Annotated in this window: 41 protein-coding genes, 1 rRNA gene and 2 pseudogenes; 18 read left to right on the forward strand and 26 right to left on the reverse strand. The window is 55.5% G+C overall.

Translation table 11 applies throughout. The annotated features are described in order from the left end of the window. The 4 genes from ACWVX6_RS01665 to pgeF form a co-directional block, all read right to left on the reverse strand. A 16S ribosomal RNA gene (locus ACWVX6_RS01665) occupies positions 1-215 on the reverse strand; the annotation flags it as partial. A 455-nt stretch (positions 216-670) separates the two neighbouring features. After that, positions 671-1,567 carry a DMT family transporter gene (locus ACWVX6_RS01670; protein ID WP_455152168.1) on the reverse strand — a complete coding sequence of 299 codons (897 nt, stop codon included), beginning with the start codon at positions 1,565-1,567 and terminating at the stop codon, positions 671-673. A gap of 30 nt (positions 1,568-1,597) precedes the next feature. Then, entirely contained in the window at positions 1,598-3,481 is a 1,884-nt protein-coding gene (locus tag ACWVX6_RS01675; protein WP_455152169.1) for an ABC transporter substrate-binding protein, read from the reverse strand. Positions 3,482-3,499: 18 nt separating this feature from the next. After that, complete coding sequence (gene pgeF, locus ACWVX6_RS01680) at positions 3,500-4,300, reverse strand: peptidoglycan editing factor PgeF (RefSeq protein WP_455152170.1); 801 nt, start codon at positions 4,298-4,300, stop codon at positions 3,500-3,502. Positions 4,301-4,806: 506 nt separating this feature from the next. On the opposite strand from pgeF, the gene rny reads away from it, so the two are divergent. After that, positions 4,807-6,351 (forward strand): ribonuclease Y, encoded by a 1,545-nt coding sequence (gene rny, locus ACWVX6_RS01685; RefSeq protein WP_117492099.1) that lies wholly within the window; start codon positions 4,807-4,809, stop codon positions 6,349-6,351. A 60-nt stretch (positions 6,352-6,411) separates the two neighbouring features. Here the strand turns inward: rny and ACWVX6_RS01690 are convergent, their stop codons facing one another. The 5 genes from ACWVX6_RS01690 to ACWVX6_RS01710 form a co-directional block, all read right to left on the reverse strand. Beyond that, a complete protein-coding gene (locus ACWVX6_RS01690; RefSeq protein WP_455152171.1) occupies positions 6,412-8,163 on the reverse strand; it encodes a sensor histidine kinase in 1,752 nt (583 codons plus the stop codon). After that, positions 8,160-8,837, reverse strand: a complete 678-nt coding sequence (locus ACWVX6_RS01695) for a response regulator transcription factor (protein WP_455152172.1) — start codon at positions 8,835-8,837, stop codon at positions 8,160-8,162. The genes ACWVX6_RS01690 and ACWVX6_RS01695 overlap by 4 nt, the downstream gene beginning before the upstream one ends. Before the next feature lie 148 nt (positions 8,838-8,985). Further along, positions 8,986-9,777 (reverse strand): HAD-IIA family hydrolase, encoded by a 792-nt coding sequence (locus ACWVX6_RS01700; protein ID WP_270478292.1) that lies wholly within the window; start codon positions 9,775-9,777, stop codon positions 8,986-8,988. A 349-nt stretch (positions 9,778-10,126) separates the two neighbouring features. After that, positions 10,127-11,452: an aspartate--tRNA(Asn) ligase gene (gene aspS, locus ACWVX6_RS01705; RefSeq protein WP_455152173.1), complete on the reverse strand. Its 1,326-nt coding sequence runs from the start codon at positions 11,450-11,452 to the stop codon at positions 10,127-10,129. A 108-nt stretch (positions 11,453-11,560) separates the two neighbouring features. Beyond that, complete coding sequence (locus ACWVX6_RS01710) at positions 11,561-13,006, reverse strand: lipopolysaccharide biosynthesis protein (protein ID WP_118286183.1); 1,446 nt, start codon at positions 13,004-13,006, stop codon at positions 11,561-11,563. 184 nt (positions 13,007-13,190) lie between these two features. Here ACWVX6_RS01710 and csaB point away from each other — a divergent pair, with 184 nt between their 5' ends. The 12 genes from csaB (at position 13,191) to ACWVX6_RS01770 (ending at position 26,011) form a co-directional block, all read left to right on the forward strand. After that, on the forward strand, positions 13,191-15,413 hold the full coding sequence (gene csaB / locus ACWVX6_RS01715) for a polysaccharide pyruvyl transferase CsaB (protein ID WP_455152237.1): 2,223 nt from the start codon (positions 13,191-13,193) through the stop codon (positions 15,411-15,413). Positions 15,414-15,475: 62 nt separating this feature from the next. Beyond that, on the forward strand, positions 15,476-16,663 hold the full coding sequence (locus tag ACWVX6_RS01720) for a glycosyltransferase (RefSeq protein WP_455152174.1): 1,188 nt from the start codon (positions 15,476-15,478) through the stop codon (positions 16,661-16,663). Positions 16,664-16,940: 277 nt separating this feature from the next. After that, entirely contained in the window at positions 16,941-17,432 is a 492-nt protein-coding gene (purE, locus tag ACWVX6_RS01725) for a 5-(carboxyamino)imidazole ribonucleotide mutase (protein ID WP_455152175.1), read from the forward strand. A gap of 131 nt (positions 17,433-17,563) precedes the next feature. Next, positions 17,564-18,274: a phosphoribosylaminoimidazolesuccinocarboxamide synthase gene (purC, locus tag ACWVX6_RS01730; RefSeq protein ID WP_110435883.1), complete on the forward strand. Its 711-nt coding sequence runs from the start codon at positions 17,564-17,566 to the stop codon at positions 18,272-18,274. A gap of 42 nt (positions 18,275-18,316) precedes the next feature. Next, positions 18,317-19,789: an amidophosphoribosyltransferase gene (gene purF / locus ACWVX6_RS01735; protein ID WP_161275162.1), complete on the forward strand. Its 1,473-nt coding sequence runs from the start codon at positions 18,317-18,319 to the stop codon at positions 19,787-19,789. Positions 19,790-19,878: 89 nt separating this feature from the next. After that, positions 19,879-20,919 carry a phosphoribosylformylglycinamidine cyclo-ligase gene (gene purM, locus ACWVX6_RS01740; protein WP_110435881.1) on the forward strand — a complete coding sequence of 347 codons (1,041 nt, stop codon included), beginning with the start codon at positions 19,879-19,881 and terminating at the stop codon, positions 20,917-20,919. A 146-nt stretch (positions 20,920-21,065) separates the two neighbouring features. Continuing rightward, a complete protein-coding gene (purN, locus tag ACWVX6_RS01745; protein WP_118286178.1) occupies positions 21,066-21,689 on the forward strand; it encodes a phosphoribosylglycinamide formyltransferase in 624 nt (207 codons plus the stop codon). 17 nt (positions 21,690-21,706) lie between these two features. After that, positions 21,707-22,420 (forward strand): IMP cyclohydrolase, encoded by a 714-nt coding sequence (locus ACWVX6_RS01750; RefSeq protein WP_110435879.1) that lies wholly within the window; start codon positions 21,707-21,709, stop codon positions 22,418-22,420. Between the two features lie 30 nt (positions 22,421-22,450). Then, entirely contained in the window at positions 22,451-23,626 is a 1,176-nt protein-coding gene (locus ACWVX6_RS01755) for a phosphoribosylaminoimidazolecarboxamide formyltransferase (protein ID WP_118564689.1), read from the forward strand. Continuing rightward, positions 23,626-24,159, forward strand: a complete 534-nt coding sequence (locus ACWVX6_RS01760; protein ID WP_110435877.1) for a hypothetical protein — start codon at positions 23,626-23,628, stop codon at positions 24,157-24,159. Before ACWVX6_RS01755 ends, ACWVX6_RS01760 begins: the two co-directional genes overlap by 1 nt. Then, entirely contained in the window at positions 24,160-25,410 is a 1,251-nt protein-coding gene (purD, locus tag ACWVX6_RS01765; protein WP_455152176.1) for a phosphoribosylamine--glycine ligase, read from the forward strand. 76 nt (positions 25,411-25,486) lie between these two features. Then, positions 25,487-26,011 carry a type III secretion system chaperone family protein gene (locus ACWVX6_RS01770; protein WP_110435875.1) on the forward strand — a complete coding sequence of 175 codons (525 nt, stop codon included), beginning with the start codon at positions 25,487-25,489 and terminating at the stop codon, positions 26,009-26,011. Between the two features lie 274 nt (positions 26,012-26,285). On the opposite strand, the pseudogene ACWVX6_RS01775 reads toward ACWVX6_RS01770, so the two are convergent. Both ACWVX6_RS01775 and ACWVX6_RS01780 read right to left on the reverse strand, forming a co-directional pair. Next, positions 26,286-26,624: pseudogene (locus ACWVX6_RS01775) on the reverse strand (MobA/MobL family protein); the annotation flags it as partial. Between the two features lie 17 nt (positions 26,625-26,641). Further along, positions 26,642-27,355, reverse strand: coding sequence for a peptidoglycan DD-metalloendopeptidase family protein (locus tag ACWVX6_RS01780; protein WP_455152177.1), 714 nt, complete (start codon positions 27,353-27,355; stop codon positions 26,642-26,644). A 198-nt stretch (positions 27,356-27,553) separates the two neighbouring features. On the opposite strand from ACWVX6_RS01780, the gene ACWVX6_RS01785 reads away from it, so the two are divergent. Next, positions 27,554-28,219 carry a GTP pyrophosphokinase gene (locus ACWVX6_RS01785; RefSeq protein ID WP_202183341.1) on the forward strand — a complete coding sequence of 222 codons (666 nt, stop codon included), beginning with the start codon at positions 27,554-27,556 and terminating at the stop codon, positions 28,217-28,219. An 11-nt stretch (positions 28,220-28,230) separates the two neighbouring features. Further along, positions 28,231-29,694 carry a DNA recombination protein RmuC gene (rmuC, locus tag ACWVX6_RS01790; protein ID WP_455152178.1) on the forward strand — a complete coding sequence of 488 codons (1,464 nt, stop codon included), beginning with the start codon at positions 28,231-28,233 and terminating at the stop codon, positions 29,692-29,694. 490 nt (positions 29,695-30,184) lie between these two features. Here the strand turns inward: rmuC and ACWVX6_RS01795 are convergent, their stop codons facing one another. From ACWVX6_RS01795 to ACWVX6_RS01845, 11 genes and pseudogenes are all read right to left on the reverse strand, one after another. Beyond that, positions 30,185-30,331: a hypothetical protein gene (locus ACWVX6_RS01795; protein ID WP_455152179.1), complete on the reverse strand. Its 147-nt coding sequence runs from the start codon at positions 30,329-30,331 to the stop codon at positions 30,185-30,187. A 62-nt stretch (positions 30,332-30,393) separates the two neighbouring features. Further along, complete coding sequence (locus ACWVX6_RS01800; protein WP_455152180.1) at positions 30,394-30,552, reverse strand: alcohol dehydrogenase catalytic domain-containing protein; 159 nt, start codon at positions 30,550-30,552, stop codon at positions 30,394-30,396. Continuing rightward, positions 30,537-30,698 (reverse strand): MDR/zinc-dependent alcohol dehydrogenase-like family protein, encoded by a 162-nt coding sequence (locus ACWVX6_RS01805; protein WP_199679717.1) that lies wholly within the window; start codon positions 30,696-30,698, stop codon positions 30,537-30,539. Before ACWVX6_RS01805 ends, ACWVX6_RS01800 begins: the two co-directional genes overlap by 16 nt. A gap of 73 nt (positions 30,699-30,771) precedes the next feature. Continuing rightward, the gene (gene pfkB / locus ACWVX6_RS01810) at positions 30,772-31,701 is read right to left on the reverse strand and encodes a 1-phosphofructokinase (RefSeq protein ID WP_455152181.1); all 930 of its coding nucleotides are present in this window, start codon (positions 31,699-31,701) and stop codon (positions 30,772-30,774) included. Positions 31,702-31,928: 227 nt separating this feature from the next. Continuing rightward, positions 31,929-32,421 (reverse strand): annotated as a pseudogene (locus tag ACWVX6_RS01815) (IS3 family transposase); the annotation flags it as partial. A 239-nt stretch (positions 32,422-32,660) separates the two neighbouring features. Next, positions 32,661-36,251 (reverse strand): S-layer homology domain-containing protein, encoded by a 3,591-nt coding sequence (locus ACWVX6_RS01820; protein ID WP_455152182.1) that lies wholly within the window; start codon positions 36,249-36,251, stop codon positions 32,661-32,663. 183 nt (positions 36,252-36,434) lie between these two features. Further along, complete coding sequence (locus tag ACWVX6_RS01825; protein WP_455152183.1) at positions 36,435-37,568, reverse strand: ABC transporter substrate-binding protein; 1,134 nt, start codon at positions 37,566-37,568, stop codon at positions 36,435-36,437. Positions 37,569-37,881: 313 nt separating this feature from the next. After that, on the reverse strand, positions 37,882-39,441 hold the full coding sequence (locus ACWVX6_RS01830; RefSeq protein WP_455152184.1) for a response regulator: 1,560 nt from the start codon (positions 39,439-39,441) through the stop codon (positions 37,882-37,884). After that, a complete protein-coding gene (locus ACWVX6_RS01835) occupies positions 39,438-40,874 on the reverse strand; it encodes a histidine kinase (protein ID WP_455152185.1) in 1,437 nt (478 codons plus the stop codon). The genes ACWVX6_RS01830 and ACWVX6_RS01835 overlap by 4 nt, the downstream gene beginning before the upstream one ends. Next, positions 40,867-41,811, reverse strand: a complete 945-nt coding sequence (locus ACWVX6_RS01840) for a substrate-binding domain-containing protein (protein WP_455152186.1) — start codon at positions 41,809-41,811, stop codon at positions 40,867-40,869. Before ACWVX6_RS01840 ends, ACWVX6_RS01835 begins: the two co-directional genes overlap by 8 nt. Before the next feature lie 536 nt (positions 41,812-42,347). Then, complete coding sequence (locus ACWVX6_RS01845; RefSeq protein WP_455152187.1) at positions 42,348-43,253, reverse strand: DUF4349 domain-containing protein; 906 nt, start codon at positions 43,251-43,253, stop codon at positions 42,348-42,350. A 418-nt stretch (positions 43,254-43,671) separates the two neighbouring features. On the opposite strand from ACWVX6_RS01845, the gene ACWVX6_RS01850 reads away from it, so the two are divergent. Continuing rightward, on the forward strand, positions 43,672-46,491 hold the full coding sequence (locus tag ACWVX6_RS01850; RefSeq protein WP_455152188.1) for an ATP-binding protein: 2,820 nt from the start codon (positions 43,672-43,674) through the stop codon (positions 46,489-46,491). A 52-nt stretch (positions 46,492-46,543) separates the two neighbouring features. Here ACWVX6_RS01850 and ACWVX6_RS01855 read toward each other — a convergent pair whose 3' ends face one another. Next, positions 46,544-48,196, reverse strand: a complete 1,653-nt coding sequence (locus ACWVX6_RS01855; protein WP_455152189.1) for a putative manganese-dependent inorganic diphosphatase — start codon at positions 48,194-48,196, stop codon at positions 46,544-46,546. A 229-nt stretch (positions 48,197-48,425) separates the two neighbouring features. Further along, on the reverse strand, positions 48,426-48,905 hold the full coding sequence (locus ACWVX6_RS01860; RefSeq protein ID WP_455152190.1) for an L-2-amino-thiazoline-4-carboxylic acid hydrolase: 480 nt from the start codon (positions 48,903-48,905) through the stop codon (positions 48,426-48,428). A gap of 973 nt (positions 48,906-49,878) precedes the next feature. Between ACWVX6_RS01860 and mgtE the strand changes: the two genes are divergently transcribed. Then, positions 49,879-51,273 (forward strand): magnesium transporter, encoded by a 1,395-nt coding sequence (gene mgtE, locus ACWVX6_RS01865; RefSeq protein ID WP_455152191.1) that lies wholly within the window; start codon positions 49,879-49,881, stop codon positions 51,271-51,273. A gap of 59 nt (positions 51,274-51,332) precedes the next feature. On the opposite strand, the gene ACWVX6_RS01870 is transcribed toward mgtE, so the two are convergent. Further along, positions 51,333-55,232, reverse strand: coding sequence for a leucine-rich repeat protein (locus tag ACWVX6_RS01870; RefSeq protein ID WP_455152192.1), 3,900 nt, complete (start codon positions 55,230-55,232; stop codon positions 51,333-51,335). 363 nt (positions 55,233-55,595) lie between these two features. On the opposite strand from ACWVX6_RS01870, the gene srtB reads away from it, so the two are divergent. Next, positions 55,596-56,399, forward strand: coding sequence for a class B sortase (srtB, locus tag ACWVX6_RS01875; protein ID WP_455152193.1), 804 nt, complete (start codon positions 55,596-55,598; stop codon positions 56,397-56,399). A 51-nt stretch (positions 56,400-56,450) separates the two neighbouring features. On the opposite strand, the gene ACWVX6_RS01880 is transcribed toward srtB, so the two are convergent. Then, positions 56,451-57,341: a LysR family transcriptional regulator gene (locus ACWVX6_RS01880; protein WP_117752182.1), complete on the reverse strand. Its 891-nt coding sequence runs from the start codon at positions 57,339-57,341 to the stop codon at positions 56,451-56,453. Positions 57,342-57,671: the final 330 nt, after the last annotated feature.

Below are 57,671 nucleotides of genomic sequence, written 5' to 3' on the forward strand. Positions count from 1 at the left end.
AAAAACATGCGAATTTGATGCTTTATGCGGTATTAGCAGCCGTTTCCGACTGTTATCCCCCTCTTAAAGGCAGATTGCTCACGCGTTACTCACCCGTCCGCCACTAAGTCGAGAATTCCAATCCCGAAGGATTTTCCAAATCGACTCCGTTCGACTTGCATGTGTTAGGCACGCCGCCAGCGTTCATCCTGAGCCAGGATCAAACTCTCTAAAAATTGTATTAGAACGAGCAAAAACTCGTTTTAACCGACTTTAGAGTCTGACGTGTCACTTTATTTTAACTGGAGTTGTGACTTCCAGCGATTTACCAAGAGTAAAAAACTCTCGAAATTTCAGGTTCGCACTACAACCTTCGTTCTTTTGAACAAAAGTTTAAGCACATCGTTGTTTAATTTACAAGGTACAATCTGCTGTTTTCAAAGAGTTTTCACAACTTTTCGTCGTTCTTAATCGCTCATCAACAGCTTACTTAGTATATCAAAACCAGAAGCGTTTGTCAAGAACTTTTTCAAATTCTTTTTCAGAACCTCAATCGGTTCTAAACCAAACTTTTCGGTTTTGCGCTTGTCTCTGAGAGACAGCTTTAATAGAATACCAAATCCCGGAGCATTTGTCAAACACTTTTTTTCGTTTTTTTGCGAAAACTTTTGCTACAAACAAAAACGGCGGCTCACGCCGTCGTTTTCTCTTTTTCTCGATGTTCGGACAAAGTCAAACCGCTGAGCGCCCAAACCGTGCCAAGCCACATGATCGGCGTCATGGTTTCGTGCAGAATCAACGCTGAGCTTACTATTGTAATAACCGGCGTTGCATAAATGTACACGCTGGTTTTCACCGGGCCAAGCAGGAAAACCGCGCGATTCCACGTCACAAAGCACGTTGCAGACGCGCAAAGGCCCAGAAACAACAGATTTGCCAGATGCACCGGCTGCGTCCACACGCTCAAACCGGACGGAAACCCTTCCATCACTGCAGGAACGAGCAAAAACAGCAAACCGTATCCAAAAATGCGACAGGTGAGCGGAATGGTACGGTAGCCCATGTGACCAAGCTGGCGCACGAGCACCGAGTACACACCCCAGACCAGAGCCGCGCCTACGCCGAGCAGTGCGCCAATCGGGCTGAAATGCAACTCACTGACGCCCGCAAGCGACACGAGCGCGACACCTGCCATTGCACAAATGAAGCCGAAAAAGAACCATTTGCTGAGTTTTTCGTGCAGCACGACCGCTGCGATCAGCGCGGTAAACAGCGGCGCTGCCGCTACGATAACGCCGACCAGCGACGCAGAAATGTACGTCAGCGCGATATTTTCCATCAAAAAATACAGCGTAACGCCCGAAAGACCGGCCAGTGCAAACAATCCCTCATGCCACCTTTTCTGCGGACGCATGAGGCCCTTGCCCACGATGAGCAGCGCCAGAAAGCCGAGCGTGAACCGCGCCACCATAATCTCCAGCGGCGTGAAGGCGCGCAGCAGTACCTTCGTTGAAACAAACGTCGTACCCCAGACAAGCACGCTGAACGCGCCGAACAAATGCCCCTGTATTCTGTGTTTTTCCTGCATGGTATTCTCCTTTTCAGTGAAAACAGGCGGTTACGGCTTGACCCAGTTCTCCTGTCCTGCGAATGCGTTATACGGTGCCGGATTGAAATGATTGATCAGACCGCTTCTGAGCACAACCTGCTGCCGCTCAAATGCCAGCGGAATGAGCGGCATTTCGTTCAGAAACGTCGTGTACAGCCCCTCCGTATTCTCGCCGCTGCGGTACGCCGTGATGGCATTGCTCATGTCCTCACTCGAGTACGATCCATAGTTCAGTCCGCCCTGTGGAGACAGCAGCGGGCGCAGATCAAAGTCCGGCGTCAGCTGAACTTCACCGTAGTACGCGTCGAACGAGCCGCTCTGCAGCATGGAAACATAGGTGTCATACGGCTCCTCATCCACCGTGACATTGACGCCGTTCAGCGAATTCCAAGATGCCGCAACCTGTTTTGCCGCCGCTACCTTAAACGCGTTGTCCGAGTTGACGAGCAGGCGGAACGAAAGCTGCACGGTCGCCGCATCCGTCACGATCGTATCGGTTACTGCGGTATCGGTCGAGCCGGAATTGTCCGCAGAATCGGTCGAATCGCCGGAATCCGTGTTCTCATTGTCCAGAAGCACAGCTTTCCCGTCCGAAACCGTCGAATCAGTCCGGTTTTTCGACGTGCGCACGGTCAGAAAATCCACCTTGTAATCGGTATCGCCTGCCCGGCCGCTCGTATAATAGATAAAGTCGCCGTCCTCGTCGTAGTAGCCATCCTCGTCGGAATTGTCCGAACTATCGCTGTTATCACCGGAATCGCCGGAATTATCCGTAGAATCCGAACTTTCGTCTGAGTTATCCGAGGAATCGGTATTGCTGTCACTGCTGCCTGCAGAAGATGCACCTTCCTGTGCCGCCTCGCGCAGCAGCTGCGCCGCGGTCATCAAATCCGCCGACAGGCTGTACGACACGCCGGTATCTGCCGGCTGCGGATTGATCGGCAGCACCGCCGGAGCGGCATAATCCTGCAGCTGGGTTGCACACAGCCCCTGACGGCTGATCGCCATAGAAAGCGCCTGCCGCACTTTCGCATTCGCGAACTGGCTGTTATTATAATTCAAACCGATATAATGCAGCATAGCACTGCTCACCGGAACGGTATCAACCTCGCCGGTGAACGCGATATTCTGATCATCCGGTGCAATACGCGCGCTGCGCATGATGGATACATCGCCGGTGCGGAAGCTGGTGTCCGCTGCATCCGCGCGCGTCATTTTGACCAGCGTAATGTGGCGAATGGTGCCGAGAAAGCCGCCGTGCCAGTTCTCGTTGGCCTCCAGCGTCCATGCGGCGCCGTTCTGAACCGGCTTGTACGGTCCGGTGCCCTCTGCGAACTCGCCTTCGTCGGTCGTACCCGCCCGATAGATCGGAATATCCAGCAGTTTCGGGAAGTTGACATTCGGCGACGCAAGCGTAATGCGAACCATGCGCTTGGTCACCTCTTCAATCGAGGAAACCTCGGTCAGTCGGTTGTGGTACGGCGAACTTTCGTTTTCCAGCACAGTCTTAAGACTTTCGGCAACATCACTTGCCGTCAGCTCCGCACCCGACCAGAACTTGATGCCCTTTTTAATTGTAAAGCTGAACGTGGTTCCGTCGCTCGTATAGTCCTCGCACAGCTCGTTTTCGAGCGTAAAATCGCTTTTTATCTCAAAAAGCCCCTCGTAAAGCGCCTCACGCAGCATGCTGTTGACCTCGGTGCCGTCCATGACCGGATTGAGCGTTGTGCCCGAGCGATACCACGCCAGACCGAAATACGCGTCCGACACATCCACGTTGTCTACCGGTGCGCCGTCGCCGTCGTTTCCCTTTCCAAACGGGAACGTGCAGCCGCTGAGCACGACAAAAGCCGCCATTGTCAGCGCAAGCGCACGTTTTTTCCAACTTTTCATTGCATTTGATCCTTTCGCTTACAGACAGATCATGCCGCCCTGCACGCCGCGCACACCGTGCGTTACGCGGTGCGACCAGAATTCATCCGAATGGCACATGGTGCAGATGCCGCTGTCGATCACATTTTCCGCCGAAAGTCCGGCATCCTGCAGCAGCTTTACGCCGATGCCCTGCAGGTCCACATGGAATTTCGGACCTTTCTCCATGATGAACGGATGCACCTGTGCACCGAGCAGCTCTTCCATCGCTTCCGGCACATCCGCGTCGGTCTCGAAGCACTCCTGCCGGATGGACGGACCGAGTACGGCGATCAGGCTTTCGCGTTTTGTGCCGAGCTGCTCTGCCATCACATCGACGGTCTTGGGCAGAATCCCTGCCGCCATGCCGCGCCAGCCGGAATGACACACGCCCGCAGTGTGCGTCGCCGGATCATATAATAAGGTGACAACGCAGTCCGCGTAAAAGCCGATGATGGGCGTGTCCGCGAGTGCGGTCACGATCGCGTCCGACTGCCATTCCATCGGACGGTGCAGCCCCATGCCGACCTTGTCCTCGGTCACGACCGACACCTGTGTGTCGTGGATCTGCTTGGTGAGCGTCATGCGCGTCTCATCTACGCCGAGTGCTTTGCCCAGCAGACGATAGTTTTCGCGCACATTCTCTAACTCGTCACCGCGGTTGAAGCCTAAATTCAGGCTTTCGCACGCGCCCGTGCTCACACCGCCGAATTTAGTGGTAAAGGCATGCCGCACCGGAATCCGTCGGCAGGTATAATATACGAAAGAACCGCGCTGTACGCGGCACATAGACTCGTTCATAGTCGTTCCTCCTCGTCTCTTCCATGAGGGAATACAGAATTATTATAGCAAATCGCCCTGCCGTTCACAAGAGCGCGCACCGGCCGTTTTCAAAAAACACCAAAAACCGTGTATGTCAGCTTGTCTTTTTCTTGACAGTTTGACGAATAGGCTTTACAATTAAACATAGTATAATACCTGCTGTAACAGAGCCGGTGCCAATGGTGAGCACGGCTTTTTTCAAAGGGATTATCATTTTGACCCGACAGATCAATTTCTATCGGAACCGCATTTTTCTTTTGACAGCGCAAAACCCTGATTTTTTCGAGCGAATCTTCGCTTTTTCGGCGTATTCTGCCTTTATTCTTCGTGCAGTGCTCATGCGTGCTGCGCGTGTTCCACCGTGGAATCAGCCTGTTTTCTGCCGAACTGCCGCTCTATTGAGAAACAGCACCGCAGCTCTGCGGTATTGTCTTGGTTTTGTGCCGTCTCCCAAAATTCGTAAATAGGAGGACACACCAACAGACATGAGCAACATCATCATACCGATCATCACCGGTATCGTGTGTCTCGCAGTAGGCGTAATCATCGGATTCCTGTATCGCAAGAGCGTTGCGGAAAAAGAGATCGGCTCTGCCGAGACCGAGGCCACCCGCATCATCAACGAAGCGATCAAGGCCGGCGAGACCAAAAAACGCGAATCCATACTCGAGGCAAAGGACGAAATCCACAAGCAGCGCGTCGAAGCCGACCGCGAGCTGAAGGAACGCCGCAATGAGACCCAGCAGCTTGAGCGCCGCCTGATTCAGCGCGAGGAAGCACTGGACAAGAAGAGCGACATGCTCGACCGCAAAAATGACGACCTGAACCGCCAGCTGGACGCAAGCCAGAAGGAAAAGGAAGAACTCGAGCGCATCAAGCTCGAGCAGGTAGAAAAGCTGGAGCAGATTGCCAGCATGACCCGCGACGAAGCACGCGACATGCTCGTCCAGTCCATTGAAAACGAAGCAACCCACGATGCAGCCGTCAAGCTGCGCGAGATCAATCAGCGCCTGAAGGACGAGAGCGAGCAGACCGCCCGCGAGATCATCTCGACCGCAATTCAGCGCTGTGCCGCCGATCAGGTATCCGAGGCAACCGTTTCGGTTGTTCCGCTGCCGAACGACGAGATGAAGGGCCGCATCATCGGCCGAGAGGGCCGCAATATCCGCACGCTGGAAACGCTTACCGGCGTAGACCTCATCATCGACGATACGCCCGAGGCGATCACCCTGTCCTCGTTTGATCCGGTTCGCCGTGAAATCGCGCGTCTGGCACTCGAAAAGCTGATCGTTGACGGTCGTATCCATCCGGCCCGCATTGAGGAAATGGTTGACAAGGCCCGCCGCGAGGTGGAGCAGATCATCAAGAGCGAAGGCGAACGCGCTACCTTCGAGACCGGCATTCACGGCATTCACCCCGAGCTGGTCAAGATCCTCGGCCGCCTGCGCTACCGCACCAGCTACGGTCAGAACGTCCTGCAGCACTCCATCGAGGTGGCTCACATTGCCGGCATGATGGCGAGCGAACTGGGTCTGGATCCGGTTCCGGCACGCCGCGCAGGCCTGCTGCATGATATCGGCAAGGCCATCGACCACGAGGTTGAGGGCAGCCACGTTCAGATCGGCGTAGACCTTGCCAAGAAGTACAAGGAATCCCAGCCGATCATCCACGCCATCGAGGCACACCACGGCGATGTGGAGGCAAAGACCATCGTAGCATGTCTGGTCCAGGCAGCCGATGCCATCTCCGCTGCACGTCCGGGCGCTCGCCGCGAGAACCTGGAGAACTATATCAAGCGTCTGGAGAAGCTCGAGAGCATCGCCAACGAGACGCCCGGCGTTTCCGGTTCGTTTGCCATTCAGGCAGGCCGCGAGATCCGCATCATTGTCAATCCGGAGAAGGTTTCGGACGACAAGATGGTGCTTCTTGCCCGCGAAATCGCCAAGAAGATCGAGAACGAGCTGGATTATCCCGGCCAGATCAAGGTCAACATGGTACGCGAAACGCGTGCGATCGACTACGCAAAGTAAGCAAAATCATACCCCGCAAGAGATTCTCTTGCGGGGTATTTTTATGCCTTTTTTCAGCTTTTAATCTTTATTGCAGACAATGAACCGCACGCCACCCTTTATATTTTCCGCCTTGCAGGTCAGGCCGTGCAGCGCAAGGATTTTCTGCAGAATGGCCAGTCCCAGTCCGTGCCCGCCTGCACGGTCGCGCGCCTTATCGCCGCGATAGAACATCTCGAACAGGCGCGGCAGCTCGTTCTCCGGAATGGGTTCGCAGTCGTTTTCGACGGTCAGCAGATGATTGCGGCTGTTCGTCAGCCGAACGGACACACGCCCGTTTTCCGGCGAATACTTGGCGGCATTCTCGAGCAGGCAGCCGACGGCACGCCGCAGCAGCGTTTCGTCGCCGCGGATACGCACGCCGTCCGCAATATCGGCGGTCAGGCGGCGTTTTTCGAACAGCGGCGCGTACTCGGTCAGTACATCGCGCACAAGTGCGGTCAGATTGAGCGTTTTGCGGTTTTTCAGCTCGTCCGTGCGGTCAAGACGGGTGTAATCCAGCATTTCCCGCACCAGACCGTTCATACGGTCGGTTTCCTGCTCGATAGCGGCAAGATACCGCGCGTTTTCCTCGGGCGAAATGTCCTGCGCGATGGCCTCGGCGTACCCGCCGATGAGCGCAAGCGGCGTTTTCAGGTCGTGGCTTGCCGCCGACACAAACTGCTGGCGTTTGTCCTCGAGGTCGCGTTCGCTGTCCCAGCGGGTGTGCAGAGTCGCCGCCATTTCGCTCAGCGCACGGTTGAGTTCACCGATTTCGTCTCCGCGGTTCAGGTCAGGTTTGAATTCGTCGAATGCGAGAATGGATACCCTATTGGCTTCTCTTGCCGTATCAACCAGTGGGTCGGACACCATTCGGCGCACAATTTTATAAAAGAGGAACAGGAAAATCAAGTACAGCGCAATCGTGATAGGCAGCATAAGGTGAAAACAAGTACCGTATGCGTTTTCTCGATTGACCAGCGCCGCCGTAGCAAGAAGCACCTCGTCATCATACGGCATCACCTGAAACGTGCCGACATATCGTTGCGATGCCCGTACCTCCGCCCACTCCTCGTCCGGTATGTTTTCGCCGTCTATCGCCCGCAGTTCGGTATCCAGATAGCGCAGTGCATCAAAGTAGCCCTCCATCGCTGCATCCGTGCGAAATGGCCATTTCCCCGGTATGTATGCACCTATGTACTCGCCTCCGTCGGAGCAGAACTGATTTGTTTCCTCAACCGGTGTTTGCGCCGTCCATTCCTCATAAACAATCTGAATTCGATTCGGGAAAAAGATAACTTGTGTATCTGTCTTGACCTGTCGGCCATAGACTGTAACTATCGGTTCCGCAAGCTCGTGAGTGTATGCCTCGTTCATTTCACGCAGCGATTGCTCGGAGAAACCGCTCAAATCAATACCATAGTACATTGCCGAAGACGCATAATAGTACAGCATCAGCGGCGATCTAATCAGAACCCGCTTATGATTTTCATCATAATACTGTATGATATAGGGCGTATCTACATTATAATAGGGCGACAGATTGGCGCGCAGCAGATCGTATTCCGCTGTGCCTTCTGCCGGGTAGTGCGCTGCATCACCTTTCAGGATTTTAAGGTCACTCATCAGCAATCCCGTACTCGCTCTCATGCTGGCATTAGCTTCCTCTCGAGCTTTATCCTGCGCAAGCTTTGCCACTTGCCACACCCACGGCACCAGAAACACCGCCAGAATCACCGCCACAACCGCGGTCAGCCTGGCCGCGATGCCGATTTTACGAAACCGCTTTTTCATGTTGATCCCCCCAATCGGTAGCCCTTGCCGTACACCGCACGGATATGCTGCGAGGCTGTTCCAAGCGCCTTACGCAGACTGGCAATATGCCGGTCGATCATGCGCTCGTCCCCGTCGAAATCCGTGCCCCATACCCGCTCGATGAGCAGGTCGCGCGACACCGTGCGTCCCTGTTCGCGCAGCAGCAGCTCGAGTATCTTCGTCTCCTTGGGACGCAGATTCACCGGGTTTCCGTCCACCGTTACCGTGCCGGATGCCGTGTCCATCAGGATATTCGCGTAGCCGAGCTCACTCGCGCCCAGCCGCAGCCCGCGGGCCCGCCGCATGAGCGCCTGCGCCTTTGCCACCAGCACCGGAAACGAAAACGGCTTGGTGATATAATCGTCCGCGCCCGCGCGGAATCCTGCCAGCGTGTCACCCTCCTGCCCAAGTGCCGTCACGAAAATGACCGGTACGTCGCTCTCCTGCCGCACCGCTTCGCAGACCTCCAGCCCGTTCAGATGCGGCATCATCACATCCAGCACCAGCAGGTCGAACGGCTGCGCCTGTGCCAGCACGAGCGCCTGTTCGCCGTCATACGCCGGTGTTACCGTCACGCCTGCTGCCCGAAAGAAATCCTGCATCAGCGCGGATAACGCCTTGTCGTCCTCCGCCAAAAGAATGTGTCCTGCCATGGGAGTGCCCCCTCGCTATCTGTCATTGGTCTATCCTTTTCCTGTATTTAGTATAGCATAGAATTGTCCATTCTTTATCCAATGAAAAAAGCCTTTCCGAAATTTTTTTCGGAAAGGCTTTTGTATAAGTTCGATTTAGACGGCTTCTTTACGCCTGCGGCGGGATACAGCCCACGCCGTCCAGAATAAAGTGCGGACGATATGCGTAATTCTCCACATCCTTGCGGGTAGTGCAGCCGGAGAGCACCAGAACGGTGTCCAGACCGGTTTCGATGCCGGCAACGATGTCGGTGTCCATGCGGTCGCCGATCATGGCCGCCTCGTGCGAATGCACGCCCAGCAGGCGCAGACCGGTACGCATCATCAGCGGGTTCGGCTTGCCGACATAGTATGCGGTCTTGCCGGTGGCCAGCTCAATCGGCGCAACCAGTGCGCGGCATGCCGGAATAATGCCCTGCTCGGACGGGCCGGTCAAATCGGAGTTGGTAGCGATCAGGCGCGCACCCTTGTTGATCAGATCAACGGCCTTGAGGATGGTCTGATAGTTGTAGGTGTTGGTTTCACCCGCGATAACGTAATCCGGGTCAACATCGTTCATCACGATGCCCGCCTCGTACAGCGCACCGACCAGACCGGGCGCGCCGATCACATACGCGGATGCGTGCGGCTTCTGGCTGGCGATAAACTTTGCCGTAGCCAGAGCAGAGGTGTAGAAATGCTCCTCACCGATCTCCAGACCCATGCGGGCCAGCTTCTGCTGCAGCTCCAGCGGCGAACGCTCGGAGGAGTTGGTCAGGAAAAGGAAGCTCTTGTTTTCACGCTGCAGCCAGTCTACAAATTCAGGTACACCGGGCAGCAGACGGTTGCCGTGATAGATAACACCGTCCATATCGCAAATGAAGCCCTTCTTGTCGCGAAGCAGCTCTAATTCTTCGTTCATTATGCTGATCTCCTTTCGGTAGGCGACCCATGCTGAAACAGCATAGCCGGAAATCTTTTTGTCCATTCTTATTATGCGTAAAATTTCCGCGAACGTCAAGAGCCAACCGAGGAAAAAATGTTAAATCCTCGTAAAGAGCTGAAAAGAGAGCGGAGAGCGAGGAGTGGAGAGTGAAGATTTTCTTCTCCGGGCGCATACCAAGGGACACAGGCGGCTCTGCCGCTGTGTCATTTTTAACAAACACCAAAAAGGACCCGGAATCGATAATTCCGAGTCCTTTTTGGCGCAAGCCTGTAAGGGTGTCCCCTCGTTCCAAAGGGCACAGCCCTTTGGAACGAAGCCGAGAGCCTTACGGCTCGAGGCGGTTCATATCACGCGGGAACATAGAAGCCTCGCGGATGTTGTTCAGCCCCAGCAGCTGCATGGTCAGTCGCTCCAGACCAATGCCCAAACCGCCGTGCGGCGGCATACCGTACTTGTGCAGCATGGTGAAGGACTCAAACAGCTTGGCGTTCATCTTGCGGGCCGCCAGCTTGTCCATCTGCTCCTGATAATCGTGGATACGCTGACCGCCGGTGGTGATCTCCAGGCCGCGGAACAGCAGGTCGAACGACAGCGCCAGCTTCGGATCCTCCGGATCATCCTTCGCGTAGAACGGACGCTTTGCGGACGGGAAGTGAGTTACAAATACGAAATCAGAGTCGTGCTCCTCCTTTGCCCACTGGCACAGCAGCACTTCTTCGTCCGGATTGAGGTCGTAACGGTTCTTGGACTTGTGACCGTACTTCTCCTCCATGATCTGCTTGGCCTCGTGGAAGCGGATGGTCGGGATCTCCTTGATCTCCGGAACCTCGGCGTTCAGCATAGCGAGTTCCTCGGCGCAGTGCTCCTTAACGTAAGCCATAACGGACTTCAGCATGCCGGTCTCCATTGCCATTACATCGTACATGGAATCAATGTAGGCCATCTCGAAGTCCAGACCCATGTACTCGTTCAGGTGACGAGAGGTGTTGTGACGCTCTGCACGGTAAACCGAGCCGATCTCGTATACACGGCCGAATGCACCGGCGAGGTACTGCTTGTGGAACTGCGGGGACTGTGCCAGATAAGCCGGGGTGCCGAAGTAATCCAGCTTGAACAGGTTTGCGCCGCCCTCAGCGCCTGCAACTACGATCTTCGGGGTGTGGATGTGGGTAAAGCCCTGCGACTGCATGTACTGTGCAAAGCCGTCAGCGATCGCACCCTGTACGCGGAAGATCGCCTGCTTGCGCGGATGACGCAGCGTGATCGGGCGCAGCGGCAGATCAACATCGAGGGACAGACCCATATACTTCTTGCCGAGCGGTACCGGCAGCTGGTCGTACGGCTTGCCGAGGATGGACAGTGCGCTCAGAACGACCTCAACACCATGCTCTGCACGCGGCTCCTCACGAACGGTACCGGTAACCTCAAGTACCATTGCGTCCTTGATGTCCGAACGCTTGATGCCGCCGATCTCGTCACCCTGGAAGGTGCACTGGATCAGACCGCGCTCAACGCGCATTACAACAAAAGAAAAGTCAGACATATCGCGTACACGGTGAACCGTGCCGCGGAACGTGACCTCGCTGCCGACTGCTTCGCAGACGCGCTTTACGGTGTCAACGTACTGACCCGCTTCATGAATCATTTCCATAATATTACGCCTCTCTGTTTACAATTTTCAGATAGAGTTATTGTAGCATGGATTTAATGCCGTGACAAGGTTTTACCAGTGAAATCCACGCTGTTTCGACAATTTTTCTTATCGTTTCAGCCGGCGGAGCACCGCCTGTACTTCCTCGCGGCCCTCACCGCTGACGATAATGCACACTGCATAAACGCCCGCACCGACCACGACAGCCGCGCCAAGGCGAATGAGATTGCCGACCGGCAGCAGCGTGCATGCAAAGGCCGCCACACCGCACAGCAGAGCCGAAACGATGATGCGCACCAGGCTGACCGGTGCCACGCGGAACAGAAACCGGCTGCGCACGCGCACGCAGGTGATGATAAAATAGGACGCAAATGCGACCACCGAACCGAGCGCACCGCCGGTAAATCCAAGCGTTTTGAGCAGAATGACACTCGAAACCACCTTGATAACCGCTGCAATCGCACTGTTCTGCAGAACGTGTACGGTGGACTGCTCCAGCTCATACGCCTTGTTGGCGTATTCGGTCAGGCCCATGAACAGCATGGCCAGCGCGGTATACGCGATGACCGGCGCACCGGCGGCGTACTTCGCGGGGAACAGGAACCGGCTGAGCGGCAGCGCGACCGCCGTCAGACCTGCAACCGCAGGCACGGCGATCAGCAGATACAGCCGCACGCCCTGATCGAGCAACGGCTTTGCCGCAGCTTTGCCGCCCTCACGCCAGCCGCGCAGCACGGCAGGATACACGCCGCGCATAATGCCGACCGAGATCATCGTGAACAGACCGCTCGCGATCGAGTTGTTATTCGAATAGTATGCGTACAGAATGTTGCCGTAAAAGCCGACAACGAGGTATTTGTCGATCTGGTTGAGCAACGCCACCGAAATGGAAACGCCCATCAGCGGTACGCCGTATTTGAGGAACCTGTTCAGCAGCGGCTTGGAGAAATATTTCAGCCGCACAACAACCGGCAGGCTAAGCGCAAACACCGCACCGATGGTGGCTACACCGTCCGCAATGGTATTGGCAAAGATAGCCGGGAACGGCGACGGATAATTCGACTTGCCGCCGACAAGCGCGAATGCAACCGCGAGCTTGAGCACCGCCGAGGTCAGCGACCACAGGATGGACGCTTTGACGCGGCCGAGCTGAATCAGCGCCGCATTGAGCACCTGAAACGCCGTGTAGGTGCAGAACATCAGCGCGCCGCCCAGATAGACCGGACTCTGCGTCACAGCCGCCGTAATGCAGCAGCCGATGGCAACAAGCACGCACAATCCCACATAGATGGTAGAAACCGTGGAGAACAGGCCGCGTCCTTCATCGGCGCGGTACTCCTCACCGACATAGCGGGTGGCGGAATTCGCCATCCAGCCCGCAAGGATGAGGTACAGCAGCTGTATCGTGGTGTTGGTCAGGTTGAATGCACTGACCGCACCCTCCACAAAGATGTGAGAATACAGCGAGGAACACCCGATGACGAGCAGTCCCTCGACCACCTTGGCCGGCAGGAACAGCATGGCATCGCGCGTCATGGTATTTTTAGAGGACAAAAGAAAAACCCTCACTTTCCGTCAGATAAAATCAGTATACCATGTTCTGAGCAAAAAAACAAACTTCGTTTGCCAAAATACTGCCGAAAAAGACGACATTTACCGCGTCCGAGTTTTGCAATCCCCCTGTTTTCATGGTATACTGATTATACTTGTCAAGTGGAGGTATTTGACTTTGCGAATCATGCATGTAATGGGCGGCGGCGATGTAGGCGGCGCCAAGACCCAGATTATGAATACCGTGACCGGACTCAACCGCAATAACGATGTGATGCTCATCTCGTTCCGCGCAGGTCCGTTTGCGGATGAAGCGCGCGAACGCGGCATTGATGTGCGCGTGATCGAGCGGCACAACCCATTCCGCGCGGCACGAACCATGCGCGACCTGGTAGATGCGTTCAAGCCCGATATAATTCACTGCCACGGCGGCCGTGCCAACCTGATGGGAGCCATGGTGCGCCGCAGCCGTCAGGTGCCGATCGTCACGACCGTGCACTCGGATTATCGGCTGGACTACCTCGGCAGTCCGCTCAAGCAGTACACGCTCGGCACGGCGAATGCCATTGCCCTGCGCTTTCTCGACTTCTATCAGCCGGTCGCGGACCGTATGGCACGCACGCTCATCGAGCGCGGCTTTGACCCGGAGCGCATTGTAAAAATCTACAACGGCATGGATTTTGATCGTCCGAAGGGCGAATTTGACCGTGTTGCCTATCTGCGGGACACCTACGGAGCCGAGATCGAGGACGGCGACGTGCTGTGCGGCATTGCCGCGCGTCTGACCGCCGTCAAGGATATTGCGACCACCATCCGCGGCTTTGCCGAGGCGCTGAAATCCGCGCCGCAGCTGCGCCTGTTCATCGCCGGTGACGGCGAGGACGAGGATATGCTCAAAAAGCTGTGCGACCAGCTCGGCGTGCGCGAGCGCGTAACATTCTGCGGCTGGGTATCGCCGGTCATGCCGTTCTTCCGTGCGATGGACATCAACCTGCTGTCCTCGGTGTCCGAAACCTTCCCGTACTCCATTCTTGAGGGCGTTTGTGCCGGCTGCGCGACCATCTGCTCGGATGTCGGCGGCATGCCCGAGCTCATCGACACCGGCGAAAACGGCTATATCTTCCCGGTCGGGGACGATAAGCGGCTGGCGGAATATCTGGTCCGTCTGGGCAACGATGCCGAACTGCGGCAGAAATTCGCGGACGCGCTGTACGAAAAAGCCTCCCGCGATTTCTCGCGCGACAAAATGTGCGAACGTCAGATGGAAAACTACCGTCACCTGCTGGCACGGTTCCACCGTCCGAAAAACGAGCGCGAGAGCATTGTCATCTGCGGTGCTTACGGACGCGGCAACGCCGGTGACGACGCCATCCTCGAGGCCATTGTGCAGGAGATGCGCCAGCTCGATCCCGATCGCACCATCTGCGTGATGTCGCGCAGGCCGAAGGAAACGCGCCTGATCTACCGCACGAACGCCATCTATACCTTTAATGTGTTCTCCGTCCTGCGCAAGTTCCGCCATGCCGCGCTGTATATCAACGGCGGCGGCTCGCTCATGCAGGATGTCACGTCCACCCGCTCGATCTGGTACTACTGCTACACGCTGTACGCCGCCAAAAAGCGCGGCTGCAAGGTAATGATGTACGGCTGCGGCATCGGTCCGATCAACCGTCCGGGCAACCGCCGGATGGCCGCCAGAACCATTGATGCATCGGTTGACCGCATCACGCTGCGCGATGACAATTCCCGCGCACTGCTTGCCGAAATGGGCGTTACACGGCCGGATATCCGTGTTTCCGCCGACCCGACCATCATTCTGACGCCGGCGCCGCGTGAAATCGTCAATATCGCCCTCGAGCAGAGCGGTATCGACCCGAACGGCAGCTATATCGGCTTCGGTCTGCGCAACTGGAAGGGGCTGGACGCGGCTCTGCCCGAAATCGCGGCTGCAGCCAACTACGCCTACGAAAAGCACGGCCTGACGCCGGTTTTCGTACCCATCGAGTTCCCGAGCGACCTCATGCCCGCAGAACGTGTCGGCGCACTGCTGCACTGTCCGTGGCACGCCGTGCGTACCCGACAGCCCATCGAAGTCACCATCGGCATCCTCTCCCGCATGAAAACCGTGGTCGGCATCCGACTGCATTCGCTGATGTTCTCCGCCGGTCAGGGCGTTCCGGTCGTCGGCATGAGCTACGATATCAAGGTGGACGGCTTTCTGAAATATATCGGCAGCCGCACCTGCCTGCAGCTTTCGTCCGTCAAGGCGGAGCCGCTGTGCCGCCTCATTGACGAGTGCGTCTCCGGTGCGCTCGATAACGAGGTGCACCGCACTGCGGAAATGCTGCGAGAAAGAGAGTCCGAGAATGTGAAGGGTGCAGCGAAGCTGCTGAACATTTCCGAAAACTAAACCGTAGGTCAGCCCGCCCTACGATATATGATAAAACAATCCACTAAAGGGGTTATATAGATATGAAGAACCACATCGTCTGTCTTTCGACAACGAACTACCATCCTCTGCCGACGCGCAAGCAGAACGTGATGAGCCGTCTGCGCAACAGCGAAATCCTGTATTTTGATCCTCCGGTGTCCATGATCGCACCGCTCAAGGACAAAAAAGCCTCCGCATATATCGAAAAGTACAAGCAGCCCGGCGAAAAAGTCGAAGGACACGAAAACATCACTGTGTACGCACTGCCGCCGGTACTGCCGTTTTTCAACAAATTCCGCTGGATCAACAAAATTAACCAGAAGCGGCAGGCGGCGTTCATCCGCGAAAAGATGCGCGAGCACGGCTTCGGCGACGAGACCGTGCTGTGGTGCTACTCGCCGTCCTCGTGCGACATTGTGGAGCACCTGCCGCACGCCAAGCTGGTATACGACTGTGTAGACCGTCATTCCGCGTACAAGGGTCACATCAATCCCAAGGTTGTGGACAAGATGGAATGCGATCTGGCCAAGCCTGCCGATCAGGTATTCGCAACCGCAGTCGGACTGGCAGAGACACTGGAAAAGATCAACCCGACTACCCAGATGATCCCGAACGGCGCGGCTTACGAGATCTTCTCGCGCGTACAGACCGAGAAAGACACCCTTCCCTGCCCGGAGGACATGAAGGATCTGCCGCATCCGATCTACGGCTTTGTCGGCATGCTGCAGGAGTGCATCGACTATGCACTGATCGAAAAGCTGGCGAAGAGCCGTCCGAACGCGACGATTTTCCTTATCGGACGCACGCTGCCGGGTGTTGACCTGACCAACCTCAAGCAGTACCCGAACATTGTATTCCACGGTCTGGTGCCGCAGCCCGAGCTGCCCGCATATCTGGCGCAGATGGACGTCTGCCTGAACGTATTCCGTGCCGGTGCGCTCTCCAAGGACGTTTCGCCGCTCAAGTTCTACGAATATCTGGCAACCGGCAAGCCGATCGTTTCCACGCGCGAGCCGCTGCAGGTCGAGGATTTCAAGGATGTGGTCTACATTGCCCGCAATCCCGAGATGTTCCTGCCGCTGTGCGATGCCGCTGCCAAGGAAAAACGTCCGGCATGGACGGAAAAACGCCTTGCCTACGGCGCGCAGTGCTCGTGGACCGAGCGCGTGCACCAGATGGAAGAGGTGCTTTATAAAAAGGGCGTTCTGCACGAAAGTGCAGAGGAGTAAAATTTATCTTTGGGCATTTACACGAATCCCGAAAAAAGCGGGTAAAATACTTGCATTAACAAGTTAAATTAGCTAAAATAAATATGTATCGTCACCGTTGGTTTTAAGAAAGAGGTGTACACATGACCGGCAGCGTATTTTTGAACCAGACTGCAGCTGAACAGTTTTTCGTTCTCGGGCATTCGTGCATTCTCTCGGGCATCGGTGCACATAAATGAGCGATTATAGGGCACGGGTATACCCGTGCCCTCATTTGTTTTTGTAGGAGGAATAACAAATGAAAAAAGTTCTCGTTGTCATGGGATCCGACAGTGATCTCAAGGTAATGGAAAAGTGTGTTGACCGTCTGAAATCGTTCGATATTCCGACTGAGGTCCGCATTTGCTCCGCGCACCGCACCCCGGCCGCTGCCGAGCAGCTGGCGGAGAACGCGGCAGCCGAAGGCTTCGGCGTTATCATCGCGGCAGCAGGCAAGGCCGCACATCTCGGCGGTGTACTGGCGGCTTACACCACGCTTCCGGTAATCGGCGTGCCGATGGCCACCAGCGTGATGGGCGGCATGGACAGCCTGCTCTCCATCGTGCAGATGCCCAAGGGTATTCCGGTGGCAACCGTTGCGATCGACGGCGCAGACAACGCCGCCATCCTTGCAGCACAGATGATCGCCCTGTCGGATGACGCGCTGGCACAGAAGCTCGCGCAGTTCAAGGCCGATATGGCAGCGGAAGTTACCGCAAAGGACGAAAAGGTTCGCGCTCAGTTCGCGTAATCTATATAGAGCAATACCGCACCCCCGCAAGGTAAAGGCATTGGGGCCGCTCCCATTGGCAGCTTCGATGTACAACCTGCAAACAACATTGTTTCAAATTAACACTACTTATACAAATGGAGGAATTGGACATGGAAAAGAAAGAACAGCTGTACGAAGGCAAGGCTAAGAAGGTATTCGCTACCGACGATGCAAATCTCGTAATCGTTGACTACAAGGACGATGCAACCGCATTCAACGGCGAGAAGAAGGGCACCATCACCGGCAAGGGCGTGATCAACAACGTAATGAGCAATCACATGTTCCAGCTGCTCGAGCAGCAGGGCGTGCCGACCCATTTTGTTGAGCAGCTCTCCGAGCGCGAGACCCTGGTAAAGAAGGTCTCTATTGTACCGCTGGAGGTCATCATCCGCAACATTTCCGCTGGTTCCTTTGCGAAGCGTTTCGGCGTGGAAGAGGGCATCGTATTCGACGAGCCGACCATCGAGTTCTCCTACAAAAACGATGAGCTTGGCGACCCGCTCATGAACGCTTACCACGCTATCGCACTGAAGGCTGCTACCCGTGAGGAGATCGAGACCATCAAGGCAATGGCCTTCAAGGTAAACGAGGTTATGAAGCAGTACTTCGATACCCTGAACGTCATCCTCGTTGACTTTAAGCTCGAGTTCGGCAAGACTGCGGACGGCAAGATCGTTCTCGCAGACGAAATCTCTCCGGATACCTGCCGCCTGTGGGACAAGACCACCAAGGAGAAGCTGGACAAGGACCGTTTCCGTCGTGACATGGGCGGTGTCGAGGAAGCATATCAGGAGATCATGAAGCGCGTTATGGGCAAGTAAGCCCATCCGCAAGGCAAGATTCGGACAAGAAAAGGCTGAAGAATGAAATATCGTATTTTAAGAAAAAGCAGCACTCCGTTTGACAAGGTGCATGAGGAGTGCGGTGTATTCGGTATCGCAGCGCCGGAAGGCAAGGAGATTTCCGCCGCGCACGACGCGTATACTGCACTGTTTGCTCTCCAGCACCGCGGTCAGGAGGCTGCCGGTATCGCCGTAAACAAAAACGGCGTGATCCACTGCCATAAGGACACCGGTCTGGTCAGCGCCGTGTTCAATCAGGAGATTCTGGACAACATGCCCGGCTCGATGGCTATCGGTCATGTGCGCTACTCCACCACCGGTGATACCCGCCGCGAGAATGCGCAGCCGATCTCCATCACCCATGTAAAGGGCAATCTCGCGGTTGCGCACAACGGCAACCTTGTAAACGCAGGCGAGCTGCGCCGCGAGATCGAGCTGGACGGCGGCATTTTCCGTTCCTCGAACGACACCGAGGTGCTGGTCTACACCATTGTTAAGGAACGCCTCAAGTGCGGCTCTATTGAAGAAGCCGTTATGAACACCATGCACCGCATCGAGGGTGCATACTCGCTGGTTGTTATGTCTCCGCGCAAGCTGATCGCGGCACGCGACCCACACGGCTTCCGTCCGCTGTGTATCGGCCTGCTGGACAACGACTGCTACATTTTCGCTTCCGAGACCTGCGCTCTGGACGCGCTCGGTGCAAAGTTCATCCGCGATGTAGAACCCGGTGAGGTCTGCGTTGTCGAAAACGGTGAGCTGCGCTCCATGCACTGCGGTATCGAGTGCAAGTCCTCCGCGTGCGTATTCGAGTACATTTACTTTGCCCGTCCGGACTCCATCATCGACGGTGCATCGGTTGAGCTGGCCCGTCAGGAGGCCGGCAAGTATCTGTCCATCGAGCATCCGGTCGGCGCTGACGTGGTTATCGGCGTACCGGATTCCGGTATCCCGGCAGCCATCGGCTACGCGAAGTTCTCCGGCATTCCGTACGGCGTCGGTCTCATCAAGAACCGCTATATCGCCCGCACCTTTATCCAGCCGGGTCAGGACAAGCGCGAGCGCTCCGTACGTCTCAAGCTGAATGCCCTGCGCACCGCTATTGAGGGCAAGCGCGTCATCATGGTCGATGACTCCATCGTCCGCGGTACGACCTGCGGCCGTCTGGTAAAGCTGCTGCGTGACGCAGGCGCGGCTGAGGTTCACATGAGAATTTCGGCACCTCCGTTCCGTCATCCCTGCTTCTTCGGCACGGATATTCCGGAGCGCAACCAGCTGCTCGCACACAACCGCACGGTTGAGGAAATGCGCGAGATCATCGGCGTGGATTCGCTCGGCTTCCTGTCGCTCGAGGCCTGCCGCAAGATTGCAGTCGGCTGCAAGCTGGGCTTCTGCGATGCATGCTTCTCCGGCGAGTACCCGATTCCGGTCCCCGAGCAGGTGGATAAGAACATGTTCGAGACCGAGATTCCGCTCCCCTCTAACAAAGACTAAACCTGAATGGAAAATGATGATTGATAATGAAGGTCACACGCCTTCATTATCAATTTTCCATCTTTAATTATGAAAGTGAGATGTTAAGAATGAGTGTAAGCCGTTCTGAAAGCTACAAGGCTGCCGGCGTTGACGTTACCGCAGGCTACGAAGCGGTCAAGCTGATGAAGCCGATGGTAGAAAGCACCTTTACCAAGGGCGTTATGGGTACGCTCGGCGGCTTCGGCGGCCTGTTCCGTCCGGATTTCAATGGCATGAAGGATCCGATCCTCGTTTCCGGTACGGATGGCGTCGGCACCAAGCTCAAGCTGGCGTTCCTGATGGACAAGCACGACACCGTTGGCATCGACTGCGTTGCCATGTGCGTAAACGATATCGCCTGCTGCGGTGCACAGCCGCTGTTCTTCCTCGACTATGTTGCAGTCGGCAAGAACCACCCGGAGAAGATCGCACAGATGGTTTCCGGTATCGCAGAGGGCTGCCGTCAGGCAGGCTGCGCGCTGATCGGCGGCGAGACCGCTGAAATGCCGGGCTTCTATCCGGAAAACGAGTACGATATGGCCGGCTTCTCTGTCGGCATGGTCGATAAGGAAAAGATGATCGACGGCACCGGCATCAAGGCCGGCGACGCGCTGATCGGTGTTGCCTCCTCCGGCGTACACTCCAACGGCTATTCTCTGGTTCGCAAGACGCTCGGCATCAACGAGAAGTCGGTTCGCCGCTACATCGACGAATTCGGCAAGACCCTCGGCGAAGAGCTGCTGACCCCGACCAAGATCTACGTTAAGGCGATCCAGTCCCTGATGGGCAAGGTTGAGGTTAAGGGCATCAGCCACATCACCGGCGGCGGCTTCTATGAAAACGTACCGCGCATGCTGCCGGCAGGCATCGTTGCCAAGATCGAGAAGGCTGCTATGCCGGTTCCGCCGGTATTCGACCTGATCGCAAAGACCGGCAAGATTCCGGAGCGCGACATGTACAACACCTTCAACATGGGCGCCGGTCTGGTTCTGGCCGTTGCCGCTGAGGACGCTTCCCGCGCGGTTGCAGCAATTTCCGCTGCAGGCGAGCAGGCTTATGTTATCGGCGAGTGCGTAAACGGCGCTGAAAAGGGCGTAGAGCTGGTATAATTCTATCCCGTTTCGTAGGGCGGGGTGCCCTCACCCCGCTGCTTCTAACGATAAGCAGATAATTTACAACGGCGGGGTGAGGGCACCCCGCCCTACGGAGAAGAAGATGCTGTTTTCAGCATACTTCGATTTTCGGAGAAAAATAAATGACAAAAATTGCAGTTTTGGTTTCGGGCGGCGGCACGAACCTGCAGGCGCTCATTGACGCACAGCAGGCGGGCAAGATCGAAAACGGACAGATTTCGCTCGTTATTTCGTCCAACCCGAAGGCGTATGCACTCGAGCGTGCCGCAAAAGCGGCTATTCCCTCCGAGGTGCTGCGCCGCAGGGACTTTTCCGACGCAGAAGAGTACGGCAAGGCGCTTACCGCTCTGCTGGAGAACGCAGACATCGGTCTGATCGTGCTCGCAGGCTTTATGACCGTCCTGCCGGACAGCTTCTGCCGCCATTTTGAAAACCGCATTATCAACGTACATCCCTCGCTCATCCCCTCCTTCTGCGGAGAGGGCTTCTACGGTCTGCGCGTGCATGAAGCCGCGCTGGCAAAAGGGGTAAAGGTTACCGGTGCGACCGTACATTTTGTATCCGAAGTGGTAGACGGCGGCGCGATCATCGCGCAGAAGGCCGTTGAAGTGGAAGATGGCGACACACCGGAGACCTTGCAGAAGCGCGTCATGCAGAACGCAGAGTGGATTCTTCTGCCGCAGGCAGTATCCGACTTCTGCGCAGGCAGACTGCGCGTGGACGGCGCTATCGTCCATAAAAACTGAACAGGAGTGACAGCATTATGAGCAAGAATGTTTTTGACATCAGCCAGGAGCTGATGAGCAACGCATATCCCGGCCGCGGCATCATTCTCGGCCGCACCCCGGATAATAAAAAGAATGTTATCGCCTACTTCATCATGGGCCGCTCGGAGAACAGCCGCAACCGCGTGTTCACCGAAACCGAGGACGGCATCCGCACCGAGGCGTTCGACCCGTCCAAGATGGTCGATCCCTCGCTGATCATCTATCATCCGGTGCGCCTGTACAACGGCACCCTGGTCGTTACCAATGGCGACCAGACCGATACCATCGTGGACTATCTCAAGCAGGGCAAGAGCTACTTTGAAGCGCTCCGTACCCGCGAGTTTGAGCCGGATGCGCCCAACTACACCTCCCGTATTTCGGGCGTTGTCAATCCGGACGGCTCCTACAGCCTGTCCATCCTCAAGAACTTCACCTCGGACCGCACCGCCAACAAGCGTTTCTTCTATGAGTACGATAAGCCGGTTGCCGGTCTGGGCCACTTCATCCATACCTATCAGTGCGACGGCGATCCGCTGCCGCCGTTCCGCGGCGAGCCGAAGTGCATCCGCATCGAGCTGCCCATCCGCGAGTTCACCAACCTGCTCTGGAACAGCCTGAACGAGCAGAACAAGGTTTCTCTGTTCGTGCGCTACGTCGATCTGGAGACCGGCGAAGTTGAGCAGGAAATCCGCAACAAGAACGCAGAATAACTGCGACCTGATGAGCAGAAAGGACTATTTATGAAAGAATTATCCTTAAAGTACGGCTGCAACCCCAACCAGAAGCCGGCCCGCATTTTTATGACCGAGGGCGAGCTTCCGATCGAGGTACTCAACGGCAAGCCGGGCTATATCAACTTCTGTGACGCATTCAACTCCTGGCAGCTCGTCCGTGCGCTGAAAAAGGCGACCGGCCTGCCCGCAGCTGCGTCCTTCAAGCACGTTTCTCCGGCCGGTGCCGCTCTCGGCAAGCCGCTGACCGATATTGAGAAGCAAATGTACTTTGTTGACACCGACAAGGAGCTGTCTCCCATCGCATGTGCGTACATCCGCGCACGCGGCGCTGACCGTCTGTGCTCCTACGGCGACTGGGCGGCTCTGTCCGACACCTGCGACGCAGACACCGCTTCCTACCTCGCACACGAGGTTTCCGACGGCATCATCGCGCCGGACTTCACCGCTGAGGCCCTCGAGATCCTCAAGACCAAGCGCAAGGGCGGCTACAACGTTGTCAAGATCGACCCGAACTATGAGCCGAAGCCGATCGAGCAGCGCGACATTTTCGGCATCCGCTTCGAGCAGGGTTACAACAACTACGAGATCAACGAGAGCCTGCTCACCAACATTGTTACCGAGAACAAGAATCTGCCGGAGAGCGCAAAGCACGACATGATCCTTGCGCTCATCACGCTCAAGTACACGCAGTCCAACTCGGTCTGCTACGTCAAGGACGGCATGACCATCGGTGTCGGCGCAGGTCAGCAGAGCCGCATCCACTGCACGCGACTCGCCGGCAACAAGGCCGACAACTGGTTCGTTCGTCAGCATCCGAAGGTTCTCGGTCTGCAGTTTGTTGACGGCATCCGCCGCCCGGACCGCGACAACGCGATCGACGTTTACACCTCGGACGAATATGAGGACGTACTGGCTGAAGGCGTATGGCAGAAGACCTTCAAGGTAAAGCCGGAAGTGCTCACCGCTGAGGAAAAGAAGGCGTGGATTGCAAAGAATACCGGCGTAACCGTTGGTTCGGACGCATTCTTCCCGTTCGGCGACAATGTAGAACGCGCACGCAAGTCCGGCGTGGAGTACATCGTACAGCCGGGCGGCTCCATCCGCGATGACAATGTTATCGAGACCGCGAACAAGTACGGCATCACGATGGCGTTCACCGGCATGCGTCTGTTCCATCACTAATGAAACTGCTGAAAGGCTATTATGCCTACTTAGCCGTATCCGGCGGACTGCTGCTCGGTCTGGCCGCGCAGAACAACTGGGCACTGCAGATGCTGGCGTTCGCGCTGGTGTCTGCCGGTGCGCTGTCCGTGCAGAATGCGTCCCGCTGGTACATGCGCGCAAGCATTGCCGCGGACGTGACGATGGCGTTCAAGCTCATCCTCGGTCCGGCAGTCATCCCGCCCGGCCTGCTGCGGATTGTGCTGCAGTATGCGGCGCTCGTGCCGCTGCTGCTCACCGGCTGCATGCTGCTGATGGGTGTCAAAGACCAGATGCACAAGATCGACCGCAGCACCCTGCCCGAATGGGTTTTGCTGGTGGTCTGGAGCACAGGCTGCATCCTTACGCTGCTCATCGCGCCCGGCTGGCTGAATGACTATCTGGCGCCGCTGGCGGCAAAGGCGGCAAACACGCTCCTGCCGATCGGCTATGTTGCACTTATTGTAGAAATGTTCCGCGCACAGCGTGTGTATTTACAAACGGAGGAACAATAAATGAAAGTTTTGGTTATCGGCGGCGGCGGCCGTGAGCACGCCATCGTCCATACATTGAAGAAGAGCCCCAAGGTGGACCACATCTGGTGTGCGCCGGGCAACGGCGGCATTGCCGCTGAGGCGGAGTGCGTTGCCATCAAGGCGACCGACATCGACGGCATGGTGGCTTTCGCCAAGGAGCACAAGCCGGATCTCGTTATGGTAGCACCGGACGACCCGCTTGCACTCGGCATGGTAGACGCGCTCGAGGCCGCAGGCATCCGTGCCTTCGGTCCGCGCAAGAACGCCGCTATTATCGAGGGCAGCAAGTCCTTTGCCAAGGATCTGATGCAGAAATACAGCATTCCGACCGCTGGCTACGCTGTTTTTGAGAACTCCGCAGACGCGATCGAGTACATCAAGAAGAACGGCGCGCCGATCGTTGTCAAGGCGGACGGCCTTGCGCTCGGCAAGGGTGTTACCGTTGCCATGACCGAGGAAGAGGCCATCGAGGCGGTCAAGGATGCCATCGACGGCGGCGCATTCGGCGGCGCTGGTGCGCGTGTTGTTATCGAAGAGTTCCTCACCGGCCCTGAGGTTTCCGTGCTCGCCTTCGTAGACGGCAAGCACCTTAAGACCATGCCGTCCGCACAGGATCACAAGCGTGCCTACGATCATGACGAAGGCCCGAACACCGGCGGTATGGGCGCATTCTCGCCATCCCGCTTCTATACCGACGACATTGCTGCCGAGTGCATGGAGACCATCTTCAAGCCGACTGTTGCAGCCATGGAGAAGGAAGGCCGTCCGTTCAAGGGCGTGCTGTACTTCGGTCTGATGCTGACCCCGAAGGGCCCGCGTGTTATCGAGTACAACGCTCGTTTCGGCGATCCGGAGACGCAGGCTGTCCTGTCCCGACTGGACACCGACCTGTTCGACATCTTCAATGCCGTTATCGACGAAAAGCTCGAGGATATCGACATCAAGTGGGCGGACAACGCCGCGTGCTGTGTCTGCATGGCCTCCGGCGGCTATCCGAAGTCCTACGAAAAGGGCAAGGAGATCACCGGTCTGGACGATGTGACGGATTCGTTCGTATTCCACGCAGGCACCGCTGTCAAGGATGGCAAGCTGGTCACGAACGGCGGCCGCGTGCTCGGCGTAACGGCAGTTGCCCCCACGCTCGATGAAGCGATCCTCAAGGCGTATGCCGATGTCAAGAAGATTCACTTCGATAAGGCGCATTATCGCACCGATATCGGCGTAAAGTAATATTTTACGTTTATTGTAGGGCGGGCTGACCTCAGCCCGCCCTACATTCTGCGTGAATGGAAGAAAGGAAAAAAGAATGAAAATCGAACAGCAAAATCAGATTTTAGGCTGCATGAACGATGTTCTCAACCAGAACGGCTTCCGTGCGGAAATCATGCAGAAGGACGGCGCACCGACCATTCTGCGCTGCGAGGCAATGCGTCAGGGCAAGGTTGCCAAGGACGTTGTGATTGAAGCCTGCTTCATCCCGATGCAGCTGCCCGCAGAGGACATGGGTCTGCTGCAGTTCTTCGTTACGCTGTTTCAGGGTGCCCCGGAAAACAACAAGGTGCAGCTTCGTCATGCGTGCGATTACTGCAACAACTTCTGTGCGCTCGGCTCGTTCGGCTTCTTTGAGGAGGCCGGTCAGATTTACCTCAAGCACAACACACTGGTGGACGGCTCTCTCGAACTCGAGAAAATCATTCCGTTTGTGGCGGATAACATTTCCGTGCTGATCGCAGCAGTCTCCCGCTTCATCGACGGTCTGGCGCAGATTGCCTATGCAGGCATGACGCTCGACGCTGTTATCGAGCAGGACTTGTTCCCGAAGCTCGGCTAATTGCAAACAAGAAAACACCGCAGAGTAAGGCTTAACCGTTTTAAGGAACTATAAGTCCTGCGGTTAGGGCAGAGAACGGTGTGACCGTTAAGGTCACGCCGTTTTTTTGCGTCCAGGGGTAGATTCTGCAATCATGAGTTCTGTCAGTGCGGGGATTTCCACATGGTCCCTTTCAAGAATCCGCGAAATCTGCTCTGGGCCTTTGCCGTCAATGCAGAGGTCAAAGACGCGCTTGACAATCCGGGCAGCATCCTCATCCAGAATCCACTTGTCCTTGCCGCTGCTCGTTGCCCCATCTGCCGTGTTCGTCCAAAGGGTGAATGGGGCACATGACATGAAAGTGCGGATTGGAAATGCCGACGTCCTCCTTGTCGAGAGAATGAACGGCAAAGTCCACTACCATACCCCGGCTCACAAAGTTCTCCAACAAAAATTGCCTTGCCAGAGCGATGTTCTCCTGCATGGAAAACTCGTTCTGCAAGGCAATGTCAAAGCTGTACGCAAGCTGTGCTTTCTTTCCGCGTTCGGCTTTCTCCACCACGTTCCAGATGGTTTCACGGTCTGCATACTCCGATGGCGCATGCGATGGCAGCAGGATTTCAGAGCAGATCACGCACAGTCTGTGTCAATTTACTCCGGCTCATCCTCATCGAGCAGCGTGAGTACATCAATCGGCGCGTCATTCTGCGTCACCTGCACATGCACATGGGTGCCGAGTGCGGATTCTGCGGGAATGCTGTCCGCGCACACGCCGAGCGCCTCACCGGCGGAGACAACCTGCCCTTCCTGCACGCGTACATCGTCCATGCCACAGTACGACGAGGTCAGGCCGTTATTGTGCGTCAGTGTCACGCAGGTGCCGTACAGACCGTCTTCGGCAATCTGCTGTACAGTGCCGTCGGTCAGTGCGAGCACGGTTTCGCCGGCTTCGGCAGAGAAGTCTGTGCCGGCATGAACACGCCAGTCACCCATGGTTGGCTGGAACAGCAGCGTGTCACCCGAAAACGGCGTCAGCACGGCTCCGGACACCGGTCGCACATACACGGGTGCGCTGACCGTCACAGCCGGTTCCGGCTCTGCCGCCGTGACCGGCTGTTCCTCGATCACTGACTCGGGTTCCTGCTCCTGCTGCGGAACGGTGGCCGGTTCGGTCGGTGCTTCGGCGGTCGAGTCGGCCGGTGCGATGATAGGCATGCCGGTGTCCGGCTCGACCGCGTTCTGCCGGTGTGCATTGCCCCAGATCACCCATGCGGATGCGGCGATGATGAGCGCACACAGCGAAAGAATGGTGTAGAATCCGCGGGTAGAGAGCGCCGCGGTGTGTTTGGATTGATATTGTTTCATGTCCCTTTACCTCCGTTGCTGACAGTATGGTCGGCTGCTGCGGAAAATATACGCGCCGCCGAAAATTTGCCGCACAGCGGACATTTCATCGGCAGATGCCGGATAGCCCACAAAGGGGGGGACGTCTGCGGATTGTACCCAATCGCCGAATGTGGTATACTAAATAAAGAAAAGAGAAACGCAAGGAGGGTAAAGACTATGGAACTGGCTGACTTTTTCGCGATTGACCGGCTGTCGCAGCACGACGAGGAAATGCTGATCGAATCCGCGATGCAAATGCAGCAGATGATGATGCTGTACGAATCCGGCATCCGCGAGATCAAGACCAAGCTGGATATTCTGAGCGATGAGTCGCGTATTTCGGGCAAGCCAAGCCCGATCGATGCCATCAAGAGCCGCATCAAAAGCCCGCGCAGCATTATCGGCAAGCTCAAGCGGCGCGGATTTCCGATCTCGCTGCAGTCCATGATAGACAATCTGAACGATATTGGCGGTATCCGCGTGATCTGTCCGTTTATCGAGGATATTTACACGGTAGCGGACATGCTCATGCGGCAGGACGACTTGACGCTGATCGAGAAGAAGGACTACATTGCCAATCCCAAGCCGAACGGCTACCGCAGCCTGCATCTGATCCTCGAGGTGCCGATTTTCCTCGCGGAACGCACGCAGCCGGTACGCATCGAGCTGCAGATTCGCACGATGGCGATGGATTTCTGGGCCAGCCTGGAGCACCAGCTGCGCTATAAATCCGATGTGGAGATTCCGGAGCATGTGTCCGATGATTTGAAGAAGTGTGCGGATGTTATTGCGGAGACCGATCAGGAGATGCAGCGCATCGCAAAAGAACTGAAAGTGCTGTAAAAGGAGAAACTATGCAATACATACCCATTATAACCCTGGTTCTGGTGGTAATCCTGCTGGGACTGGTCATCGTTCTGCTGACCCGCAAGCCGGAAAAGCCGGACCTTCCGCAGCAGATTGACCCAACCGCATCCATTACTGCGCTCGGCACGCTCGTGACGCAAAACCTGCGCGAAGGCCGGGAAGCGCAGAGCAATCAGCTTTCCGCGATGGACAAGAGCCTTGGAGACAAAATGAGCGGTCTGACCGATCAGCTCGGCCGGTTTGAGACGCGTCTGCAGGGTTTTACGGCGGAAACAACGCAGAATCTGACCAATATCCGCGAAACCGTGGATAAAAACCTGCATACCTTCACGGGTGAGACAAAACAGAATCTGGAAACTATCCGCAGTACGATGGACAAAAATCTGCACACGTTCACCGGCGAAACTAAACAGGATTTGGAAACTATCCGCGAAACGGTAGATAAAAATCTGCACATCTTCACGGGTGAGACTAAGCAGGATTTGGAGAACATCCGCGTTACAGTGGATAAAAACCTGCGTGCCATGCAGGAGGACAACAACAAAAAGCTGGACGATATGCGTCAAATTGTAGACGAAAAGCTGCAGAAAACGCTGTCTGAGCGCATGAATGAGTCATTCAAGCTGGTCAACGAGCGTTTGGAGCAGGTTTACAAGGGCCTCGGTGAGATGCAGACGCTGGCACAGGGTGTCGGTGATTTGAAGAAGGTGCTCACCAATGTCAAGACCCGCGGCATTGTGGGTGAGATTCAGCTGGGCGCGATCCTCGAGGACATTCTCGCGCCCGAGCAGTACGAGACCAACGTGGCGACCGTGCCGAACAGCCGCAATGTGGTCGAGTATGCGGTCAAGCTGCCCGTTGAGGACGGCAGCTTTGTCTGGCTGCCGATTGACTCCAAGTTCCCGGGAGACACCTACGGGGCGCTCCGTGACGCATATGAGGAAGGCTCGCGCGAGCAGATTGACGCATGCGTCAAGCAGCTGATCGCCACCCTCAAATCCGAGGCGAAGGACATTCACGATAAGTACCTTGCGCCGCCGCATACGACCGAGTTCGGCATCATGTTCCTGCCCTTCGAGGGACTGTATGCCGAAGCTGTCAGCCGCGGCATGGTGGAGATTCTGCAGCGGGACTACCATGTCAATCTGGCCGGTCCGAGCACGATGGCAGCGCTGCTGAACAGCCTGCAGATGTCGTTCCGCACGATTGCAATTCAAAAGCGCTCGGGTGAGGTCTGGAGCGTTCTGGGTGCGGTCAAGACCGAGTTTGACAAGTTTGAAGCCTGCCTGACGCAGACGCAGAACCGACTCGATCAGGCGAGCCGCGAGCTGGATAAGCTGGTCGGTACGCGCACGCGCGCTATCCGCCGCAAGCTGAAGGGCGTTACCGAACTCAGCGAGAGCGAAACGCAGAAGGTTCTGGATATCGGCACCGATTCGGAAGAAGAGTGAAGCGCTGAGCGGAAAGAGATTCTCAACCGCTTTCTCGGCAAAAGAAAACACCGCAGAGCAAGGCTTAATAGTGATAAGGTACTATTTAGCTTTGCGAGGGGCAGAGAACGGTGTGACCACAATGGTCACGCCGTTTTTCTGCGTCCAGGGGTAGATTTCGCAACGACTCCATCCCAAATTTTGTGTGTCCACAATCTCTACTACGCCGCAATCTAATTTCCCTCGCTCTATCATTTTGCATCACCCATTTCATTTACCTCATATACGAGAAAAAGCCCAGCTTTTGCTGGACTTTTTCGATAGGCTGCCCGGTTATTTCGTTTGAAATAACCGGTTTTTCTTATTTTCTGATTCTGTTAAAAGTTTTTGTTCCGATTTGCGAGGGGCAATATACAGATACTGCCGCCGTATCGGCGTATGAGCCGAATATCTGACTTTAACCCCAAAAGAAACCCTGTCTGTTCCAACAACAGACAGGGTTTTCTCACTGTTACAGCACCTTTTTTTGCCGCCCGGAATCTTTGGCAGATTGAGCGTAGTCGCGGCCGAGCACGGCGCTGCACAGCTCTACCACGGCTGTGACCGGCGCATAGCAGAATACATCGTCGAAGCCGGTGCCGCCCTTTTTAATACCCATTTCGTGGTGATAAACACCTATTTTAGTGTGATAAGCGGCGTTAAACGCACCGACTGAGCAACTCATCGTCTCCGCAAGAGACACCTCGTAGTAAGCGCAGGCTGCAGCGTGAACTTCATGCCCGGCTTGAATTTATCCTGATGCTTCGCGCCAACCTTGACGATATCGCCCGCGAACTCGTGCCCCATGACGGCCGGATGCTCAGCTACATCGGGATGCACGCGCTTGTGCGCTTGTGCTCGGTGCCGAGGATGGCACACTTGTAGGCGGACATACAGATGCTGTCGGATACGACCTTGACCAGAATCTCATCATCGCGGATTTCCGGCAGTTCAAAGGTATCCAGACGCAGGATCATTCGCAGCATGCAGACGTACAGCTCTTGTTTTCATAATAAAACTCTCCTTCACCATATCTTAAAACACGATAGATTTCAACAATCACAGCTTGGAAAAGCGTACTTTCGGAAGCAGCGCCTCGATAACCGAGCGCTCGGCGGCCTGTGTGCCGCTGCACATGACATTCGCGGCTCCGGTTGCAGTCGAGAGACGGACCGCGTTCTCCTCGCTCATATCCTGCGACTCGGCATACGCCAGCGCGGCCACCACGCTGTCACCCGCACCGACCGTACTGCCGACCGGAACCGTGAGTCCCTCAGCGTAAATCGTGCTGCCCTTGCGCAGATACAGTGCACCGCGGCCGCCCAGCGAGATAACCACCCGTTCGATGCCGCTCTCCAGCAGCTTTTGACCTTCTGCGGTCAGTTCTTCGATGGTTTCCAGTTTTCTGCCCGCCAGACGCGACAGTTCATCATCATTCGGCTTGATGAGGTACGGCGCGGCCTTTAAGCCTTCCGCCAGTAAAGCGCCGTCCGCATCGAGGAACACCCGCGCACCTGCGTTTTTGCATGCGCTCGTCCACACGCGATAGGTTTCCTGCGGTGCGCCCTTCGGCAAGCTGCCCGCCAGCACCACAATGTCGCCTGCGTGCACCTCAGCCAGAAGGTCGTTCAGCAGCGCATCTAAATCTGCGTTCGTAACGGTCAGACCCGGCTCGTTGATGTCGGTATTCGTGTGGCCGACCCGGTCGATAATTTTGATATTCGTGCGGGTCTGCCCCTCAACGAACCGGAACTGCGTGGTGAAATTCTCGTTTTCGAGCAGCTTTTCAAGCATTCTGCCGCTCTCACCGCCCAGAATGCCGACGGCGCGGCTCTCGCCGCCCAGCTTGGCAATCACTTTGCTCACGTTAATGCCCTTGCCGCCGGGATCCGTGCGCATTTCCGTGATGCGGTTGACCGTGTCAAGCGCAATACCCGGAATTTCTACCGTTTTATCCAATGCAGGGTTGAATGTTACCGTATAAATCATGGAATGACTCCCTCCAGATATTTGAAACTATTGAAACAAAAGCTATAATCAAAATAGCAACAGTCCATATAAGCGTCAATCTGTTATTTCAACAAATAATCCCTTTCGTTTTTGTAAGGAATCACAAGAGCACATTCTCCCTGTAAATTCTGTTCTGCGTGCAAAAGGAGCGGCAATGCAGATGAAGTGCCCCAAAAAGTTAGACAATCTTTTGAAGTAAAAATTGTTCAAACTGCCGAAAGGGCTTGTTGGCTGTGAACCGCAGGCGACAAGCCCGTTAATTTTGCCTTGATTCTGCGGTTGTTGTAGTAGTCCGGATAGTCAATGAGTTCCCGCTTGAAGTGCTCCATGGACTGAATTTTTTGCAGATACAGCAGTTCACTCTTGAGCAGTCCGAAAAAATTCTCAATCACAACGTTGTCTAAACAGTTGCCCTTCCGGCTCATGCTTTGACGGATACCCTTTTTCACGAAGTATCCACTGGTATTGCTTGTGCTGGTACTGCCAACCCTGATCTGAGTGCAGGATTAGATTTGTGTTGTCCGGAATTTTTGCAAATGCCTTGTCCAACATCGTTGTCACCATGCTTAACACAGGTCGATCCGAAATCGTATAACTGACCAAATCACTGTTGTGCAAGTCAAGAATAGGCGACAAATACAGCTTTTCCCCAAACAGGCTGAACTCCGTCACATCCGTTACCCATTTCAGATTTGGCTTCCGCTGTGATACGGCGATAGCCGTACCTCGAGCATCGTTTCGACCACCAGTTTCTTGAATTCTGGTGTGTATCGTTTGTTCGGTACTCCTTTTGGCATTAAAATCACCCCATCTGTTAGATAGTATATCACACTGTCTAACAAATGGGGTGCTGTTCAATAACCTCTCCTGACTTTTCCTGTTCTGAACGCAAAGGGTCTCCCGCCAAATGGCGGGAGACCCTTTCTCATTTTATCGGCTTATTTACCGGTCTTTTCACACAGCTTCTGCATGATAACAGCTACCTGTGCACGGGTGGCCGTCCCCTGCGGGTCAAAACGGTTGCCCGATTTGCCGCTCAGCAGACCAGCCTTCTGCATTCTGGTTACAGCGTCCTTCGCATAAGCGCGGATGCTTGCGCTGTCGGCAAATGCAGCTGCACTGCCGGTTTCCTCTACCTTGGTGCCGGTGGCGGTCAGGTAATTGTCCATGATAACCGCAGCCTGCTCACGGGTGATGAGCGCATTCGGATTGAAATGCGAAGCGTCCACGCCGGAAACGATCTTATTGGCTGCTGCCCAGTTGACGTATGCGTTGTAGTACATTTTGCTGTCTACGTCGGCAAACTGGCTCTGGGTGTTGTACGCGGAGATATCTGCGCCTGCCATACGGCCAAGCACGGTGACAAACATGCCGCGGGTCATGCCCTCGTTCGGGGAGAAGGTGGTTGCGGTCGTGCCGTTGAACAGCGCCTTATCGGTCACATATTCGATGGCATCCTTTGCCCAGTGGCCCGCGATGTCGGTGAAGGTGCTTACCGTACCCTCAACAACCTTGACATTCTTGCCCACGGTGCCGTAGTCGTCGTAATCCACAGAGTAATCGTTGAATACATCATCGGATTCGTAGCCTACTGCATCGGTGAAGGTGCCCTCGTTCCAGTCTGCCAGCGTTGCCCAGGTATTGGCATTGCCAGCCTTGATGGAATACGAGTTGATAACCGGAACATCGGTGGACTTCTCTGCAACAGAGGAGTTCAGTACGGTAGTAACGCGAACATACTTTGCACTGCCCAGTGCGGAAATATCAACCGTGTTCTTGCCGTTCTTCAGCTCTGCAGACTGGGAAGCCTTTACGGTCTTGCCGTCGTCCGAGGTCTCAACGGTTGCGGTTGCAGAAGCCGCGCCGGTAATCTCTGCGTTATAGGTAAACTGTGCTGCACTGCCGGTCATTGCGCGCCACTCGGTGGTGTGCGTGCCCTTGGTGACGATATTCTCCGGTGCGTAATCCAGCCATACGACCAGCTTGTCGCTTTCCGGACCCTTTGCAGTCGGATTCGCGTAAATCTGCTTGTTCTCCTCTGCGGTCAGCTTGGTGGTATAGAAGCGGAGCTGACCGATGTCACCTGTCAGCATGGTGTGCGTCTTGCCGCGGCCGCGGTCTGTCAGCAGATGACGGTGGAATGCAAAGCCGGAGTACATGGACTTGCCTTCCCAGTTGCGGATCTCAGAATCAAAATTCGGTGCATCGGTGTGACCGCTTGCCTTGGTATCCTCGTAGCTGTCGCCGCCGGTTGCACGATCAAAGCCGCCGGTGTACTGTACCCACTTGCCGAGGGTAACGCCGCCGCCCATATTCTCGTCGTCGTTCCAGAAGTACTCGCCGTTATCGTTGTTAAAGCCAATGCCATAGGTAACCATGCCGGTCTTGCGGACTGCCATGCGGAACAGGTAGTTGGTGCCGTAGCTGATGGAAGCGCCCTTCATCAGCAGCGGGTTGTGGTCCCACTCATCGCCCGTTGCCAGACGATCGATGTTTGCCCAAACCATGCCGGTAACGCCGTTGTCTACCACATAGTTCTTGTTATCCGGAATTTCTACATAATCGTCCACGCCGTCCAGAGACAGACCCCAGCCGCCGTTGTACTTAACGAGCGTCGGATTGCCGCGGATGATGCCGTCGTTGCCCTTGCCGGACTTATCCTTTACGATCGGGGTGCCCTGCATGGAGCCGAGCACGGCAACGGTCTTCTCTGCCGAGTTGCCGACCTTGACGGCATAGCTGCCGCCTGCCGGTGCCTTGTAGGCAAACTCAACCGTGCGGGTCTCACCTGCCTTGAGCGCAGTCTTCTGCGAGGTAACGGCTGCGCCGTTGATGTACAGCACTGCCTCTGCGGTGCCGTCCTCATTGCCGATGTTCTGCACATCCGCCTTGGTGTAGATGACATCGCTGGTCGGCTCGCTTACCGTGCCGCCGCCGAGCTGCAGGCGCAGGTTGCTGTAGGTGTAGGTTGCCTTGCGGAAGGTAACATTGACGGTCTTGGTGTAGCTGTCCAGCTTGAGGGTATGCGTGCCGAGTGCAGAAAGCGTCAGCGGTGCGCTCAGCGTTGCGGACTCTCCGGGATTCAGACCGACAACACGCTCCTTGCCGCTCTTGCCGAACTCATACAGCCAACGGTCGGTGCCGTTGTCCTTGACACACATGGAGGCGGTCGCCAGACCCTTGCCGACATTGGTCACCTTTGCGGATACCGTGACAGTGCCGTTGGACTGAACGGTGTCCGGGGTGATGGAAATATCGCTGTACGCCAGCTTGGCGCCGTCCTTGGACAGCGTAACCGTCTCAAATACCTTCTCGCCGTCGCTGCTCAGACCCAGGTTCTTATAGGTCAGCAGACCGTCCTTGACGGTTACTTCGAGCATATCGCCCTTGCCGGTTGCAAGCAGGTTGGGATAGTTGTCGTTTAGGCGCTGATCCGGCTTGCCGGTGTCGATCTTGCCGTCACCGATGCGGGCATCGCCCTGGGTTACATACAGGGTATCCGCGCCGCGCTTCGGGTCAGCAGAAGCATAGCGGGAATACAGATGGGTATGGCCGCTGAACATGATATTCACGTTGCCGTTCTCCACGATGGAGGGAACGTACTTGCGGGTCAGGTCATCCTCGAACGGATGGTGCATGGTAACAACGCGGAAGTCAGCCTTCTTGGCATTGTCGGTTGCAAGATCAGCCTTGAGCCAGTCGAGCGACTCGTTTACAACAGCCTTGGTTGCTGCATCCGCCTCGCCGCCGCCCGCAGTGGAGTTCAGCTCGAACAGCGACCACGGGTTGCTGTCCAGCATATCGAAATGCACCGGACCGCAGTCAAACGCTACGTTGCGTCCGGTCTCGTTGGACTTATACTGCTCCTTCTGCACCTTGGTGACATACTCATCAAAGTAGGCACCGTAATCGTGGTTGCCGCTGTTGTAGATAACCGGCACATTGTGCAGGAACGAGCCGACATTCTGGAACCAATACGGGAACTGATCCTTCTGAGAGCCGGTGCCCTCTACCATATCGCCGGTATGCAGGATAAAGTCCGGATCAAACTGTGCGATCACGTCGGAAACCTTGGTTGCCGTTTCAAAGCGATGGCTGTCGCTGACAACCACAAAGCGGATCTCATCCGAATTTTCGGGCAGCGTGCGGAAGTGACCTTCCACAGTCTGTCCGTCCTCGGTCTCAACCTTGTAGGTATAGGTCGTACCCGGAGTCAGATCGGTCAGGCGGGCACGATACATGTGCATGCTCTCACCCTTAAACTTTTCGCCCTCCTCTACCGGAACCTCGAGCGTTTTCTTGTCCGCATCGCTCGTACCGTAGGTAATGGTGGACTTCATCGGTTTATCCAGTTCCCAAACGACAACCATGCCGTTTGTTTTCGGGGTCATCAGGTACGGACCCGTCAGGAAGGAGCCGGTATCCGTCCTTCCGATTGCGAAAGCAGTGCTCGGCACCAGTGTTGCCAGCATCACGGCCGACAGCACACCGCTGAGCAGCCGCCGCATACGCGAAGATTTTTTAGCCATTTTCTTCTTTCTCCTTTCTCTTCACGGTACGGCTGCTGCCATACCGCCGCGTCTATGTTAAACCTTTTAAGTTAAGGCAATACCGCATAATTGAACAAGAGTGATTTGCGAGTAAATTTTGCGTACTGACGAGGCCCAGTTTTGCGGTAATACTTGATGTATTACCGTGAAACTGCAACAAAGTCAGGACACAAAATTTCCGCAAAGCACCGCCGCTTTAATTGTGCGGTGTTGCCTTAAGGTTCGCGCGCTGTAAATATGCGTGTCGAAGTACGAAATCAGCCGCGTTCGGTTCTCGCCTGCCCACTCCAAATCGTAGGTGATGAGCTTGACCTCGTCCAGCGGCGGCAGTCCGTCCGCTGCGCGGGCGGTGCTGTTTGCCGGAAGACGGCAGCTTTTCGCTTCGATGTAGCATTCCTCTCCGCGGGAAGAGGTCAGCCAGTCGATAAAGATGCGGGCGTTTTCGCGCTCCTGCTCCGGTGCACCACGCACAAGCGCGCACGCGCCGATCTCATAGCCGGTGCCGTCTGCCGGACTGCGCACCTCAATGGGATAGCCATCCAGCGCCGCGCGGAAGGCGTCATGCGAGAACACGATGCCGACGGCGTATTCGCCGTTTTTTACCCGCTCTGCCGGCTCCACACCCGAACGGGTGTACAAACCGACGTTTTGGTCTAATTTTTGAAGATACTCCCACGCCTTGTCCTCGCCGCGCATCTGCACAAGCGTTGCCAGCGTGGTATACGAGGTACCCGAGCTTTTCGGAGTTGCCATCACAATCTGCCCTGCCAGTGCAGGCGACAGCAAATCGTCCCAGCAGGTCGGCATCGGCGTTCCCGTCCGTGCAAACCAGTCGGTGTTGCAGGCGAAGCACAGCGTACCGATGTAGATCGGATTCCACACGCCCTGCTCATCCTGATAGGCTTCGGGCACATCGGTCAGCTCGGGACTTTGATACGCCTCCAGCAGACCGGCCTCTCGCAGCTGAATATAGTTATCCGCCGAGCCGCCCAGCAGCACAGAAGCCTGCGGGTTGTCCCGCTCCTGCTCGAGCCGCGCGGTCATTTCTCCGGCAGGAAGATGAATACAGTCCACGGTGATGTCGGTATCCTTGCGGAAGGCACTGCAGTACAGCAGCGTTTCCGACTCCGGCAGCGGACTGTAAACGGTAAGATGGTCATATTTCGGTGTTTCTGTCTCCTCCTCCATCGCATGATCGTGCTCCTGCGGTGAGGGATCGTTCTGCTGCTGACCCGTACAGCCGCAGAGCAGTCCGGTCAGCAGCAGAACAACAGGAAGAAAACATATTTTTTTCATAGCTTCCACCTCGTTACAAAAGGCGGGCAGCTTTTCTCTGCCCCTATACTATAACAGTTTAAGCGGCTTCGCTCTACCGTCCATCATCCGATAAAATTTTACCATTCAAGAAGGCCGTTCCTGAACGGTGAATTTCTTACGATATTATTTTAGGCAGTACCGCATAATTAAGCAAGAGCGATTTGCGAGTAAATTTTACGGACTGACGAGGCGTGGTTTTGCGGTAATACTTGATGTATTACCGCAAAATCACAACAAAGTCAGGGCACAAAATTTCCGCAAAGCGCCGCAGCTTTAATTGTGCGGTATTGCCTCATCTCTCTTCCGAACGGCTGCGGTACTCGCGCGGCGAAACGCCGACGTGCTTTTTGAACAGATAGCTGAAATAGTGCGAATCCTGATAACCGACGTCGAACGCAATATCGCTCATGCGGCTGTTGCCCTCGGTCAGCAGATGCTTTGCCGCCTCGATGCGGACAGCGGTCAGATATTCGACAAAGGTCTGACCGGTCTCCTGCGAAAACACGGTAGAAAAATGGTTCGGACTGAACCCGACCTCTGCCGCCACCATGTGCAGTGAAATACCGCTGTCCGCATAATTTTCGCGGATAAACTCCTTTGCACGGCTGATTTCCGCGCTGTATCGCACATTCTGATGGCGATAGCACAGACGAGTCATGCGGCCGAGCACCTCGGCGGCACAGGCCTTTGTGCCCTCGAGCGTCGCCGCCTGACTGAACACCGCCTGCGGATCCTCCGGAGGCGGAATGCTGCCTGCCTGCACCTCATCAGCCAGCTGAGAGGCTGTGACGAGCAGATTCATCAGCAGATAATACCGGTACAGCACGCTCTGCATGTCCTGCGCCGCAGAGTCGCCGAAATAACCCTCGACAATACGCGGCACGTCCTCGGGGGCGGCATGCCGCAGCTTGTCCGCCAGTGATCCGCCTGCCGAGAAATCGAACTCGTGCTGCACACCGGCAAAGTCCGTGCTGCCGAATACGCCGTTGTCCGCACACGCGGAGGCCTGCAGCAGCGTATCCTTCGCCGTGCGATAGCTTTCCGGCAGGGCGCTGACACGGGAGACCGGTGCGCCGATCGCGCACAGCGCGTTCCAGCCCAGCACCTGACAAAGCTCGTGCCGCAGGTTCTGACAGAACTCGTAGGCGGTTTCGCGCACAGCTTCCTCGGTCTCTCCGCGCAGCAGAAGCACCAGCCGGCGGCTGCCGCGGAAAAAGGCGCAGACCTCGCTTTCCTCGCCGCACAAACGCTCGGTCAGCGCGCGCACCTGCTCCTGCACGGCATTTTCCGGCAGACGCACGATGCACACCAGATACTGCTTTGCTGTCAGCAGCAGCCCCCAGCGTTCTCCCTGTACAGCCGCCTCTGCAGTCGGTACGCTGCCCGAGAGCAGGTCGTTGAGAAAATGCTCACGCAGTACGTCCTCCTCGCGTTCACTGCGGCTGTTTGCGCCCGCCGAGCGAAGCTGCTGCTGCTCCTGCTCAATCTGCTCGGCAACCTGTCCGAGCGTTTCAAGCAGCTGCGCCGAGCTGACCGGCTTGAGCAGATACGCGTCCGCGTGCAGCGAAACCGCCTTCTGTGCATACTCAAATTCATCGTGTCCGCTGAGGAACACAATACGCAGCCACGGCATGGTGCGCCGCACAACCTTTGCCAGCTCCAGGCCATCCATAAACGGCATGCGGATGTCCGTAATGAGCACATCCGGCTTCATTTCCATCAGCATAGGCAGTGCCATTTCGCCATCCGGCGCTTCACCTGCAAACAGAAAGCGTCCCTGCTCCTTTTCAATGCAGTTGCGGATGCCGTCCCGGATGATCTCCTCATCATCCGCAATGAATACACGCATCATAGCGTTTTTCCCTCCTGTTCGTCCGGTACGGTGAAGCTGATGCGTGTGCCGTGCCGGTATTCACTCTCGATCGTCAGTCCGCAGCCGTAATACAGCCGCAGACGCTGTTCTACATTGCGCAGACCGTAGCCGCCCTTGCCGTCCGGGTCAAGCGGTGCGCCGTTCTGCAGCGAGGCCCGTACCTCAGCAAGACGCTCAGGTGTCATGCCCATGCCGTTGTCCTCCACGGCGAAGTACATGCCGCCTGCCTGCCTGCGGCCGGTCACGGTAATCTGTCCTCTGCCGCGCCTGCGCTTAATGCCGTGATAAATCGCGTTTTCAACCAGCGGCTGCAGCACGATTTTCAGCATATGCCGCTCGTGCAGCGCCGGATCAATATCAATCGTATACCGCATGATGCTGCCGTACCGCACCGACTGAATCTGCAGATAGTTTGCAACGTGCTGTTCCTCGCGCTCGACCGTGATGTAATCCGCGCCGCGGCTGAGCGAGATGCGCAGAAAGCCGGTGAACGCCATCGTCATCTCGACAACCTCGCTGTTGCGGCCCTCTTCAGCCAGCCAGACGATGGTTTCCAGCGTATTATACATGAAATGCGGCGTAATCTGCGCCTGCAGCGCCCGCAGTTCGGCTTTTTTGATGGTCTTTTCCTGCTCGACCCGCTCGTGAATGAGCGCACCCAGCTGCTCCGCCATTGTATTGAGATCGCGTGTCAGCAGATGCAGCTCGTCGATTTCGGTCGGCGGGACACGCTCGGTCAGCTCACCGGCGGCAATGCGGTTGGCAAACTGCTCCAGCTGCCGCAAAGACGCGCCGATCGCACCTTCCAGATTGTCAGACGCCCGAATCGTCAGCCAGATCATCACGCCGACCAGCGCAATGAGTGCAAGCGCTGCCGCACCCAGTCCGTGCTGAATGCGCGCGTTGAAACGGCCCATGCGGGCGATCTCATTCTCGATATAGCGGTCGAGCATGCTGCCCGCCAGATGGCCGACGCTGTGAATCTCGCGATACAGCGATTCGTTGCGGCTGACTGCGGCACCGGCGTCCATCTGCGTTTCCAGCTGATCAACGTAGCTGTCGATCGTGCGGATGGCGCGCAGCGCCGCATTGAGATACTGTGCCTCGTCCTCTCCGGCGCTGTCCAGCATGTCGTTCAGTTCCCGCAGAGCGCTGTCGATCAGCATCCGCTGCCGTCCATCCTCGAAGGAAATGCGGCCGGAAACCACATTCCACACCTCATCCGGCAGGTCCTGCACCAGCACAGTGCGAACCTCGGAGGCACGGGTCGTCAATGCAATATCCGCGCCATAGCGCTGTGTCAGCACAACCAGCAGACCGGCCAGCACGCACACCGGTAAAATCATGCAGACCACACTGTGCAGCAGCGACCGCCGCAGCAAGCCGTGCAGGCTGTGATGGGATTTACGCATCGGCTGTTCCCTCCTCCGTCAGCACGGCGGTGTCCGCCAGAGCGATATAGGGTTTCCACGGTGCCTTCGCAATCTGCTGGGCTGCGTCTGCGGTCAGTTCAGCCAGCTGCGTATCATCCAGTCCGCCGATTACGGCAACCTCCCCCTTTTTCTGCAGCGCGCGCAGCTCTGCACCGCCGCCAAACGCACAAATCAGCACATCCTTGCCCGGTTTACGGCCGTGGCTGTGCAGATAATCCACCGCACCGAGCGCCATCGCGTCATTCTGGGCGAAAATATAGCCGATTTCGTCCAGATGATCCTCCATCTCCTCCAGTATTTCGCAGCCGCGCGAGCGCATGCCGTCGCCGCACAGGCTGTAGGTTACGGTCAACCCGTGTTCCTCCAGAGACGCGCGGCAGCCGCGTGCAATCTCTCTTGCGTCCGAAGCATTTACCGTGCCGTAAAGCTCCAGTACACCGTCCCGCGGCATGCGCTGCTGCAGAAGCGCATCCGCCGCCTGCTCGGCGAGCGACGCATAATCAAATCCAATATGCTGCAGCGGCACATCATCCACGCCGCGTATCGCGCGGTCTATCGACAGCAGCGGCACGGAGGCGGATTTTGCTTCGCGCAGCACGTTGTCCCAGCCGCTTTCCACCAGCGGCGTAAATGCGATTGCGTCCACCTGATACACGATCAGCGCACGCACGGCTTCAATCTGCGCCTCCTGCGTGCGCTCGACCGGCATTTCCAGCACTTTGAAGCCATGTTCCTCCGCCGCATGTACAAGCGCTTCGGACTGCGCTTCGCGCCGGTCATCCTCTGCCGCCGTGGTGACAACGCCGAGCACCGGCACATGGGCATTCTCTTTCTCCGGCTGTGCCAATCCCTGCAGCAGCCGCAGCATCGCAACTGTGCAGAGCAACAGCAATGCCGCCCCTTTCCATCGTTTCATGGTTTTCTCTCCGTTTCTCATTCTCTCCTGAATGATTTAATCATATCACACTTTGGAGGAATGAGCCAAATGTATTTGACAACAGTATAAAAACTATCCAAATAAGCGCCCATGACATTGTGCATATTTTCCTATTTGGACAGAGGAATATCTTCCGGCGCAGTCGGATCTGCTTGCATTGGCTGCCGATATGCGGTATAATATGATTACACAAGGAAAGACAAATGCACGTCGTGCACGCGAAAAGCCCCGGTGTTGCAGCACCGGGGCTTTTCTATGCCGTTTGGTAGGAGGCGGCTTATTCCTCAGGCTGACTACCGGTTACTGTTTCTGTCCAGCCGTTTGCAAATGTAATATGCAACTACACTCGCCGCAACAGAAATAAGGAAAGACAAAGTGATAGACATCGTGCACACCCCCTTTCTCTACCTTTATGGGGGCGGTAGCACTATCAGTATATCATAGCCGCAGAAAATCGACAAGTATCGACAAAAGGAGCGCAGATTGCAAACATCTGCGCTCCTTTTGCACCTGTATTACCGATCTTCTTTTTCTGTCGGAATCTCCGTCTGCTCGGCTTCACGCGCCTTCCTGCGCCGACGGCGCAGGACCGCAACAGCGCCGCCTCCGGCAGCAGCCAACAGGATCACCGGCCAGAACATCACCGCACCGACGATGAGCGCGCGAACCGCGTCAACCAGACCGCGTGTTCCGGTCTTAGCCGCCTGCGTGAGCTGTGCGCCGAAGCCGCTGCCCTCAGGCGTTGCGGTCAGCGTCTGAACCTCTTCCAGATCCACATAGAAGGTCGAAAATCCGACCAGATCATCGTAATGGCGCTTAGAGCCGGTCAGCGAGTCGATCTCGTATTCACAGTCGGCCAGCGCGTTCTCGAGAGAGATAATATCCTCCATCTTGTCCGCCTGATCGAGCAGCGCCAGCAGCCGCTCGTGCTTGGTGTTCAGCGTTGCCAGACGGGTTTCGATATCGGTATACTGCTCGGTCACATCCTCGCTCGAACGCGAGCTGTACACCACATGCACGCTGCTGCCGAGTTGCTCGTAAAACGCCTCAAACTTCTCCTGCGGAATGCGCAGGACATAGCTTGCATGCCGGCTGCCCGCATCGCCGGAAAGACTGCTCGATGCAAGGTAGCCGCCTGCATCCGCTGCCATTTTCTCAATATCTGCAGAGGCTTTGTCGAAATCCTGCGTTTCGAGCGTCAGATTGGCGTTCAAAATCAGCTTGGCATTCTTTCTCACCGCAGAAAAGTCCGCACCGCTCTCAGCGGTATCTGCCGACGCGTCCTCGGTCCAGCCGTTCGCGTCATCCGGCATACTGCCGCTGTCACCGGCTGCCGCCGATGCCGAGTTACCGACGCTTGCTCCGCAGGCGGAAAGCAGCAGCAAAATTGCAAGGAACAGGGGGAACAATCGTTTTTTCATAACAGACACCTCGTTTCTTGAGCGGTGCGGCGCACAGCCGCTGTATTTTCTCTTGTTACTTGATTAGACGAGATGCCGTGCGATTTGGTTCCCTCTGTTCTGTATATCAATCAAACAATTTTTAATACCGCATTCTATTGAAATCACGGTCGATTTTGCGTCTTTCTCTTGCAACCCTGTCGTTCTTCACCTATAATAGAATATAATAACCGAATAAATATTCAGCAAACCAGGCGAAAGCCTGCGGCGCAAAGCTAAGAAGCCGCTTTCGCAATGACTGCGAAACCGACTTCACAGGGCCTGTAAAATGGCAGCCAGCTGCCTCGTTTGAGATGCACAGATGCATTACCGATGCAGCAGTGCATCTTTTTTCTTTTACAGAGAAATGCCGGACGCATTCCGGCTTACGGAGGGGTATATGAACAGAATTACAACCAGACTGAAACGGTACAGCTGTCTGCTGCTGTGCCTCTGCCTGCTTATGCCGCTGCTGCAGGGCACAGCCGCCGCTGTGCAGGATTCCTCTGTCGTGCGAGTTGCATGGTATCCTGATTCCGCCTACAACATCACCTGCGAAAACGGCGAACGCAGCGGCTATGGCTACGAATATCAGCAGTCTGTCGCCGCATATACCGGCTGGACCTATCATTACATCGAAGCAAACTGGCTGGATTCACTGAACATGCTGCAAAAGGGCGAAATCGACCTGATGGCCGGCGTATCCTACGCCGAGGGCCGTGCCCAGACCATGCTGTTTTCCGATCTGCCGATGGGCGAGGAAAAATATTACCTGTATGCAAATCTCGCCGCTGCCAATATTTCCGTATCCGATTTGACCACCCTGAACGGCAAGCGCATCGGCATGCTGTCCGAAAGTATCGCGACCACGCAGTTCTGCGAATGGGAGACGCGCCACGGTCTGCACACCGAGCATGTGACCATCACCAGCGACGAGGACGCAGCCGCCAAGATCGCCAGCCGCGAAATCGACGGTTTTATCTCGGTCGAGAGTCCCCAGTGGCAGAAATACGGCCTGTCCGCGATCACCTCGTTCGGCAGCTCGGATGTTTACTTCGTGATCAGCAAAAGCCGTCCCGACCTCAAGGAAGCGCTCGATAATACCATGCGCCGTATTGCACACGACAAGCCGTTCTATCAGGATGATCTGTATCAGCGCTATCTGTCTGCCCAGTCGGTCGAGCTCCTCTCGACCGAGGAACAGGACTGGCTCCGGCAGCATGGCGCCATCCGCATCGGTTTTCTGAATCATGACACCGGCATCAGCACCTTTGATATCCAAACCGGTGATGTTACCGGTATTCTCACGGATTATGTCGTATATGCGACGAATTGTCTGGGGGATAACGCCTTGCATTTCGACCTGCACGGCTTTGACACGCAGCTTGAGCAGCTGCAGGCACTGCAGAACGGTGAGATCGACCTGATTTTTCACACCAGCCAAAACCCGCGTGCCGCCGAAGAGAACGGTCTTGCACTGTCGAACACCGTCTTGAGCTTCAGTCAGGCGGCGCTTACCACGAAGAACTATTTTAATGAGCTTGAGCCAAACACCGCTGCCATCCCCAAGAACGATTTTTCGCTCAAGCAGTACCTTTCCTATAATTATCCCAAGTGGACGATCCTCGAATACCCTTCAGCGAATGACGCGATCAAAGCCATGCGTACCGGCAGTGCGGACTGCTATGTAATGCGTGCCGGTCAGCTGCCGCGCTATATGAAGGACAAAACGCTGTACCGCGTGTTCCTCACACAGCCGAGCAAGACCTCGTTCGCCGTACGGCAGGGCGATACGGCTTTGCTGTCCATCCTGAACAAAACGCTCAAAACCATGCCTTCTTCCCTGCTGACCGGTGCACTTGCCATGTACGACAGTGCGCCCGAAAAGGTCACCGCTGCGGACTTTGTCAAGGACAATCTGACCACTGCCTCTGCTGTGTTCATCCTGCTCTCTCTGCTGCTGTTCGGTCTGTTCCGCAAGGCCCGGCAGTCCGCCAAACAGGCGCAGGAGCTGAACCTCAAGCTGCAGCAGAGCCAGACAGAGCTGCAGGAGGCGCTCACGCAGGCCAAGGCTGCCAACGCCGCCAAAACAACGTTCCTGAACAACATGTCGCACGATATCCGCACACCCATCAACGGCATCATCGGCATGCTGACTATCATTCGCAAAAATAAGGACGACCACGCGCGCATACGCGATTGTCTGCATAAAATCGAGCTGTCCTCTCAGCTGCTTCTGTCTCTGGTGAACGATGTTCTGGATATGGCTCAGCTGGAAAACGGCACCGTCATTCTGCGGCGCGAATCCATGAATCTGGATGAAGTCTGCGGCAGCATTACCAATTCGGTGCTGTTTCAGGCGGAAGCCGCCGGTCTTACCATCACCGGTGAGCATGACGATTTTTCCGGCATTTACGTCCGCAGCAGTGCGCTGCATCTGAAAAAAATCCTGATGAATCTGTTCACCAACTGCGTAAAATACAACAAGCCCGGCGGTTCCATCCACATGCAGATGCACATGCTCGAACGGACGGACGAGAAGATCACCTGCCAGTTCATCATCGAGGACACCGGTCTGGGCATGTCCGAGGATTTCATCAAAAACCACCTGTTCAAGCCGTTTGAGCAGGCGGACGAGTCCTCCCGCTCAAGCTATATGGGCACCGGACTCGGCATGTCTATCGTGCAGCAGCTCGTCGAGCAAATGGGCGGCACCATTTCGGTGGAGAGCAAACTCGGTGAAGGCAGCCGGTTTACCGTCGTACTGCCGTTTGAACTCGACCGTGACGCGACCGCAGCAGCAGCTTCGACGCAGACACCGTCAGATATTTCCGGCGCGCGGCTGCTCGTTGCCGAGGATAATGAGCTCAACATGGAGATTGCAATCTTCCTGCTGCACGACAGCGGTGTGCAGACCGTGCCGGTGCAGAACGGCAGGCAGGCGCTTGCAACCTTCCGAGACTCCGAGCCGGGCAGCTTTGATGCCATTCTCATGGACGTGATGATGCCTGAGATGGACGGTCTGGAGGCTGCAAAAGCTATCCGGGCACTCGACCGGCCGGACGCGAAAACCATTCCGATTATCGCCATGACCGCCAACGTCTTCAAGGAGGACCGCGAGAAGTGTCTCGCCGCAGGCATGAACGCGCATCTGTCTAAGCCGCTTGACGCCGAGGCGATGAAACGAACCATCTCCGAGCAGCTGAAAAAGCGGAAGTAAACACAAAAAGCGGGAGAAACCTTTGGTTTCTCCCGCTTTTACTCTGCAAATCTTACTCAATTTCCTCGTCGTGCTCCATGGCTCTGACAAGCGGCGCCACCATCTGCTTCTTCCGGCTGACAACGCCGGGCAGGACGACCGAATGCTCGCCGCAGTCGGTCTTGAAGGCCGCACGAACCAGCTGCTGCGCGCCCTTGCCGACGTAGAGCAGCTCTGTCTTTTCCTCGATAATGTTGGTCAGCATAGCGAACAGCATGGACAGACCGCTCGATGCCAGGCAGCTTTCCATGTACTCGAGCATTTTATCACGGATGCCGGACAGCTCGTTCTCACTGACACTCGTCACCTGCGAAATCGCAATCTTCTGATTCTGCGCCTGGAAATACTTGAAATCCATGTGGAACAGCTCATCCATCGAGCGATCAAGCAGACGCGAGCTGGAACGGAACATTTCTGTTGCATACTGCTTGATGTCCAGACCGGCAATTTTCGCCAGCTCTTCTGCAGCCATGCGATCAAGCGGCGTACACGTCGGCGAGCGGAACATCAGCGTGTCCGACAGGATTGCCGAGCACAGCAGACCCGCGATTTTCGGCTCGATCTCCACGTTGTGCTCATGGTACATCTGCGTGATGATGGTCGCGGTGCAGCCGAGCGGCTGATTGCGGAAGTAGATCGGTCCGCTGGTTTCCACCGAGTCAATGCGGTGGTGGTCGATGATTTCAACAATATTGGTCGAACGAATGCCTTCGGCGGCCTGATCGCGTTCGTTATGATCAACCAGAATGACCGACGGACGCTCCAGATCCAGCAGGTTGCGCTGTGAGAACATACCGACATATCGTCCCTGTTCATCCATCAACGGGTAATAGCGGATACGCTTCTTGGAAACCGTGCGCTTTACATCCTCAACCGTTTCCTCCGGCTCGAAGGTGATAAGTCTCTTTTTCCGCATCACATGCCGCACCGGAACCGCCTGACCGATAACCTTGACACAGGTGTAGGTATCATACGGGGTGGCGATGATGGAAACGCCGTTTTCCGAGGCCAACTTTCGGATGGTGCGCGAAACCTTGGAGCCGAGACCGATGACCATGCAGCCGGCGCTCATCTCAATGGCGCACAGCTGGCTTTCGTAACGGTTGCCGAGAATGACCATATCGTTTTTGCCGATGTAGTCCTCGAGCACGTCCGGATTAGCCGCCGCAACGACCACACTGCCCTGCTCAAACCGCTGGTCAATGTCGCCAACCTCGAGCGTGCCGTCAAGCACATCGACCAGATTGCGATAGCTGGTCTTGGCCTCCGCCAGCGCATTGGCGTCCTGATCCTCGATGTAGAAGCGCGCGATGTCGCCCAGCGTCAGCAGACCCTTCAGATGGCGATCCTCATCGACAACGGCCAGCGTCTGAATGTCATTTTCGTTCATGTAATCCCATGCACGGTGCAGCGACAGCTCCTCGCTGATGCCCGGCACCTCACGGTACTGCACATCGCTCAGGCGTGGCTCAAACGACTTGATGTAGCGTGGCGGCTCCACGCCGAAGCGTTCGAGCACAAATTTGGTCTCCGCATTAACGTGACCCGCGCGGCAGGCTATGTATTCTCCGCCGGTCAGTCTGCGCTTGAGGTGCGCATAGCAGATTGCAGAGCAAATGGAATCCGTATCCGGATTGCGATGCCCGATAACAAAAACTGGGTTCATGCACTGATGCTCCTTTATGTGATAAGGGATGGCTCCCCTTCGGAATCCGTTTGATGGAATGAAACCTTGTGGTTTGATTGTATCATTTAACCGGGGAAATAGCAAGGTACGGAAGAGGAATCCAACCCCAAACCCTCTGCAACCGCATTGCGTATGCGATGGAGCTGACCGTACGGATTCCGCCGCTGCACCGAAAATCCTGCCGAAGTCCGCTTCTCCGTCTGTTCACCTATCTTTTGAAAAAACGAAAATCGCAGCAGTCACCGCCGCAGCCCAACGTTTTTGTGCGCGAAAAGCCAAGCTTGCGCAGTCCGCCATAGGTCACGTCATCCACATCGCAAAACAGCGGACACAGCTCCGGACAGCCGTTTTCCCGGCACGCCGTGTGCCAGAGACACTTGGTGATCGACGCGGAAAAGTGCGTTTTATCGTGTGCCTGTGTACTCTCCCACAAGTCGGAGGTGCGCATGACTTTGAGAAAGCAATAGCTGTAAATCCGATAAAATCCCGGCATAAGCTCCATTTTCGCCGTGAAAGCGTGCTTTTCTGCTGCCACCCAGTCCATCATGTACGTCCGCATGTGCGCAAAGGTTTCCTCTGCAGGCAGCTCTGCCTGCAGCACCTTGTACAGCGCAATGCGCGGCAGAATGGTCTGCACCAGTGCTTTCATCTGGCTTTTGGACCTGTTTGCTGCGGTTTTGATTAACATATCCAACGTTTTTTCCTGCCGTGAAAACAGCAAGCCGCCCCTGCTCCCGCCGAAGGTCTGTATCAGAAATACCTTGATTTGCTTTTGCTGTTTGCTTTGCATAATTCCTTCATCTCTTTGCTTTTGCGGGATTCCAGTGTCAATCGTTAGTTAGTTCATCCTAACCATATCACACCGGCTTCCAATATGCCACCTTAATATACGAAAACCCTGCCGTTAATCGACACGGGATTGCTTTTCGCCAGTCTCGTTTGCTTTGTTATTCCGCGCAGAAATACGCAGTCTGCAGTTTCCCAGGGTGCTTATACCGTACCACTCTCGTTCCGCGAGCATGGCAGAAATGGAAAACAACCTGCAAAAAATTGAAGGAAATAGAAAGAAAGACAAGTCTGGGCAAGTACAGCAGACGTGACAAGGAGAACCTGCAGATTGCAGAGAAGGTGGAACAGCTACCTATGCAGCATCCGGACAAAGGCTATCGCCGTATCCGAGATGACATCGTTGGTATCCTGCTCAGTGAGCCGGCACTCGACAGCAAGGCGTCTGCTCTATCCACCGAAGCGTTTCAGTGAGATCGTTTTGGGTAATCTTCCAAAATCATTCGTACACCAAGACAATCCCATTCCTGCATCGTCAGCCTTTTGTCTCCCCGTGCGCGATATTGTCCGCAAATTTCATCCATATTGTTAAAACTGCGAAAAATGCCTTGCATATTCCACACAAAAAGTGCTATAATCATTGCGAAAAAATAAAAAGGAGGCAAGCCCTATGGACAGTTGTGACAGACGAAATGTACATATGACGATGGATACAGACTATACTGCTGTTTCGAGTGTCCGTAAGCATCCTCTTTTGAAATAAGCGCTGAGCCTTGCTCCATCGTGATGAACAAGTCCACAACTGATGTTTGTGTCACTGTATCTGTTACGGTGGATTTTTTGTGCCCTTTTCCGGGCACAGAAGGAGGCTGATTATGAAAAAAGCAACATGGAAAAAAACATCCTTTGCCGAGAAAATCGTTGAGATCATCCGCACCTCCCCTTCGATCAATGAGATGCGGGAGCAGCTGCAGGATTATCACGACAACGATATCGCACAAAGTCTGCAATTCCTAAACCGCGCGGAACGCAATCTGCTGTACAGCGCACTTGATGCGGAATGGCTGGCGGAGATCATCTCCTATCTGGATGATCCGGCAGAATACATTGATGAAATCGGCATTGACAAGCTGGCCGAAATTCTGAACGAAATGGATGCGGACGACGCGGTCGATCTGTGGGAGAACATCGACGAAAGCGTAAAAGTAAAGCTGCGCCCGATGATCGATGACGAAACCAAGTCAGCCATCCTGCTTATCAATTCCTATGACGACAGCGAAGTCGGCAGCCTGATCACGACCAACTACATCTGCATCAAGCAGAACCTGACCATTCGGCAGGCCATGCACGAGCTGGTAAAGCAGGCCGGTGAAAATGACAACATTGGAACGATTTATGTAGTCGATGATAAAAACCGCTTCTGCGGTGCAATCGACCTGAAGGATCTCATCGTTGCCCGAGAGAACGTTCCGCTGGATTCCATCATCAGCTACGCGTATCCGTATCTGCTCGACCACGAGAAAATTTCAGAGAGCATCGAGAAGATCAAAGATTATGCCGAAGACTCCCTGCCGGTGCTGAATAAGGATAGAAAGATCATCGGTATCATCACCGCACAGGACGTTGTCGAGGCCGTGGATGACGAGCTCGGCGAGGACTATGCAAAGCTCGCCGGTCTGTCCGCCGAGGAGGATCTCAACGAAACCACCAGGGAAAGCATGAAAAAGCGTCTGCCGTGGCTGATCATCCTGCTGTTCCTCGGCATGGGCGTTTCGACCGTTGTCGGTGCATTTGAAGGCGTTGTAGCCGTGCTGCCGGTCGTCATCTGCTTCCAGTCGCTGATTCTCGATATGGCCGGCAACGTCGGTACGCAGTCGCTGGCGGTTACGATTCGTGTGCTGATGGATGAAAAACTGAGTGCTAAGGACAAGCTGCACCTCACCTTCAAGGAAATGAAGGTCGGCACCTGCAACGGCGCGCTGCTCGGCATTATGGCGCTTGTCTTTCTCGGTGCATACATAGCGCTGTTCAAGGGCTATGCCATCGGACATGCGTTCCTGATCTCCGGCTGCGTTGGCATATCACTGCTTGTAGCGATCGTGATTTCCAGTCTGGTCGGTACGCTCGTGCCGATCCTGTTCCATAAAATCAAGGTAGACCCGGCAGTTGCGTCCGGTCCGTTGATTACGACGATCAACGATCTGGTTGCCGTTGTAACCTATTACGGTCTGGCATGGATTCTGCTGATTCAGCTTTTGCATATTGTTTGAGCGAAAAAACACCCTCTATATCGGATGATATAGAGGGTGTTTGTTATCTGTTTTTGCTTTTAATCGTGCTTTCTGCGGATACCGAAGTACGCCAGTCCCATTGCGGACAGACCGCACAGAGCCGCCCACAGACCGCCGATATCGCCGGTTTTCGGAACGCTGGACGTCGGAGTCTTGCTGTCGGGAATGTTCACTGTCTTCGTTTTATCCGGCGTCTTGGTCTGTGTTTCCGGCTTGGTCGTCGGAACCTTGCCGTCCGGGATGTTCTCCGTCGGCTTCAGCGGATCAAGCGGTGTAGGCTGATCCGGAATGTCAACCGGAGGCTTCGGATCGGGATCGGGAGTCGGTTTCGGGTCCGGCTTGTGGTGACCGCCGCCGCCACCGCCGCCGCCGGATCTCTTGCTGTTGGTGATGGTAAAGCCATCTGCCATGCTGCCGGAAATCGAGGTATTAAAGCCGTCAACGGCCTCCTCTTCGACGGTATAGGTGTAAGCGCCGTCCAGATTTGCAAAGGTGTACGACCAGGTCTTGCCGTCCTTGTCGGTAGATCTTTCGCTCAGAAGCACCGTACCGATCGCGGTTCGCGTGCCATCCTTCGCAATGCGGATAAGGTTTACGGTAACAGCGGTCGGATACGTGCTTGCGCCGCTCCAAACCTTGTGTACGGTGAGGGAAACCGGATTTTCCAAGGTGTCCTCACCCGGGATGATCACTTCGCCGTTTGTGCCGACACCGCCGCCGCGCTCTGCGGTATTGCCCATAATCTTGAGCGGTGCGGTTTCAGCCAGTGCCTTGCTCTCTGCGGAAACAACAGCCTTGAGACCGTAGCCATTGGTCGCACCGGAAGCCGGCTTAACCGGGGCACCCGGATTCGCTGCATCGTAGCGGTCGCCTCCGAAAGCACCGTAGTTTTGATCACCCGCGCCGATCGAGGTATCGCGGTACCAGGTTACCAGTCCGCCGCCGTACATCTTGCCGCTGAAGCTGGTGGAATACGTCTCGTTCCACTTAAGCAGGAATGCCGCATCATCAGCAGATTTGCCTGCCGTGTTGCCAAATACAGCTGCATCCGTGCCAAGGCTTACCGTGCCCACCGGGCAGGACCAAATGCCGCCGCCCTGAATGGCTGCCGTGTTTGCGGTGATCAGCGCATTCTTAATCGTGATCGACCACGGTGCATGGCTGACGTAAACGCCGCCGCCCTGTCGACGCGCTTTATTGTTCACGATATTGCCGCCTTCGAGTACAACGCGGTCTCTGCCGGACCAGCTGTATACACCGCCGCCGCAGGATGCCGTATTGTTCGAAATCGTGCCGCCGGTCATGTGGAACCGGCCGCCGCCAACCGTGTCATTCTCGCTCAGAACGGCCGTTGCAACGCCGCCGCCCATGCCGTTGGTCTTGTTACCGGTAATCGTGCCGTTTGTCATTTCAAATGCTGCGTTACCCTCTACGAAGACACCGCCGCCGCCTGCATTCGGCTTCTGAATTGTATCGGAAGCGACTGCCGTGCTGTTGCCGGAAATCGTACCGCCGGACATGGTGAACGTGCCGTTCTCACGCACGCATACACCGCCGCCGCGCTTTGCCGTATTGTCGGCAATCGTGCCGCCGTTCATGGCAAGAGACGAAGTGCCGTTTACGAGTACGCCGCCCGCAGCGTTATACTCCGATGCGGTATTGCCCGAAATCGTGCCGTCGGTCATCGTCATGGTGCCGTTTGCGAGGGCAACCGCGCCGGAAGACTGGTTCTTGAACATACATCCGGTGATTTTGCCGCCGTTCATGGCAAATTTGCCGCCGTTCTTCACATAAACCGCGCCGCAGTTTGCGGAGGACGAAGCGGAAATGCTGCTGAGCTCGCCGTTCCCCATGGTGAAGGAGCCGCCGTCTACCGTAATCGCACCCATGTTCGAGCCGCTCAGGCTCATGCGGGTAATCGTGCCGCCGTTCAGCGTCATTGCGCCGTTTACCTCGGCAAACGAGCCTTTAGCGATGCGGAAGCAGGAGAAATTGAAGCTGCCGTCCAGAATCAGTGCCGCGTCTTGCTCCACGCGGAAAGCCGGACCGGCGAAGCCGTTCTTGAACACAACCGAAAGGCCCTTGCCTTCATCGGTCAGCGTGATGGTCTTGCCGGACGGAATCGTAACCGTGCCGTCTATAATGAAGCTCTTGTTTGCGGTAATGGTGGTGTTTCCCTCTGCTGCCGCGTCAACGGCCTGCTGCAGCGTGGTTTCTTCGCCTTCGCGGATGTTTTTTCCATCGACAGTGACCGCAAACTTTACAGCAACACCGGCAGGAATCGTCAGCGGATTCGAGTCAATCGCAACATCTGCCGAGCATGCTTCAATATAGAAGTAGGTGATATTGGTATCTTTGTTAAATGCCTTACTGCCGATGGTCTGCAGCTGGCTTTTGCCCTTGCCCTGTTCGCCAATCTGCACGGAAGTCAGCTTGGCGCAGGTGCTGAATGCACCGGCCGAGATGGTCTGTACGCTGTCGGCAAGCTCCAGCTTTTCGATACCGGTTTTCGTGAAGGCTGCCGTACCGATGGAAACAACCCCTTCAGGGATAATCAGCGTGCCGGAAAGATTCGGACAGTTGTAGAATGCGTAGTTTCCAATATTTTTCAGCGTGCCTGGGAACATAACACTGCTGATGGCAGTGCCGCGAAATGCATAAGTACCCAGAAAATTCAGCGCATTCGGCAGAACCAAATCGCCCTCAATCTTGACATCCTTAAACGCATTATTTCCAATCGAAGTAATCGAATTCGGCAGCTGTAATTCTCCGGTCAGACCGCTGCCGCTGAATGCGCTTTCGCCAATCGACGTAACAGAATCCGACAAGTGCAGCTTGGTCAAACCTGCACACTTGCTGAACGCACTCTTGCCGATGACCGTGATATGAGACCAGTCAACGCCGGTAATTCCGGTGCTCGAAAATGCGTTTTCCGGAATTTCGGTAATGCTTTCCGGCAAAATGACCGTGCCGGTGATACCGGTCGTATTTGCGAACGCGCGGATACCCAGAGACTCGAGCGCATCAAAGGTATGCTCACCCAGCTCCAGCGAGAAGGACTTCATATTATTGAAGGCTTCCTGTCTAATGCTCGTCAGTGCGGAGAAATTCAGGCCTTCCAGCGTAGTCAGCGAAGAACAGTTCATAAATGCCTGAATACCGACAGAAGTGACCTTGGACAGATCAGCGACCGAAGTCAGCGCCGAGCATGCCGTGAACATATAGTTGCCGATTGCGGTAATATTATCCATGCCGTCAACAGTCGTCAGCGACTTCTGACCGCGGAAGGCATACTCGCCGATTTCCAGCGGCAGACCGCCCAGATCAACGGTTTCCAGTGCGAGACTGCGGTGATTTGCCCAGTCAAACGCATGCTCCTGAATGCCGACAACCTTGTATTCCTTATCGTCATAGGTTACGGTTTCCGGAATAACCAGCTTGGTCACGCTGTCTGCGCAGCCGGTAACAACGGCATCGCCCGAGGAAACATCATACCGGATGCTGTCCTGCGTAAACGCGGTGACTGCATACGCCGCAACCGATACCTGCTCGGCAGATTTTTCTTCAGCAGGCTTCTCCTCTGCCGGAACCTCAGCCGCAGGCGCTTTCTCCGCCGGTGCGGACGGTGCCGTCTCGGCCGGTGCTTCAGGTGTACTCGGCGATGCAGACTCGCCCGGTGCAGACGGCTCGCTCGGCACAGACGGCTCGGCATTCTCGCCAGTGCTCTCTGTCGGAGCGGGGCTGCTCGTGTCCGGTGTGCTTTCTGTATCGCTATCCTCTGCTTCCGGAGCGGATGCTGCGGGATCGCCGCTCTCGGAGTAACCGGTGTCGGTGCTGCCGTCTTCCGCTTCAGCCGCAAATGCTGCAAAAGTACCCGTACTGAACGTCAGATTAAGCGACAGCAGGATGGCCATCAGCCTTGTAAACTTTTTGCTCATACTACTCAGTCCTTTATCATGAAATCAGGAAATATATCCTCCTCGCCGGTGGTCCGTATCCGCGACAGACGAGGTGTTTTCTCTGTATGGTATAGCTTACCATACAGGGGGTACAAAAAAAGGATATATTTTGGCAGAAAGCCTTCCATACTATATCGGCAAAACGTAGAAATTATTGCTATGCGATTGTACAATGTGATGAAAAGCACGGTCAGTCATGTGAAAACAATCAAAATCTGCACGAAATATCCAGTATCAGCGCATCTGACAGATATAATTTTTTCTGTCAAACGAGGAAATATATCCAATTTTACAACTTAAATCAGATATACTATAATAATATGCAAAAAACGAGGTGAGCGTATGAAGCCCCAAATACGGACTGTGATACTGTTTTTTCTGACAGCGGTGTTTGCCGTCAGCGCATTCATGCTGGTGCGCCAAATGACGAGCTACCGTGCAGGCGATGAAGCCTACGCTGAGGCTTCCGAGATTGCCGCGATACCCGAAGTGGCGGAGGTGGAAACCGTTCAGCAGCCGACCGAACAGCCGCAGCAGGAAACGCAGACCGAACCCGAACCCGCTCCGTCTGCCGACCCGTATGCACAGGCGCTGGAGCAGATGGACCTGCCCGCTCTGCAGCAGGTCAACAGTGATGTCATCGGCTGGATTGCCATTCCGGGCACCGAGATTTCCTATCCGCTGGTGCAGGGCACGGACAACGACTATTATCTGACACACACCTGGAACAAAAACAGCAGCGCAGTCGGCGCGATTTTCATGGACTGCCGCTGCTCTGCCGATTTCAGCGGCTTTAACACTATCGTGTACGGTCACCGGATGAACAACGGCTCGATGTTTGCCGCGCTGAAGCACTACAAAAAGCAGGATTTCCTGCAGGCACATCCGCAGGTATATGTGACCAATGCAGGCGGAACCCATGCGTACAGCATCTACGCGGCCTATGAGGCAGCGCTTGACGGAACCGCGTATTACAGTGCGTTTTCCGATGAAACAATCAAAAAAGCCTTCATTGACGAAGGTGTTTCCCTGTCGGTGATCCGCACCGGCGCAGTACCGACCGTAAACGACCATATTCTCACGCTTTCCACCTGCACCGGCAACGGGCATGCAACTCGCTGGGTAGTGCAGGCGGTCATGGAATAAAAAAGCATCCCGCTTGCTGTGCTTCAGCAAGTGGGATGTTGTTATATACTCTTATTCTTCCTCGTCCGCCAGCTTTGCCACGCGGACAAATTCATCCATTTCGCGTGTGCGCCATTTCTCCTTGTGGCTGAAAATCTGGCGGTAGAGCGAAATATAGCAGTCCTCGACCGACAAACGGATCAGCCTTCCCTCTTTTACGCTGTTCTCGACTGCGTACCACGGCAGAAAGGATACACCGCGGTCAATCTCAAGCATGCGAATGAGCAGCGAGGTATCACCGCACTCGAGCGACGGCGTAAGGATGGTCCGCCGCGCGGCAAGACGGCGGTTGAGTACACGGCGATAATTATCCTGCTCGGTAAGGAAAAAAGGCTGCGTGAGCAGTTCCTCAATCGTCAGCTCTTTTCCGCCCAGCTCCTCGCGCAGCGATGCAGATGCCACAAATACGATTTCCTCGCGCTGCTCCATCAGCTTGTTCCAGTTGTTGCTGTACAGCGGCTCATCGAGCACATAGATCATGTCCAGCTCGCCGCGTTCCATGTGCTCGATCAAATCTTCCGGCTCACCGACCGTGATGCGGATAGACACTTTCGGGTTGAATTTGCGGTACAGATGCAGCACTGTCGGCAGTTTGAGACATGCAAGCGACTCAATCGTGCCGATATGCAGCGAACCGTGCAGCTCTGCCGTGGACGTGACCGACATGCGTGCCTGATTGACCTGATTCATCACGTCGCACGCATGGCTGAGAAAACGCTCGCCCGTGTCGGTCAGCGCGATACGCTTGCCCATGCGGTCGAACAGACGCGTGTCCAGTTCCTCCTCCAGCTGGCGTATCTGCACCGTTACCGCCGACTGTGAGTAGCCGAGGCTCTCTGCTGCGCGTGAAAAACTCTTAAACTGTGCTACCCGAATAAAGGTTGCAAGCTGCCGAAGCTCCATGAATTTCCCTCTCTCCCCTATATTATCAATATTTTGAATCGAAATGATGAAATATATGAATTTGACTTAACCCATTAAACAGAATATACTAAATCTGCAAAGAGGTCAAGAAAGAAATTGGAGGTTTACCACAGATTTTTTTATTATCCTTTTTACACAAAAACCGCGTCCTATTTTATAGCATTTCGCCTAAAATAAGCGGTTCTTTTTGTGTCCGGAGGCAAAAAATCTCGGCAGACTTCCACGGCAGCAGACCAAAGAGGGGCAAACAAACGGCCTGCGCCGCAAAGGGTAACACCGCATAACCGAACAAGTGCACTTTCCGTAAAG

This window comes from Butyricicoccus sp., assembly GCF_977037065.1.

What these genes read in the sequence shown, in the direction of transcription:
- ACWVX6_RS01670 (WP_455152168.1), bottom strand. Translation starts at nt 1,567, where the DNA reads ATGCAGGAAAAACACAGAATACAGGGGCATTTGTTCGGCGCGTTCAGC.
- ACWVX6_RS01675 (WP_455152169.1), bottom strand. Translation starts at nt 3,481, where the DNA reads ATGAAAAGTTGGAAAAAACGTGCGCTTGCGCTGACAATGGCGGCTTTT.
- pgeF (WP_455152170.1), bottom strand. Translation starts at nt 4,300, where the DNA reads ATGAACGAGTCTATGTGCCGCGTACAGCGCGGTTCTTTCGTATATTAT.
- rny (WP_117492099.1), top strand. Translation starts at nt 4,807, where the DNA reads ATGAGCAACATCATCATACCGATCATCACCGGTATCGTGTGTCTCGCA.
- ACWVX6_RS01690 (WP_455152171.1), bottom strand. Translation starts at nt 8,163, where the DNA reads ATGAAAAAGCGGTTTCGTAAAATCGGCATCGCGGCCAGGCTGACCGCG.
- ACWVX6_RS01695 (WP_455152172.1), bottom strand. Translation starts at nt 8,837, where the DNA reads ATGGCAGGACACATTCTTTTGGCGGAGGACGACAAGGCGTTATCCGCG.
- ACWVX6_RS01700 (WP_270478292.1), bottom strand. Translation starts at nt 9,777, where the DNA reads ATGAACGAAGAATTAGAGCTGCTTCGCGACAAGAAGGGCTTCATTTGC.
- aspS (WP_455152173.1), bottom strand. Translation starts at nt 11,452, where the DNA reads ATGGAAATGATTCATGAAGCGGGTCAGTACGTTGACACCGTAAAGCGC.
- csaB (WP_455152237.1), top strand. Translation starts at nt 13,191, where the DNA reads ATGCATGTAATGGGCGGCGGCGATGTAGGCGGCGCCAAGACCCAGATT.
- ACWVX6_RS01720 (WP_455152174.1), top strand. Translation starts at nt 15,476, where the DNA reads ATGAAGAACCACATCGTCTGTCTTTCGACAACGAACTACCATCCTCTG.
- purE (WP_455152175.1), top strand. Translation starts at nt 16,941, where the DNA reads ATGAAAAAAGTTCTCGTTGTCATGGGATCCGACAGTGATCTCAAGGTA.
- purC (WP_110435883.1), top strand. Translation starts at nt 17,564, where the DNA reads ATGGAAAAGAAAGAACAGCTGTACGAAGGCAAGGCTAAGAAGGTATTC.
- purF (WP_161275162.1), top strand. Translation starts at nt 18,317, where the DNA reads ATGAAATATCGTATTTTAAGAAAAAGCAGCACTCCGTTTGACAAGGTG.
- purM (WP_110435881.1), top strand. Translation starts at nt 19,879, where the DNA reads ATGAGTGTAAGCCGTTCTGAAAGCTACAAGGCTGCCGGCGTTGACGTT.
- purN (WP_118286178.1), top strand. Translation starts at nt 21,066, where the DNA reads ATGACAAAAATTGCAGTTTTGGTTTCGGGCGGCGGCACGAACCTGCAG.
- ACWVX6_RS01750 (WP_110435879.1), top strand. Translation starts at nt 21,707, where the DNA reads ATGAGCAAGAATGTTTTTGACATCAGCCAGGAGCTGATGAGCAACGCA.
- ACWVX6_RS01755 (WP_118564689.1), top strand. Translation starts at nt 22,451, where the DNA reads ATGAAAGAATTATCCTTAAAGTACGGCTGCAACCCCAACCAGAAGCCG.
- ACWVX6_RS01760 (WP_110435877.1), top strand. Translation starts at nt 23,626, where the DNA reads ATGAAACTGCTGAAAGGCTATTATGCCTACTTAGCCGTATCCGGCGGA.
- purD (WP_455152176.1), top strand. Translation starts at nt 24,160, where the DNA reads ATGAAAGTTTTGGTTATCGGCGGCGGCGGCCGTGAGCACGCCATCGTC.
- ACWVX6_RS01770 (WP_110435875.1), top strand. Translation starts at nt 25,487, where the DNA reads ATGAAAATCGAACAGCAAAATCAGATTTTAGGCTGCATGAACGATGTT.
- ACWVX6_RS01780 (WP_455152177.1), bottom strand. Translation starts at nt 27,355, where the DNA reads ATGAAACAATATCAATCCAAACACACCGCGGCGCTCTCTACCCGCGGA.
- ACWVX6_RS01785 (WP_202183341.1), top strand. Translation starts at nt 27,554, where the DNA reads ATGGAACTGGCTGACTTTTTCGCGATTGACCGGCTGTCGCAGCACGAC.
- rmuC (WP_455152178.1), top strand. Translation starts at nt 28,231, where the DNA reads ATGCAATACATACCCATTATAACCCTGGTTCTGGTGGTAATCCTGCTG.
- ACWVX6_RS01795 (WP_455152179.1), bottom strand. Translation starts at nt 30,331, where the DNA reads ATGGGTATTAAAAAGGGCGGCACCGGCTTCGACGATGTATTCTGCTAT.
- ACWVX6_RS01805 (WP_199679717.1), bottom strand. Translation starts at nt 30,698, where the DNA reads ATGCTGCGAATGATCCTGCGTCTGGATACCTTTGAACTGCCGGAAATC.
- pfkB (WP_455152181.1), bottom strand. Translation starts at nt 31,701, where the DNA reads ATGATTTATACGGTAACATTCAACCCTGCATTGGATAAAACGGTAGAA.
- ACWVX6_RS01820 (WP_455152182.1), bottom strand. Translation starts at nt 36,251, where the DNA reads ATGGCTAAAAAATCTTCGCGTATGCGGCGGCTGCTCAGCGGTGTGCTG.
- ACWVX6_RS01825 (WP_455152183.1), bottom strand. Translation starts at nt 37,568, where the DNA reads ATGAAAAAAATATGTTTTCTTCCTGTTGTTCTGCTGCTGACCGGACTG.
- ACWVX6_RS01830 (WP_455152184.1), bottom strand. Translation starts at nt 39,441, where the DNA reads ATGATGCGTGTATTCATTGCGGATGATGAGGAGATCATCCGGGACGGC.
- ACWVX6_RS01835 (WP_455152185.1), bottom strand. Translation starts at nt 40,874, where the DNA reads ATGCGTAAATCCCATCACAGCCTGCACGGCTTGCTGCGGCGGTCGCTG.
- ACWVX6_RS01840 (WP_455152186.1), bottom strand. Translation starts at nt 41,811, where the DNA reads ATGAAACGATGGAAAGGGGCGGCATTGCTGTTGCTCTGCACAGTTGCG.
- ACWVX6_RS01845 (WP_455152187.1), bottom strand. Translation starts at nt 43,253, where the DNA reads ATGAAAAAACGATTGTTCCCCCTGTTCCTTGCAATTTTGCTGCTGCTT.
- ACWVX6_RS01850 (WP_455152188.1), top strand. Translation starts at nt 43,672, where the DNA reads ATGAACAGAATTACAACCAGACTGAAACGGTACAGCTGTCTGCTGCTG.
- ACWVX6_RS01855 (WP_455152189.1), bottom strand. Translation starts at nt 48,196, where the DNA reads ATGAACCCAGTTTTTGTTATCGGGCATCGCAATCCGGATACGGATTCC.
- ACWVX6_RS01860 (WP_455152190.1), bottom strand. Translation starts at nt 48,905, where the DNA reads ATGTTAATCAAAACCGCAGCAAACAGGTCCAAAAGCCAGATGAAAGCA.
- mgtE (WP_455152191.1), top strand. Translation starts at nt 49,879, where the DNA reads ATGAAAAAAGCAACATGGAAAAAAACATCCTTTGCCGAGAAAATCGTT.
- ACWVX6_RS01870 (WP_455152192.1), bottom strand. Translation starts at nt 55,232, where the DNA reads ATGAGCAAAAAGTTTACAAGGCTGATGGCCATCCTGCTGTCGCTTAAT.
- srtB (WP_455152193.1), top strand. Translation starts at nt 55,596, where the DNA reads ATGAAGCCCCAAATACGGACTGTGATACTGTTTTTTCTGACAGCGGTG.
- ACWVX6_RS01880 (WP_117752182.1), bottom strand. Translation starts at nt 57,341, where the DNA reads ATGGAGCTTCGGCAGCTTGCAACCTTTATTCGGGTAGCACAGTTTAAG.